The sequence below is a fragment of the Pyrobaculum calidifontis JCM 11548 genome (assembly GCF_000015805.1).
Taxonomy (GTDB): domain Archaea; phylum Thermoproteota; class Thermoprotei; order Thermoproteales; family Thermoproteaceae; genus Pyrobaculum; species Pyrobaculum calidifontis.
In genome coordinates this window covers 279272-332996 of record NC_009073.1, presented here as the reverse complement: position 1 = coordinate 332996, position 53725 = coordinate 279272, and the positions used below count along the sequence as shown (strand labels likewise).

At 57.3% G+C, this 53725-nt stretch carries 68 protein-coding genes, 3 tRNA genes and 3 pseudogenes (1 of these 74 only partly in view); 41 read left to right on the top strand and 33 right to left on the bottom strand.

Translation table 11 applies throughout. The features are described from left to right. Window positions 1-13: 13 nt before the first annotated feature. Window positions 14-1624, top strand: a complete 1611-nt coding sequence (locus tag PCAL_RS01870) for an SLC13 family permease (protein ID WP_011849039.1) — start codon at window positions 14-16, stop codon at window positions 1622-1624. On the opposite strand, the gene PCAL_RS01865 is transcribed toward PCAL_RS01870, so the two are convergent. Genes PCAL_RS01865 through PCAL_RS01855 form a run of 3 tightly spaced genes read right to left on the bottom strand, consistent with a single transcriptional unit; the run spans window position 1608 to window position 4202 of the window. Beyond that, complete coding sequence (locus PCAL_RS01865) at window positions 1608-2549, bottom strand: helix-turn-helix transcriptional regulator (RefSeq protein WP_011849038.1); 942 nt, start codon at window positions 2547-2549, stop codon at window positions 1608-1610. The genes PCAL_RS01870 and PCAL_RS01865 overlap by 17 nt on opposite strands. 25 nt (window positions 2550-2574) lie before the next feature. Then, on the bottom strand, window positions 2575-3069 hold the full coding sequence (locus PCAL_RS01860; protein WP_193322813.1) for a hypothetical protein: 495 nt from the start codon (window positions 3067-3069) through the stop codon (window positions 2575-2577). Next, window positions 3066-4202 carry an AAA family ATPase gene (locus PCAL_RS01855; protein WP_011849036.1) on the bottom strand — a complete coding sequence of 379 codons (1137 nt, stop codon included), beginning with the start codon at window positions 4200-4202 and terminating at the stop codon, window positions 3066-3068. Before PCAL_RS01855 ends, PCAL_RS01860 begins: the two co-directional genes overlap by 4 nt. A gap of 694 nt (window positions 4203-4896) precedes the next feature. On the opposite strand from PCAL_RS01855, the gene PCAL_RS01850 reads away from it, so the two are divergent. Then, window positions 4897-6678 carry a hypothetical protein gene (locus PCAL_RS01850; RefSeq protein WP_011849035.1) on the top strand — a complete coding sequence of 594 codons (1782 nt, stop codon included), beginning with the start codon at window positions 4897-4899 and terminating at the stop codon, window positions 6676-6678. A gap of 56 nt (window positions 6679-6734) precedes the next feature. Here PCAL_RS01850 and PCAL_RS01845 read toward each other — a convergent pair. Beyond that, window positions 6735-6819: transfer RNA gene (locus tag PCAL_RS01845), tRNA-Leu, on the bottom strand. A 510-nt stretch (window positions 6820-7329) separates the two neighbouring features. Further along, window positions 7330-7506, bottom strand: coding sequence for a preprotein translocase subunit Sec61beta (locus tag PCAL_RS01840; protein ID WP_011849034.1), 177 nt, complete (start codon window positions 7504-7506; stop codon window positions 7330-7332). A gap of 105 nt (window positions 7507-7611) precedes the next feature. On the opposite strand from PCAL_RS01840, the gene PCAL_RS01835 reads away from it, so the two are divergent. Next, the gene (locus PCAL_RS01835) at window positions 7612-8346 is read left to right on the top strand and encodes a sulfite exporter TauE/SafE family protein (RefSeq protein ID WP_011849033.1); all 735 of its coding nucleotides are present in this window, start codon (window positions 7612-7614) and stop codon (window positions 8344-8346) included. 85 nt (window positions 8347-8431) lie between these two features. On the opposite strand, the gene PCAL_RS01830 is transcribed toward PCAL_RS01835, so the two are convergent. Further along, window positions 8432-9091, bottom strand: coding sequence for a hypothetical protein (locus PCAL_RS01830; RefSeq protein WP_011849032.1), 660 nt, complete (start codon window positions 9089-9091; stop codon window positions 8432-8434). Between the two features lie 110 nt (window positions 9092-9201). Here PCAL_RS01830 and PCAL_RS01825 point away from each other — a divergent pair, with 110 nt between their 5' ends. The 4 genes from PCAL_RS01825 (at window position 9202) to PCAL_RS01810 (ending at window position 11508) form a co-directional block, all read left to right on the top strand. Then, on the top strand, window positions 9202-10389 hold the full coding sequence (locus tag PCAL_RS01825; protein WP_193322812.1) for an MFS transporter: 1188 nt from the start codon (window positions 9202-9204) through the stop codon (window positions 10387-10389). Window positions 10390-10428: 39 nt separating this feature from the next. Continuing rightward, entirely contained in the window at window positions 10429-10866 is a 438-nt protein-coding gene (locus PCAL_RS01820; RefSeq protein ID WP_011849030.1) for a CBS domain-containing protein, read from the top strand. 28 nt (window positions 10867-10894) lie between these two features. Next, complete coding sequence (locus PCAL_RS01815) at window positions 10895-11308, top strand: universal stress protein (protein WP_011849029.1); 414 nt, start codon at window positions 10895-10897, stop codon at window positions 11306-11308. Between the two features lie 95 nt (window positions 11309-11403). Then, a tRNA-Ala gene (locus tag PCAL_RS01810) sits at window positions 11404-11508 on the top strand. Between the two features lie 3 nt (window positions 11509-11511). On the opposite strand, the gene PCAL_RS01805 is transcribed toward PCAL_RS01810, so the two are convergent. Next, window positions 11512-12114, bottom strand: a complete 603-nt coding sequence (locus PCAL_RS01805; protein ID WP_011849028.1) for a hypothetical protein — start codon at window positions 12112-12114, stop codon at window positions 11512-11514. A 12-nt stretch (window positions 12115-12126) separates the two neighbouring features. Beyond that, window positions 12127-12348 carry a hypothetical protein gene (locus tag PCAL_RS01800; protein WP_011849027.1) on the bottom strand — a complete coding sequence of 74 codons (222 nt, stop codon included), beginning with the start codon at window positions 12346-12348 and terminating at the stop codon, window positions 12127-12129. 74 nt (window positions 12349-12422) lie between these two features. Here PCAL_RS01800 and PCAL_RS01795 point away from each other — a divergent pair. The 18 genes from PCAL_RS01795 (at window position 12423) to PCAL_RS01710 (ending at window position 25298) form a co-directional block, all read left to right on the top strand. Continuing rightward, a tRNA-Gln gene (locus PCAL_RS01795) sits at window positions 12423-12546 on the top strand. 132 nt (window positions 12547-12678) lie between these two features. Continuing rightward, complete coding sequence (locus tag PCAL_RS01790; RefSeq protein WP_226951981.1) at window positions 12679-13353, top strand: hypothetical protein; 675 nt, start codon at window positions 12679-12681, stop codon at window positions 13351-13353. Next, window positions 13350-13940, top strand: coding sequence for a hypothetical protein (locus PCAL_RS01785; protein WP_011849025.1), 591 nt, complete (start codon window positions 13350-13352; stop codon window positions 13938-13940). Before PCAL_RS01790 ends, PCAL_RS01785 begins: the two co-directional genes overlap by 4 nt. Then, on the top strand, window positions 13933-14232 hold the full coding sequence (locus PCAL_RS01780) for a hypothetical protein (protein ID WP_011849024.1): 300 nt from the start codon (window positions 13933-13935) through the stop codon (window positions 14230-14232). The genes PCAL_RS01785 and PCAL_RS01780 overlap by 8 nt, the downstream gene beginning before the upstream one ends. Beyond that, window positions 14229-14933, top strand: a complete 705-nt coding sequence (locus PCAL_RS01775) for a nucleotide-binding protein (protein ID WP_011849023.1) — start codon at window positions 14229-14231, stop codon at window positions 14931-14933. Before PCAL_RS01780 ends, PCAL_RS01775 begins: the two co-directional genes overlap by 4 nt. Continuing rightward, window positions 14930-16459 carry a type II/IV secretion system ATPase subunit gene (locus PCAL_RS01770; RefSeq protein ID WP_011849022.1) on the top strand — a complete coding sequence of 510 codons (1530 nt, stop codon included), beginning with the start codon at window positions 14930-14932 and terminating at the stop codon, window positions 16457-16459. The genes PCAL_RS01775 and PCAL_RS01770 overlap by 4 nt, the downstream gene beginning before the upstream one ends. A 30-nt stretch (window positions 16460-16489) precedes the next feature. Then, complete coding sequence (locus PCAL_RS01765) at window positions 16490-16729, top strand: hypothetical protein (RefSeq protein WP_011849021.1); 240 nt, start codon at window positions 16490-16492, stop codon at window positions 16727-16729. Further along, complete coding sequence (locus tag PCAL_RS01760; protein WP_011849020.1) at window positions 16716-17054, top strand: hypothetical protein; 339 nt, start codon at window positions 16716-16718, stop codon at window positions 17052-17054. Before PCAL_RS01765 ends, PCAL_RS01760 begins: the two co-directional genes overlap by 14 nt. Window positions 17055-17083: 29 nt before the next feature. After that, window positions 17084-18280 (top strand): hypothetical protein, encoded by a 1197-nt coding sequence (locus PCAL_RS01755; RefSeq protein ID WP_011849019.1) that lies wholly within the window; start codon window positions 17084-17086, stop codon window positions 18278-18280. Window positions 18281-18310: 30 nt separating this feature from the next. Further along, window positions 18311-18757: a hypothetical protein gene (locus tag PCAL_RS01750; RefSeq protein WP_011849018.1), complete on the top strand. Its 447-nt coding sequence runs from the start codon at window positions 18311-18313 to the stop codon at window positions 18755-18757. Window positions 18758-18788: 31 nt separating this feature from the next. Further along, entirely contained in the window at window positions 18789-19745 is a 957-nt protein-coding gene (locus PCAL_RS01745) for a hypothetical protein (RefSeq protein WP_011849017.1), read from the top strand. Window positions 19746-19773: 28 nt separating this feature from the next. Further along, window positions 19774-20253, top strand: coding sequence for a hypothetical protein (locus PCAL_RS01740; protein WP_011849016.1), 480 nt, complete (start codon window positions 19774-19776; stop codon window positions 20251-20253). Then, entirely contained in the window at window positions 20250-20600 is a 351-nt protein-coding gene (locus PCAL_RS01735) for a hypothetical protein (protein ID WP_011849015.1), read from the top strand. The genes PCAL_RS01740 and PCAL_RS01735 overlap by 4 nt, the downstream gene beginning before the upstream one ends. 1 nt (window position 20601) lies before the next feature. Beyond that, window positions 20602-21267, top strand: a complete 666-nt coding sequence (locus PCAL_RS01730; protein ID WP_011849014.1) for a hypothetical protein — start codon at window positions 20602-20604, stop codon at window positions 21265-21267. Between the two features lie 243 nt (window positions 21268-21510). Then, complete coding sequence (locus PCAL_RS01725; protein ID WP_193322811.1) at window positions 21511-24237, top strand: hypothetical protein; 2727 nt, start codon at window positions 21511-21513, stop codon at window positions 24235-24237. Then, window positions 24225-24731, top strand: a complete 507-nt coding sequence (locus tag PCAL_RS01720; RefSeq protein WP_011849012.1) for a hypothetical protein — start codon at window positions 24225-24227, stop codon at window positions 24729-24731. The genes PCAL_RS01725 and PCAL_RS01720 overlap by 13 nt, the downstream gene beginning before the upstream one ends. 1 nt (window position 24732) lies before the next feature. After that, a complete protein-coding gene (locus tag PCAL_RS01715) occupies window positions 24733-24999 on the top strand; it encodes a hypothetical protein (protein WP_011849011.1) in 267 nt (88 codons plus the stop codon). Further along, window positions 24996-25298: a hypothetical protein gene (locus tag PCAL_RS01710; RefSeq protein ID WP_011849010.1), complete on the top strand. Its 303-nt coding sequence runs from the start codon at window positions 24996-24998 to the stop codon at window positions 25296-25298. Before PCAL_RS01715 ends, PCAL_RS01710 begins: the two co-directional genes overlap by 4 nt. Here the strand turns inward: PCAL_RS01710 and PCAL_RS01705 are convergent. Further along, window positions 25291-26424 carry an Nre family DNA repair protein gene (locus tag PCAL_RS01705; RefSeq protein WP_011849009.1) on the bottom strand — a complete coding sequence of 378 codons (1134 nt, stop codon included), beginning with the start codon at window positions 26422-26424 and terminating at the stop codon, window positions 25291-25293. The genes PCAL_RS01710 and PCAL_RS01705 overlap by 8 nt on opposite strands. Then, window positions 26421-27575: a cystathionine gamma-synthase family protein gene (locus PCAL_RS01700; protein WP_193322810.1), complete on the bottom strand. Its 1155-nt coding sequence runs from the start codon at window positions 27573-27575 to the stop codon at window positions 26421-26423. The genes PCAL_RS01705 and PCAL_RS01700 overlap by 4 nt, the downstream gene beginning before the upstream one ends. A 158-nt stretch (window positions 27576-27733) precedes the next feature. On the opposite strand from PCAL_RS01700, the gene PCAL_RS01695 reads away from it, so the two are divergent. Then, entirely contained in the window at window positions 27734-28363 is a 630-nt protein-coding gene (locus tag PCAL_RS01695; protein ID WP_011849007.1) for a TrkA C-terminal domain-containing protein, read from the top strand. On the opposite strand, the gene PCAL_RS01690 is transcribed toward PCAL_RS01695, so the two are convergent. The 3 genes from PCAL_RS01690 to PCAL_RS01680 form a co-directional block, all read right to left on the bottom strand. Next, a complete protein-coding gene (locus tag PCAL_RS01690; RefSeq protein WP_011849006.1) occupies window positions 28353-29066 on the bottom strand; it encodes a mechanosensitive ion channel domain-containing protein in 714 nt (237 codons plus the stop codon). The genes PCAL_RS01695 and PCAL_RS01690 overlap by 11 nt on opposite strands. 65 nt (window positions 29067-29131) lie before the next feature. Next, complete coding sequence (ppsA, locus tag PCAL_RS01685; protein ID WP_011849005.1) at window positions 29132-31561, bottom strand: phosphoenolpyruvate synthase; 2430 nt, start codon at window positions 31559-31561, stop codon at window positions 29132-29134. 107 nt (window positions 31562-31668) lie between these two features. Then, window positions 31669-32358 (bottom strand): hypothetical protein, encoded by a 690-nt coding sequence (locus PCAL_RS01680; protein ID WP_011849004.1) that lies wholly within the window; start codon window positions 32356-32358, stop codon window positions 31669-31671. Window positions 32359-32386: 28 nt separating this feature from the next. Here PCAL_RS01680 and PCAL_RS01675 point away from each other — a divergent pair, with 28 nt between their 5' ends. Then, window positions 32387-33610 carry a TIGR04013 family B12-binding domain/radical SAM domain-containing protein gene (locus tag PCAL_RS01675; protein ID WP_193322809.1) on the top strand — a complete coding sequence of 408 codons (1224 nt, stop codon included), beginning with the start codon at window positions 32387-32389 and terminating at the stop codon, window positions 33608-33610. On the opposite strand, the gene PCAL_RS01670 is transcribed toward PCAL_RS01675, so the two are convergent. From PCAL_RS01670 to PCAL_RS01645, 6 genes are all read right to left on the bottom strand, one after another. Beyond that, entirely contained in the window at window positions 33565-33855 is a 291-nt protein-coding gene (locus PCAL_RS01670; RefSeq protein WP_011849002.1) for a hypothetical protein, read from the bottom strand. The two genes, PCAL_RS01675 and PCAL_RS01670, sit on opposite strands and share 46 nt — an antisense overlap. A 4-nt stretch (window positions 33856-33859) precedes the next feature. After that, window positions 33860-34186, bottom strand: a complete 327-nt coding sequence (locus PCAL_RS01665) for a hypothetical protein (protein WP_011849001.1) — start codon at window positions 34184-34186, stop codon at window positions 33860-33862. Window positions 34187-34214: 28 nt separating this feature from the next. Then, window positions 34215-35234 (bottom strand): KEOPS complex N(6)-L-threonylcarbamoyladenine synthase Kae1, encoded by a 1020-nt coding sequence (gene kae1 / locus PCAL_RS01660; RefSeq protein ID WP_011849000.1) that lies wholly within the window; start codon window positions 35232-35234, stop codon window positions 34215-34217. Then, entirely contained in the window at window positions 35207-35404 is a 198-nt protein-coding gene (locus PCAL_RS01655) for a 30S ribosomal protein S27ae (RefSeq protein ID WP_011848999.1), read from the bottom strand. Before PCAL_RS01655 ends, kae1 begins: the two co-directional genes overlap by 28 nt. Before the next feature lie 2 nt (window positions 35405-35406). Beyond that, window positions 35407-35784 carry a 30S ribosomal protein S24e gene (locus tag PCAL_RS01650; RefSeq protein ID WP_193322806.1) on the bottom strand — a complete coding sequence of 126 codons (378 nt, stop codon included), beginning with the start codon at window positions 35782-35784 and terminating at the stop codon, window positions 35407-35409. A gap of 63 nt (window positions 35785-35847) precedes the next feature. Beyond that, a complete protein-coding gene (locus tag PCAL_RS01645) occupies window positions 35848-36285 on the bottom strand; it encodes a phosphate-starvation-inducible PsiE family protein (RefSeq protein WP_011848997.1) in 438 nt (145 codons plus the stop codon). 32 nt (window positions 36286-36317) lie between these two features. Between PCAL_RS01645 and PCAL_RS01640 the strand changes: the two genes are divergently transcribed. Together PCAL_RS01640 and PCAL_RS01635 are read left to right on the top strand one after the other, a co-directional pair. After that, window positions 36318-37769, top strand: a complete 1452-nt coding sequence (locus PCAL_RS01640) for a B12-binding domain-containing radical SAM protein (protein ID WP_011848996.1) — start codon at window positions 36318-36320, stop codon at window positions 37767-37769. Window positions 37770-37955: 186 nt separating this feature from the next. Next, window positions 37956-38332 (top strand): annotated as a pseudogene (locus PCAL_RS01635) (PaREP1 family protein). On the opposite strand, the gene PCAL_RS01630 reads toward PCAL_RS01635, so the two are convergent. Next, window positions 38329-38838, bottom strand: a complete 510-nt coding sequence (locus PCAL_RS01630; RefSeq protein ID WP_011848995.1) for a CPBP family intramembrane glutamic endopeptidase — start codon at window positions 38836-38838, stop codon at window positions 38329-38331. The pseudogene PCAL_RS01635 and the gene PCAL_RS01630 sit on opposite strands and share 4 nt — an antisense overlap. A 13-nt stretch (window positions 38839-38851) precedes the next feature. Between PCAL_RS01630 and PCAL_RS01625 the strand changes: the two genes are divergently transcribed. Genes PCAL_RS01625 through PCAL_RS01610 form a run of 4 tightly spaced genes read left to right on the top strand, consistent with a single transcriptional unit; the run spans window position 38852 to window position 42896 of the window. Then, window positions 38852-39496: a CorA family divalent cation transporter gene (locus PCAL_RS01625; RefSeq protein WP_011848994.1), complete on the top strand. Its 645-nt coding sequence runs from the start codon at window positions 38852-38854 to the stop codon at window positions 39494-39496. 21 nt (window positions 39497-39517) lie between these two features. Further along, a complete protein-coding gene (locus PCAL_RS01620; RefSeq protein ID WP_011848993.1) occupies window positions 39518-40384 on the top strand; it encodes an ornithine cyclodeaminase family protein in 867 nt (288 codons plus the stop codon). Continuing rightward, on the top strand, window positions 40375-41745 hold the full coding sequence (locus PCAL_RS01615; RefSeq protein ID WP_011848992.1) for a DEAD/DEAH box helicase: 1371 nt from the start codon (window positions 40375-40377) through the stop codon (window positions 41743-41745). Before PCAL_RS01620 ends, PCAL_RS01615 begins: the two co-directional genes overlap by 10 nt. Before the next feature lie 2 nt (window positions 41746-41747). Then, window positions 41748-42896, top strand: a complete 1149-nt coding sequence (locus PCAL_RS01610) for a DUF790 family protein (protein WP_193322965.1) — start codon at window positions 41748-41750, stop codon at window positions 42894-42896. On the opposite strand, the gene PCAL_RS01605 is transcribed toward PCAL_RS01610, so the two are convergent. Next, window positions 42893-43984 carry a radical SAM protein gene (locus PCAL_RS01605; RefSeq protein WP_011848990.1) on the bottom strand — a complete coding sequence of 364 codons (1092 nt, stop codon included), beginning with the start codon at window positions 43982-43984 and terminating at the stop codon, window positions 42893-42895. The two genes, PCAL_RS01610 and PCAL_RS01605, sit on opposite strands and share 4 nt — an antisense overlap. 29 nt (window positions 43985-44013) lie before the next feature. Next, complete coding sequence (locus tag PCAL_RS01600; protein WP_011848989.1) at window positions 44014-44340, bottom strand: 4Fe-4S dicluster domain-containing protein; 327 nt, start codon at window positions 44338-44340, stop codon at window positions 44014-44016. A gap of 93 nt (window positions 44341-44433) precedes the next feature. On the opposite strand from PCAL_RS01600, the gene PCAL_RS01595 reads away from it, so the two are divergent. After that, entirely contained in the window at window positions 44434-44937 is a 504-nt protein-coding gene (locus PCAL_RS01595; protein WP_011848988.1) for a helix-turn-helix domain-containing protein, read from the top strand. On the opposite strand, the gene PCAL_RS01590 is transcribed toward PCAL_RS01595, so the two are convergent. After that, entirely contained in the window at window positions 44934-45098 is a 165-nt protein-coding gene (locus PCAL_RS01590) for a 30S ribosomal protein S30e (protein ID WP_011848987.1), read from the bottom strand. The two genes, PCAL_RS01595 and PCAL_RS01590, sit on opposite strands and share 4 nt — an antisense overlap. A gap of 35 nt (window positions 45099-45133) precedes the next feature. Then, a pseudogene (gene tsaA, locus PCAL_RS01585) lies at window positions 45134-45549 on the bottom strand (tRNA (N6-threonylcarbamoyladenosine(37)-N6)-methyltransferase TrmO). Between the two features lie 39 nt (window positions 45550-45588). On the opposite strand from tsaA, the gene PCAL_RS01580 reads away from it, so the two are divergent. Beyond that, window positions 45589-46854, top strand: coding sequence for an anion transporter (locus PCAL_RS01580; protein WP_011848986.1), 1266 nt, complete (start codon window positions 45589-45591; stop codon window positions 46852-46854). Here PCAL_RS01580 and PCAL_RS01575 read toward each other — a convergent pair. Continuing rightward, window positions 46851-47495 carry a DUF4013 domain-containing protein gene (locus PCAL_RS01575; RefSeq protein ID WP_011848985.1) on the bottom strand — a complete coding sequence of 215 codons (645 nt, stop codon included), beginning with the start codon at window positions 47493-47495 and terminating at the stop codon, window positions 46851-46853. The genes PCAL_RS01580 and PCAL_RS01575 overlap by 4 nt on opposite strands. A 238-nt stretch (window positions 47496-47733) precedes the next feature. Between PCAL_RS01575 and PCAL_RS01570 the strand changes: the two genes are divergently transcribed. Continuing rightward, on the top strand, window positions 47734-48201 hold the full coding sequence (locus tag PCAL_RS01570; protein WP_011848984.1) for a PaREP1 family protein: 468 nt from the start codon (window positions 47734-47736) through the stop codon (window positions 48199-48201). 42 nt (window positions 48202-48243) lie between these two features. Then, a pseudogene (locus PCAL_RS01565) lies at window positions 48244-48711 on the top strand (PaREP1 family protein). On the opposite strand, the gene PCAL_RS01560 reads toward PCAL_RS01565, so the two are convergent. Continuing rightward, entirely contained in the window at window positions 48675-48857 is a 183-nt protein-coding gene (locus tag PCAL_RS01560) for a hypothetical protein (RefSeq protein WP_193322805.1), read from the bottom strand. The pseudogene PCAL_RS01565 and the gene PCAL_RS01560 sit on opposite strands and share 37 nt — an antisense overlap. Window positions 48858-48997: 140 nt before the next feature. On the opposite strand from PCAL_RS01560, the gene PCAL_RS01555 reads away from it, so the two are divergent. Next, complete coding sequence (locus tag PCAL_RS01555; protein WP_193322804.1) at window positions 48998-49186, top strand: hypothetical protein; 189 nt, start codon at window positions 48998-49000, stop codon at window positions 49184-49186. A gap of 18 nt (window positions 49187-49204) precedes the next feature. Here PCAL_RS01555 and PCAL_RS11665 read toward each other — a convergent pair whose 3' ends face one another. The 4 genes from PCAL_RS11665 to PCAL_RS01540 are packed head-to-tail and all read right to left on the bottom strand — an operon-like array spanning window position 49205 to window position 50665. Next, window positions 49205-49333, bottom strand: coding sequence for a hypothetical protein (locus PCAL_RS11665; protein ID WP_264317710.1), 129 nt, complete (start codon window positions 49331-49333; stop codon window positions 49205-49207). Between the two features lie 20 nt (window positions 49334-49353). After that, window positions 49354-49581 (bottom strand): hypothetical protein, encoded by a 228-nt coding sequence (locus PCAL_RS01550; protein WP_011848982.1) that lies wholly within the window; start codon window positions 49579-49581, stop codon window positions 49354-49356. 22 nt (window positions 49582-49603) lie between these two features. After that, entirely contained in the window at window positions 49604-49849 is a 246-nt protein-coding gene (locus PCAL_RS01545; RefSeq protein ID WP_011848981.1) for a hypothetical protein, read from the bottom strand. Window positions 49850-49855: 6 nt separating this feature from the next. After that, a complete protein-coding gene (locus tag PCAL_RS01540; RefSeq protein ID WP_011848980.1) occupies window positions 49856-50665 on the bottom strand; it encodes an SPL family radical SAM protein in 810 nt (269 codons plus the stop codon). 40 nt (window positions 50666-50705) lie between these two features. On the opposite strand from PCAL_RS01540, the gene PCAL_RS01535 reads away from it, so the two are divergent. Together PCAL_RS01535 and PCAL_RS01530 are read left to right on the top strand one after the other, a co-directional pair. Next, on the top strand, window positions 50706-51164 hold the full coding sequence (locus tag PCAL_RS01535; protein WP_011848979.1) for a vitamin K epoxide reductase family protein: 459 nt from the start codon (window positions 50706-50708) through the stop codon (window positions 51162-51164). Window positions 51165-51231: 67 nt separating this feature from the next. Then, window positions 51232-51813, top strand: a complete 582-nt coding sequence (locus tag PCAL_RS01530) for a hypothetical protein (RefSeq protein WP_011848978.1) — start codon at window positions 51232-51234, stop codon at window positions 51811-51813. A 13-nt stretch (window positions 51814-51826) separates the two neighbouring features. On the opposite strand, the gene PCAL_RS01525 is transcribed toward PCAL_RS01530, so the two are convergent. The 3 genes from PCAL_RS01525 to PCAL_RS01515 all read right to left on the bottom strand — a co-directional run bounded on the left by PCAL_RS01525 (window position 51827) and on the right by PCAL_RS01515 (window position 53668). Further along, entirely contained in the window at window positions 51827-53005 is a 1179-nt protein-coding gene (locus PCAL_RS01525; protein WP_011848977.1) for an aspartate aminotransferase family protein, read from the bottom strand. Between the two features lie 147 nt (window positions 53006-53152). Then, window positions 53153-53308 (bottom strand): hypothetical protein, encoded by a 156-nt coding sequence (locus PCAL_RS01520; protein WP_193322802.1) that lies wholly within the window; start codon window positions 53306-53308, stop codon window positions 53153-53155. Window positions 53309-53527: 219 nt separating this feature from the next. Next, window positions 53528-53668 carry a hypothetical protein gene (locus tag PCAL_RS01515; RefSeq protein WP_193322801.1) on the bottom strand — a complete coding sequence of 47 codons (141 nt, stop codon included), beginning with the start codon at window positions 53666-53668 and terminating at the stop codon, window positions 53528-53530. Window positions 53669-53695: 27 nt separating this feature from the next. Between PCAL_RS01515 and PCAL_RS01510 the strand changes: the two genes are divergently transcribed. Continuing rightward, window positions 53696-53725 carry the 5' portion of a PaREP1 family protein gene (locus tag PCAL_RS01510; protein ID WP_193322800.1) on the top strand. It continues 423 nt past the right edge of the window, so the window shows 30 of its 453 coding nt (coding positions 1-30); its start codon is at window positions 53696-53698; its stop codon lies beyond the right edge, outside the window.

Sequence of the window (53725 nt, the reverse complement as noted above, 5' to 3'; positions counted from 1 at the left end):
GCGGTGGTCACGCATGGATTTTCACACTGTTGTCATTTTGGCGGCTCTGTTCGCAACCGTGGCCGCTTCTCTGAGGTATAGACCAGACGTAGCGGCCTTCACAGCCCTCATGGCCCTTGTCCTAGTGGGAGTCTACAGCCTCCAGAGTGCCCTTTCTTTTCTAATTGCGCCAGCCGTAGTCGTGTTGTTTGGGTCTATGGTGATAAGCGGCGTAATTGCCGAGTCGGGGCTTTTAGATCTGGCGGCTGGGTCACTCGCCAAGCGGACTAGGCACATGACTATCTTGGCGGCAGCGCTTTACGTCGTGGCCGGCGTCGCCTCGGGCTTTGTATCCGACGTAGCCATAGTTTTAGCCTTGTCCGCCCTCGTGGCTGAGACCGCAAAGAGGCTGAAGACGACTCCGGTGGCATACGTCCTCCCCCTCGCCTTCGTGGTCGCGCTTGGAGGCAGGCTGACAATGATTGGAAACGCGGGCAACGTAATCCTCCTCAGCACATACCCACAGACAACTGGCGAGGAGGTCGGCATATTTCAATTCACAGAGCCTGCGCTGTACTCGCTGCTGTTGGCCGTGCCACTCTTCGTCGCTATTGCGAAATACGCAGAGAAGATAGCCCCATCAGTCCCCACAGCAGCAAAGAGCGTCTTAGTTAGAGCCTTAGTCGGCGAGAGCCTCGACGGCGCATGGAAGAAGGAGGTGGAGACCAGGGAGAGAGTGAAGATTCTTACAAAGAGACGCGTGCTTAGGCGCGGAGATGTCCTCTTAGTCAAAGTGCTGACCTCCGACATTCCGGCCAGGCTTAGGTCTAGAGACCTCCAAATTCTCCCCCTAGGCGAGGTCAAGTCAGACCACATGGAGTTTTTAGTCGTGACACAACGTTCTAGGCTCGTGGGGAAGAGCCTCGCGTTGGAGCCAGTGCACGCGGCCTTTCCCGTGGCCGTGGTGGGAATTGTGGCAGGCGGGCCTGTCTCAAGCCTGGAGACCTATGTCTTTAAGCCAGGCGACGAGCTCCTAGTGGCAGGCGACGAGAAGGCCATAGAACGCCTAGCCGCGTACTACAGACTGGAGAGAGCGAAGTCGCCCGTGAAGACTTTTAGGCCTAGGCTAGCCGCCTCCGGGCTCGCCGGACTGGCCGTCGCGGTGGCGCTTAGCCAATTCACAGACACGGCGCTCGCCTTTATAGCGGGAACCTTTGTCGCATTGGCAGGCGGCGGCAGAGCAGTGGAAAGGCTATACCAAATGGTATCATGGGAAACCCTCATCTACGTAGGCTCCTTCATAGGGATTGGACAAGCCGTGGCACAGACCGGAGTCCTACAGCCCCTCGCCCAGTATCTAAACAGCCCCACGACGGTCTTTGCCACAGCCATACTAGCCACAAACACCATAGGCCTAGTGCCCTCAGCCGTGGTGCTAGGGCCCCTTATAACAAACCAAGCCGCCCTCATGATGTACATACTCGGCACAATGCCCATACTACTCCCCTTTGCACACCCCGCAGTCTACCTAGTCTACAAAGAGACCGGGCTACCTCTACGAGACTACCTAAAACTCTCGGCGCTGGCCACCGCCGCCGCAGTGGCCACGACGCTGGCCGGAATCGAGCTCAGCCAACTCTTCTAACAAAATTCCTGCCGCCTCTCTTCTCCACGATGACGAGACCCGCCTCTTCCAGCCGCCGCACAGCCCTAAACACAGTGGTACGCGGAATGCCCAAGTCTCTGGCAATCTCAGACTCATAGGCGCCGCCCCTCTCCCTCAGATAAGCCAAAATTCTCTCATCTACCTCAGAGAGGCCGCCCACAGTAGCGCCACCCCCACCGCCGCGTCTCCCTTTGACAAAGACGGCGGCCAGAGCCGCCAGGGCGGCGGCCACGCCAATTGCCAGCAAAAGCTGGCCGCTGGGCGAGGGGCTACCCGTTGAGATAGGCCCGGCGGGGGTCGCTATAGGCGGGGCCGCGGCAGTCGGCGATACCACGCTTGAGGGGGACGCCGTGGATGCTTGAGTGTGCGGCACATTTACAACAGGCGTCGTCGTTGTTGTGGCGGGGAGGGCCGGCGTGATGCTCTGCGCAGTAGCTGGGGCGGGGCTGGGGGGCGTAGACGTTGGGGTGCTCTGCGGCGTGGATGCCGGGGGCCGTGTGACATTTGACACCTTGGCGTAGGCTAGGGCGCCGGGGCCCTTGGCCACTATAATCACGTCGTTACCCACCTTGGTGAAATTCAGCACGGTTAGGCGAGGGAGGGCCAAGACGCCAGCCTCGGCCCATATCACGAAGAGGTCGGGCGTAGTTAGGTTGAAGTAGAGAAAGCCGTCCAGCTCCCCGAGCCTGGGCACGTACTTGACTGTCACCACGCCCCCGCCCCCCAGAGGCACCACGACTCTGTCCCCCTCGAAGAGGAAGGGCACAGGCACCCCGTCGAGGGCGACGTAGGGCTTGGCGAGGGGAGACGCCGGGAGAGAGACGTTGGCCACAACCCCGGCTAAGGTGGCGTTGAGCAACAGGAGGACTGTGCCATTTGCATACAGCAAAACAGTCCACAGCATGGCGGAGAGCAACGCCCAAAATATATTAGTTACCCCCCAACCTCTCCACAATCGCCGTGCCGACTTTCCGCAGAAGGGCGGCCACGGCTTCTCCATTAAATAGCTCCACCAGAGCGATGCAGGCCTCGCCGCTTTTTACCCTCCTTACCCAATTTACATCGTTGCACCTTTCTCTCAAATATCTGCAAATAAACGCCTCCTCAATCCTGGGGTCAAACACCACAGCTACCACGCTCTGCGAACGTCTAAAAACGCCCACATAAATCCCTTCTACAACTCTCTCCAGGTCAAAGTTCTCATCTATGTACTTCCTAGCCGGCCCTACCTCATAATCAATTATGACGAGGACATTGTCCTGCGGAAGTTGCTTGAGGATGTTTAGTATCCTATCGCGTCCACTCACTCGACGGTGAATTACTCTGGGGTTTACACCGTGAGCCGCGCGTAGTATGTCCACCAGCTTCTGCGCAAAACATGCGTTAGCATAACACTCCGGAACCACGGTCAACTCCATTCTCACGTAGAATATTTAGCGACAACCTCCCGCGGCGGCATATAGAGCAGATCTTCGGCTGTGGCAAGGTCTCTGGCGAGCTTTCCGACGTCCACTTCCCACGCCCGCGTCAGCCCCTCCCTATCCCTGGCCACGTAGTAAGTCTTCAGCTCCTTCACTCTGTCCCACAGCATTGAGACAAAGAGCGGGTTGTGAGTAGTAACGACTACGTACATGTGCTCCGCCGCCCGGGCCAAGTAGTTGGCCAAGAGGGAGAGGAAGTAGGGGAATACGTGCGCCTCAGGCTCCTCGAGGAGTACGACGTACCTCCCCTCCAGCCCGTAGAGCTTTACATAGTTCATGGAGGTCCTCACCGCCATTAAGTAGTACAGCGTCCTAAACACAGCGTCTGACACAGAGGAGGACTCCACCTCGTAATCCCGGTCAAAGACCACCACGGCCCCAGACTGTAGAAACTTCACCTCGACGCCGACTTCCAGCTCCTCCAACGTTGCATTTAGCTCAACCACCACGTCACGCACAGACTTAGCCAACGCCATGGCGTTCCACCCAAGCTCACTCAACACGTTCTTGGGATAAGGCACAGACTGCTGACCCCTCAGCCTAGCCACAAATCCGCAGGACAGACGGGTTTCGCAGTGAGGAGAGGACAAGCCATACCTATCGTAGCCGTACAGCCTAGCCTCCATAAGCGGCTCATTATTTGCAGCACGCCGCAACGCCGACAAAAAAGACGAAAAGTTGAGAGCCATTAGAATAGGAAGACGAGCCAATATGAGGTCCCAAGGCACAGAGACGCCGTTGAAGACGGCTTTAGGGCTACCGCCGCTGTACTGTAGCTCCAACGCCGCTCCTTTCCCTGGCTCTGGGGCCAGCTCTATAAAGACCCTTTTCGTAATATCGCCGTAGGTAAACAGCTGTTGCGGGGCAGAAAACCTGGCCAAAATAGGCAACGGCTCGTACGCGGAGGTCTGTACATCGTACTCGTCGCGTAGAAATCTGGCGAAATAGCCCACTAACGCCGCCGCGTCTAAGATGTTGGACTTTCCGCCGCCAGGAGGCCCAATGAGAATAGTGAGTGAGGCTAGGCGTAAATCCATGTGCCCAATGCTCTTGAAATTCTCAACCCTTAATAACACGCGAAAATAGGAGGACCAGCATATATACTTCTCTCACATGCAGAGGAGTATGCGGGGGGTGGGATTTGAACCCACGCAACTCCTCCACATCCGCCTTGAACATCTCTACGAGGCGGTCGTCACAACCGAGGTCGGCGAAGGAATGGAAGTCAGCAGCCATCACTGTTTCGGCAAGGCCTAAGCGTCTCTGGCCCACGAACACCAAAGCAATCCTCTACGTTGCGTAAAGCCCCAGCACCCCGGCACAGCCGCACCGACGGTGAGGTCCACGGCCCAACCTATTTAAATTGAACAAAATGCCTACCTAGCTCCGGGTAAGGCCGCCTTGTGGTGCCGTTTTTCAACGGCGAAGTTGTGCCCTACCTACCCGTGACACGGGTGAGTAAAGCGCCTCTCTGCCGAGGGGAGTCGGCTAAAATTCGTCGGCCTACCCAGAACACGGGTAGGCACAAAGCGGCAGGGATAAAGAGCTCGCCGCATGGCGCTTAGGCCTCCGCCACGTCTCGCCACTAAGCCAGAAAAATGTCTATGCGGCCAAGAGCCGCCTAGGAGCTCGGCTATTGAGACAGGGTTACGAACTTTGAAGGAGCTGTGGAGAGAGACCCTCCATGCATGGATTGTACCTTTGTTTGTTCAACATGGGGGGTGTGTTGGACGGGGCATGGCTTGCAAAAGTGAACCAGGAATATGGGAAATGGAGTGTCAACGCCAGCTGGAGGGGTACAGGCGCTATGTCGAGTTGGCAAGGTTTAGGAGTGGAAAGTGCCGCCTCCCCGGCCGCGCGTGCGGCTACGCCGAAGCCGATATACGGCTGATGTGGCAGTACATTGAGGACACGGCGCCGCTTTGTGGCAAGCTCATCAGGACGCTGGCCGTGGTAGAGGAGAAGTTTAGGGGGCTGGGGCTTGCGGGGCTGAGGGGCAGCTATAGAGTGGGAGTGTCGAGGCCGGACAAGTTAAACCCAAACCGCAAGATCGTGACACTGTACCTCGAAAGGCCGGTGTATGCCACAATAGCGCTGTGGGAGAAGAGACTGTATGTATACTACGACAACGTGCCAATTGGCGATGAGTTGAGAGGACATAAGTTGAAGGAGGTAGCATGGGAGGCCAAGCAAGCTGGGATACCAGTTGAGGCCTATGACGTAGACGAGGAGTACAAGCGGCTTTGGCTAGAGGTGCCGTTGCCAAAGCTTGTGTCGAGACTACTCGGTGGGAGAGACAAGGGACCAGTGGTGCTGTTTAGGAACTTGGGCTGGCTGTTGAGTGATGACTGGAGGCGGGAGATTAGGCATGCCGCTGGCAACTTCGGACAAGTCGCGGTGAGGCTATTCGACTGGATTGCCCTGGCCGAGTACGCGGTGGTAAGGGGGATTGCGCCGAAGGCGCCGCTGGCGTTTAAGCTGGCAATTCGCAAAGTGACTAAGAGCGGGGGATGTGAAAACCCCACAGTCGATGCACGGCCTATTGACACAACGGCGGAGGCCATCCAAGCCGCGTACGAATGGTTCGGGATAAAGCTGGGTAAGACTGAGGAAGTGCTCGTCCGTGGCTATGCCGCGTTGAAGGCGCTTAGGGAGGAGACCTTCAAGCGCTATGGCAAGATGTATGTCGTCAACGATGTGGGGGCGTGGATTGCCTTTAGCAATGTGGTCGACATGTTAGTCATCGGCGACGGGTATATTACGCCGGTAGAGCTCAGAGTGGTTGCTAAGTCGGTGCTAAGAGCGACGTTGGAGGGAGAGACAACGCTTGTAAAAGACCTGGCTAACGCAATTGGTGGCACGGCGGTCGGCAAAGAGGTGAAGTTCCAGAGTTGGCACATGCGCCTGCTCTTGCCGACGCCGCCTACGCCAGCGTTTGAGAAGACTGTCAGGCTGTTTGAAACGCTGGCGAACTACCCGGCGGCCGCCGTGGTGGAGCTCAACGACACTACATACATGCTTACGCATAACGGCGGCGGTGAGTTTGCAATCGGGAAAGGTAAAGGAGTAAAGCTGTACGATGCTGTAAACAGACTGGGGCTGAAGGCGAGGTTTAAGAGGAACTTGTTGTTGCTCTCCTACACTCAGCTTGAGGAGTTGGCAAGGCTAGGCTTCGTCGTGCGTTTGTTAAACGACGCAGAGAAAGACGCCATAAAAGAGGTGAAGCCAGTGATGTCCACAGCTGATGTTGAAACTATTAAACGTGTACTTGAGGAGATGGCCAAAATGGCGAGGATCGTCATGGCAAAAGACCGTGGACGTGTATATATCAGAGTGATACCGTACGACAAGTCCAAAGTAGAGGAAATAGTAGCCAAGCTAAGGGCAGTGGGGATAAGAGTCACAGTACTACACAAGAAGAGGGAGGTAAGAATTCACGAGCGAAGGTCGGTGGAAACAATCCGTGAAATAGCCCCCGCTCTTTTCGCACTCTTACACCGCTCGCTTCACTTTGCCGTTGCTCCCCAAGAATGTTGCTCAACGCGAATGTAGGATAATATACGCTAAGTCTGTCTGGGGTCTCTGAGAAGATCAGAGTTAATGTGGCATGCGGGGGGTGGGATTTGAACCCACGCAGGCCTGCGCCACAGGGACCTGAACCCTGCCCCTTTGACCTGGCTCGGGCACCCCCGCCGATAGTGAATACACACGGGGTTTTAAATTTTAACAGGGCGTTGGCCATAGCGCCTTCATTGAAATAGGACGTACTTCTCGTAGCCTCTCCACATGCGGTTCAAGCGTCTCTGCACAACATAGTCGCAATAACTCATTTGAACGTCTGGTACCGCCTTGGGCCCCGAATCCAAGGGCACGCCCCGTCTCCTTTAAAACGCAGAGTCGCTGGTCTCTACCTAACGCTCTCGATTTCATAACGCTTTGGTAGAGAATACGCTCAACAGCGCCGTTTCCCACGACGTGTCTCACAAGAGCAAAACATAGAAGTAGCGAGAGAAGGATCACCTCGTAGCTAGTGCTTAAGTGCGGAAAGCCGATGGGGCACTTGGATTAGCGACTCAAAGAGGGGCGCCGCTAGTGGGCGAAGATCGATGCCAAATCTGTTTTAGGCAGGGCCGTTAACGATTTTTGATTGATGTTGCTGGTTAGGAGGAGTTGCTGGGTCTTCTCGCGGGGGCGCTAGGATGACTATGGTGGCGGTAGTAGTAAGTTTAGTGCGAGGATGGCGGCGATTATTGCCAGGGATATGGCAATGGCGGCTTTTGGGGACAGCTTTATTTTCTCAAGTTCCCCCTCTTCGCTGAATTTTATGAGGCCTGCGGCTACGAAGGGGTTTAGGCCTTCGTATTTCCTCCTCCTGGCCATGTGGCTTACTGGGGGTGGGTTTTTATTTTTTCAGTCCATGCGATTTTCTTCATTTTCTGGCTATCGGGGTTTCATCATTTTTATAGGTATGCTTGTGGGGCTTTTATGTTTGTTCCCTTTCTGGCAGGCCTCTTGGGGGGCCTTCTGGGTCCCCTTATTGGAGTTGGCGGCGGCGTCGTGATTGTGCCTTTGTTGAACTTTTCTGGAGCCTCCTTCCAGTCGGCGGTGGCGGCTAGCCTATTCTCTATTGTAGTGACGTCTTTGACTTCCATTTTTAACTACCGTGGGCTGTTGAATTTCCGCCTGTTGTGGAGGTACATGGCCCTCTCGGCGTCTGCCGCAGTTTTAAGCGCTTTGGCGTCTGTCAAATATTCGGGGGAGTGGGTGAAGCTGGCTTATGGCGTCTACCTAATCGTGGTGGGGGTGGTTCTGCTTGTCGAGGCTAGGCCGAGGAGGAGGGCCCCTGTCCTCGGCTACTTGCTCATTTTCGCTGGTGGGCTTGCCTCTGCCTTGTTCGGGGTCGGGGGAGGGACTGTGTTTGTGCCGGCTTTAGTCTTGGCTATGGGCTTCGACGCCAAGGCGGCCGCGGCGTCTAGCATGGGCATTATTCTGCCTACTGCGGTTGCGTCCACTCTCATGTATGCCTCTCTCGGCGTGTTGGATGTGGTGCTGGGGGTGGCCGTTGCCTTGGGTAGCTTCATCGGCGCCTTCGTCGCCAGTAGGTACATAATGCCGAGGCTGAAGTCGCAACACGTTAGAAAAATGTTTGTTGGCTATGTCTTCGCAGTGGGGGCCTACTACTTGTTCTCCACCGGCGCTCTCCTCTTCAGCAGGACATAAGGTGTAGTTGAAGTCCGCCGTGTAGCTTTGTGGCAACGGATAAGTGCAGAGAACTTGTGATCCGTCCAACGGACCAGGTCGGCGGTTACGGAGTTGTCCTGCCTTGGCCTTGTCTTAGGTTTTCCAGTGCTGTTTTTACCCACTTGTACCAGTCGGAGTATGTGGTATCTCTGCCTGGAGTGAAGGGCTCGTATACCACGTAGGTCGTGTCGTATCTGAATATGGCGACGTAGATGGGCGGCCTTGGCGCCGCGGGTTGCCCCCCGAGCGGCCTATATGTGCCGTAGGCGGTGGCTACTTCGTCTGCCAGTCTGGCGGCTTGGTCGACTCTCGGCGACTGGGCGGTGGCGTTTGTGAGGACTCCCCTGAGGTAGTCCTCTGGCTTTAGCTGGCCTGTGTAGAGGAGGGATAGGTACTGCCGCGTGGCGTTGTCTGTGGCCCAGGGGGCTAGGTAGACTGTGTAGCCTTGCGCGTCTTTTAGTAGTTGGTTTAACACGGATAGTAGCTCTTGCCTATTGGGCGCGCCGATTTGGTCTCGGTAGCCCACTACGACGACTCCCTCGTTGCCGCGGCTCACCTCTATGCCGACCTGCGCCGCGGTTGTCAATATCTGCTGTCTCTTCTGGGGGTCCTCCCAGTAGGGCTTGAAGAGGTGCTCTCTCTGATAGGCGCCTGTGGCTAAGGTGGCGAAGAGGACGCCGGCGGTGATGGCTAGTCCAAGCGCGAAGACTACCCAGTTGTTCATCCGCCGCCTCTTTACAGCTATTTTTAAGGTTTGTGCCTAGAGTCAGATGACGGCAGACGTTTGTGGGACGCTATTCATACTTATAAGGGGGTGGGGTGTGTGACGGCTTCGTGGGCATCTCAGAGTGGTTTAGGGGGAATGTGGGAGTTATGATGATTTCTTGGTTTTTGTTCGCCATCTCTGGGTCTTTGACTATGCCTTACATGTCTAAGTATATGCATATGCTGGGGGCATCCGACGTGGAGATTGGCGTGGTGAGGTCTCTGGGGGCCTTGGCCGTCATGGTTACGATTCTCCCTGGGGGCGTCTTAACCGACGTGATTGGGCGGAAGAGGGCTATTGTGGTGGGGACGTGGGGAATTAGCGTTGTACAATTCTTCTACGCGTTGGTGCAGGACTGGAGGCAGTTTGCCGTTGTGTACGTCGTGGATTGGGCGTTGCACTTCTACCAGCCGGCGCTTACGGCCATTCTCTTGGATTCTCTTCCCCCTGAGAAGAGGGGTGGGGGTATGATGCTCACCGCTGTCCTCCCCCAGATCCCCTGGCTTTTCCTCCCGCCGGTGGGCGGTTTCCTCTTGGACTCCTTCGGCTTGTTGGGCATGAGGCTTTCCTTCCTCTTGTCTGGGGCCATTTCCACGGCCGTGGCTCTGCTTCGGATGAAGGCACTCCAAGAGACTATAACGCCTAGGCGCGCCGTCTCTCTTAGGGAGTTGTTGGACTCTTACGCGTTTTGGCGTGGGTTTGCCTCTCTGCCCCCCTTCATGGCCTATGTCACATTTCTCGGTTTTACTAGTAGCCTAGCTGCGGTCTCTTTGCAGACTTTTGGCGTGCTCTATGCGACAAACGTCATTGGGATTGATAACACCTCTTGGGGGGTTATCAACAGCGCGGCGACTGCTGTGGGCATCCTCTTCGGCTTTGTGCTTATGCCAGTTATCGACAAGGCGCCGCGTGTCCACGCCCTGTTTTCCGGCCTATTGCTCACGGCTGTTGGCTACTTGATGTTGGGGGTTTGGCACAACGTGGTTTCGCTAGTGGCCTCGGCCATTATCACGGGGATTGGCTTTGAGATCGCTATGTCTATTAGGAGGGCCTTGGTGGGCGACTACATAACGCCGGATAATAGGGGGAGGGTGATGGGGCTGACGCTGGCGTTGGAGTATCTAGGCTCTATCGTGGGCGGAGTGGCCACGGGGTACATCTACGCCGCGTGGCCCCATGGGGCATTCCTCTTCTCAAGCGTCATACTTTTTGGGTCTGCGATCCCCTTGTTATTCCAAGTTTTAGCCAAGCGCTGAGTTCAAAAATCTTTATTAATATAAGCAAATCCTTTATCTATGAAGGCGGAAACAATAGCGAGAAGGCCTCCCATTACTGCCACTCCTGATGCAAAGATAAAAGAGGTGGCGCGTATCATGGCCGAGAAGAAGATTGGGCTTGTGGTTATTGTGGACAAGTCTCAGCCGGATGTGGCCGTGGGCGTCGTCAGTGAGAGGGACATAGTAAGAGCTGTGGCAAAGGGGGTTAACTTAGACGGGCCCGTGAGCGCCATAATGTCGACGCCGGTGATCACTGTGGAGGGGGATGAGCCTGTGTGGAAGGTGGCCGAGGTCATGAGGCAGCACAACATACGCCACGTGGTAGTCACAAGGGGCGGGAAGCTATACGGCGTAATTTCGATAAGAGATTTGGTGGCAGAGGAGCCCGTGTTGAGGAGCTTGGTAGAGTTTGGCAGAGGCGAGCGGCACGAGGAGTACGCCCCCGCTGGCGATTAATTTTTTTAAGTAAGAACTACTTTTCTTTATGGAGCGGATAGTTGTAGGCTATGACGGCTCGGTATACTCAAAAAAGGCCTTGGAGAAGGTGAAGGTCTTGGCTGAGAAATTTGGCTCAAAGGTGTACGTAGTCCATGTAATAGACACGGCGGTACTCTCTCTATCAGACGTATTTGCCTCTCCTAGCATACTTGCAAGTCTTAGGGAGAAGGCCGATTACTTGGTTAAGGAGGCGGTTCAACTGCTGGGCGGCAACGCCGAGGGAAAAGTCTTGGAGGGGGACCCCGCCCACGAGATTGTAAAATTTGCGAAAGAGGTAAACGCGTCCCTCATAGTGCTGGGTTCCCGCGGCTTGTCTACCATTAGGCGCGTGCTCATGGGAAGCGTCTCCTCGAGAGTGGTACAAGAGTCGCCAATAGACGTGCTGATAGTAAAGGGGTAGTCCCATTTTTTCACATTTTTCTCCTTTTGGCTAGGTCCTCTTGAGCGTTGGGCACCGCCGTTGAAAACTTTTAAACCGACATATACGAGGCGTTGGGGCCGGTAGTCTAGCGGAAGGATGCCCGCCTTGCAAGAGGCCCAGGAACGCGGGTGATCCCGGGAGGGAGACCCCCGGGAATTCGAATCCCGGCCGGTCCACCATCTTTACGCAGTTTTGCCGTTTGTGGGACATTCGTCAAGGCAGGGAGGAACGGGGGCGTCGAGCTGGGTCTGGGGCACCACTAGGCGATTGCCGATTTTCACGCCGTGGTTGGCCGTGCGCATGGTTTCAAAAAGCGCGTTGGCTAAATGGTTTAGCACTAGGATGGCTTTCCTGCCTTCTTCCACTGCCGTAATTCTCCTCTCTACCCACCTTACCCACGCCCTGGCGCTGTTCACATAGCCGCAACACTCGTCTAGGCAGTAGATCCACCCTAGGGGCGTGTCTGGTAGCAGGGGCTTTAGGCAGTGTATCCCTTTTTGAAGCATGTGGAGGCTTTGGGCGAAGTACCTCTCCTCTCCCGTGGAGAGGTAGAAGCCTAGGTTTTGCAGAGACCAGTACAGCCGGGTTAAGCACTTCCTCTGTCTTTCGCACTTCAGGGCGGCTAGGTTTAGATACGCCAACGCGGTTTCCAATGCGCCGAAGACTTTTATAATTCCAGAGGCCTTAGAGACGCAGAGCGGCTTCCCAAGCCAGAGGACCTCGGTATCCCCCAAGTCGCCTGAACAAGAGCCGAGAAAGATACAGGGTTTTGCAACTCTGGGCACACTGTATTGTGGCTACTTTTTAAAATCTATGCTCGCAAAAACGGCGGCGGGGGTGCTCTTCACCACTCGCCACAAGACTTCCTCAACTCCTTTGACGTACTGCACGCGGATTGTCCTGCCTTCCACAACTGGCGCAACCGCCCCTCCCAAGTTCTTCAACTCGCCAGCCAATCTAGCGTAGATTTGCCTAACTAAATACTCTGACGTCAAAGTTATAGAGATTTCCCCGGCCATAAGGGGTATGCCCAGTGTCTATATAAAAGTTTTCTCCGCGAAAAGTTTAAAAACGCGGCGGTATAAAGGAGGCGAGCCCGGTCGTCTAGCGGCCAACGGGGAACCCGGCTAGGGATGCGGGGCTCTGGATCCAGGGAGGAGAAACCCCGTGGCCCGGGAGGAGCAAGCCCGGGAATTCGAATCCCGGCCGGGCTACCACGTTTTTACAATGCTTCCCTAACTCTTCGCTGGGTTTTCCTCATTAAAGTTGTATATTGAATCCGCCTCCTGTGTCGTGGGTATGTAGGCGCTAGCTTTTATGCGTATGTGGTTTTAAGCTTATTATATCTTGTGAAGGCGAGAGTTGACCCCTGCATATTTCTACACCGGGAGCCCAGGGATTGGGTCGAGTTACTTGGGAGAGACTTCGTAGAAGTTCTTTTGGAGAGGCTTAGCCACGTCGTCAATAGCGTGGACGAATTAGTGGATTATATCTTCTCTAATCCTCGGGTTGCCCACTTGGTAGTGAGGGGGCTTCGAATCGGGGGGAGGTTTAGGGATGAGTGGCTCCTCTTTGCCGAGGGCGGCTATGTCCACCCTGGGGCCAGGGCGGCGTGGCCGTATGTAAAAAACGACGTTGTGCTTGACGTGAGGGTGCAAGTGTCTCCGTGTTATCTTTTGACGTCGCTTACGTCGGGGGATAGGAGGTATGTGTGGCGGAACAGGGCTTCCGCGTTGTTTAAGTGGGTTTCTGATGTGCCAGAGTCGCGGCCTTGGGAGGTGTTTAGAGAGGCTTTCCCTCGCTGGTTGAGGGAGTTGGCTTGGGAGAGGGGCTACGCGTGGGTGGCGTGGACGAGGTGGCGGGATAGGAGGAATGGCCACTTGGCAGAGTGGCTGTACTGGCTTGACACTGGGCGCATGCCGCACATAGACTTCATGATGGGGAGGCGTGCTGTGTGCAACTCGTCGGGTTGTACAACTGTTCAAGCCCCCCGTGGGTTTGTACAATTCGGCGTGTCGGCATGATCGCGAGGGTGGAGGAGGTGGCCAAGGCGCTTGGGGAGGGGTGGGCTCTGCGGTGGGGAGAGGCGCCGGTCGGCGGCGTCTACATGCTTAAGGAGGCCTACATGTGGAGGCCGGAGGACGTGGAGCCGTACTGCAAGAGGCCGGAGAAGCCCATTGTCATATACATCGTCGCCTCTGTGGAGGGCCTTGATGTAGTTTACTCCAGGGTGAGGCCGGGGCCCCTCAGCTGTCCAGTGGCGACATTTGTCAAGAAGTATAGGTGGAGCGACGTTCGTACTGCGGTAAAGAGCTTGGTGGAGTTTATCACCAGGGTGGAGAGAATTCCCTACTTTCAGCTTAACCCAGAGCTTCTGCGTCTAGCGGGGCTGTGTGGCGAATATCCGCTTGTCTGTGACGACCCATTTGAGGTAATTAGGCGAGTGGCGGCGCCGCGTGGCGGAGGCGCCCGGCGTCTGTCACAGTCTCGGCCTGTGCTCGAGGAATTGGTGAAGGTGTTGAGGGAGAGACTGGAGTTTGACGCCTCGTTTGAGGAAGTGGTGAGGCGCGTGGTTGAAGACCCCGAGAGACTTAGGGCGTGTTATGCTTGATGAGGCTACCCTCGCCATGTTGAAAGAGTTGGAGAGGGCTTGTGTCAACTCTGAATTTTACAAGGCCAATAGAGACCTCTGCATAGCGGCGCGCATCGCCTTGCTCAACATCAAGGGAAGGGCAGTGAAGCTCCGCCCCTCTCTCCTAGGCCTAGAAGAGCTATCTGATCGAAAGGCCGCCTCGTACGTAATTGAGGAGATCAAGAGGGAGGTGGGGCCTGTGGCAGACAGCGAGAGCATAAAGGAGGCCGCGGCGGCTGTTGTATATAGGAAGCTGAGGGAGCGCATATGAGGCCTGTAAAAGTAGTAGTCATAACTTCGCTCGACGGCGGCGTGGGCAAGACTACCTTGGCCGCCGTGCTCTCTGTGGCAAAGGGGTACACGCTCTTGGTGGACATGGACTGGGAGAAGGCGGATTTGTCGCAGCTCTTCAGAGCCCCTAGGAAGCCGGGGTGGCTTGCCCCATACATAAACGGGTCAATGCCCTACGTCCACCGCATTAACCCCATGCTCTACCTAATCCCCGGCTTTGAGGCTTTTGAGGCCTACCAGAAATTCGGCGTAGACGTAGTAGAGGACTTTGAACAGGCGCTGTTGGAGTGGGCAAGGGTTATGCCTAAGCTTGTACAAAAGCTACGCCTCCCGGTGGACACGGTGGTGATAGATACCACAGCCGCCCTCCGGACGGAGGTGTTAGCCGCACTGCAGAGCTCCGGCGTCTATACAGTCTTTATGTCGGATAGAAGGCTTATATCCCGTATTTCTGACGTAAAGGCGGAGCAGTACCGCAGGTACATGGCCTATTCGAGCTTGGTGGTGGTAAACATGGTTGAGAAAGAGGAGGTTAGGGTGGCGAAGAAAATTGCCCCAGTGGTGATTAAGCGGGTTAAGATTCAAGAGTTCTCTGGCGAGTCTGTGGCTGACGCCGTGTTAAGCGACAGGGAGAATAGAAAGGCTGTGGACACGATATTGATGAGGCTTAAGGCGGTATGATCTACGCGCATGCCGATAGGGGCTTGACATCTCGATGTGTTCTAAAGAAGGAGGGCGTTATCGTGGACAGAGGAGTGAGGACCGACATATGTATCACCGACGACCTCATGTATGTTGTGGTAGATCCAGAGTTACCCGACGAGTTGCAGACGGCCTTGTTGCTCGTGATGTTCCGCGGCGCCGTGCCGCCGGACGAGAGGGAGTACCCCCGCGTGATGAAGTCAATAGCAGAGGGCCTGGGAGATAGGGCGATCTGGGCGCTTTACAAGGACTACAGAGAGGTCGTTCATTACCTCTTGGACAGGTGGAGCGGTGCAAGAGAGTACGCCGGGTATGGGGCGCTGGAGGCAATGATGCGCGACCCCTTTCTAACTGAGATCGTAATTCCGCAGTCAGTGGCGCCTGCGGCTAAGTTCACATATGTGCCTAAGACTCTGCGCGAACAGCTGGACTACATCAAGTTTCAAATGTTGGAGCTGGGCCGCTACAGGCGCGTAGTGGCTGTGAGAAATGAGCTGAGGTTGCCCACTAACATTGTAATTCCAGAGCCGCTGATGTACGTCGTAGTTAAGCAGCTGGTTCCCTCTCTTACCATGGACAAGCCGTTGCTCACCCGGGAGGACCAAGTGTATAAGGCCAGGATTGCGGCTGACCTCTTGGAGTACAACGTCAATATTAGAAAAATGTCAAGCGTACCGAAGCCCTCCAAGGCGTTGTTAAAGCCATATTTGACGAGGCCCAGGTTCGAGGAGTCCAGCGCCGGGGTCACCTACGGCGTTGAGGGCCTTGAGCTACTCGCCTTGGCCTCCCTTGTGCTTGAGACTAGGGGCGGCGTGATTTTCAGCGGCGGGATGGGCTCTGGCAAGACGACGCAGTTGAACCAGCTCCTCTACCTCGTTCCCCCGTGGGTGCAAGTGGTGGCAGTGGAGCGCGGCGCGAGGGAGATCTGGGCTCCGCTGGAGGGCCAACTCCTACACCTCTCCGTCCCCAATGAGGAGAAGCTGTGGGCCGCGCTAGACCAGGCGCTTAGATACGGCACTGTTCACACGGTGGTGGCGTTGGCCGAGGCGAGGACGCCAGCCGAGCTGAGGACCTTGGCGAGCTACAAGCTCACTGGCCACGGCGCCTTGACCACCATGCACGCAGAGACTGTGAGAGACGCAGTGACTAGGATCGTGGAGGCCGAGGCCCCGCCGGAGGCCCTCGACTCAATTCTCGTCATTCAGTTATCGGCCGTGGCAGGGGCCAGGTATGTAAAAGAGGCGAAGGCCTTGGCGGCCGAGGGCAGAGAGGTGAAGGTTGTGGACGTTTCGCAACTGACGCCGCGCCTTGCCGCATATGTCCGGGAGATGTACGACGTGGAGTTGAAGCAAGAGCTCGCCCTGAGAGTAGAGGCCGTCTTAAAGGCGGCGGAGTTCGAAGACCCGCTTGAGGCTAGGAGGACTATCGTGGAAATGCTCTGGGGAAAGAGGCTGGACTTTAAAGCCGCTGTGGCCGAGGAGGCTAGGAGGTTTGGATACACCTAAACCTTATCTCCTCAGCTCAAAGGGACGAACATGCTGAAGAGGGCTAGTCTGGAGAAGCTACTAGACGGCGGAGGAGACGGGGGGAGGGTGGAGGAGAGAGGGCAGAGCTGGGTGGAGTGCCTCGTGAGAGCTCTCTCAGAGATGCCTCAGGATGTTGCCAAGAGGATACTAGAGGCTGTGCCAAGGGAGGCCGTCTTAAAGACCCTCTCGGAGAGAGACGACCCCTATGTAAAACTTGCCCTGTTGCTGTTGGCCAATGTGCCGCGTTGAGAAGAAGGCGGTTAAGAGCGGCTTTACTGCGAGCACGGCGCGTTGGATTTGTGAGCTCGCTGGAGAGCTCGGCGTTGACGAAAGGCGGTTTTACAAGGCCGTGGCTAAGCTCGCTAAAAGCGGTATATGGCTAGAGGAGGAGGACTGGCGAATAGCCGCCAAGGCGGTTGACTTGAGGAAGTACCTAGAGATGGTCGTTGACTACATTCTCCGCCGCGTGTCCTCAGGAGCCTCTGTGGAGGAGGCGGTGAGGGAGTTGCCCAAGGCGGTGGAGAAGGCGGGTAAGCTGGCCCACATACGCGAGGTGCTTTCAAACTTAGTCTAAGTTTTTTCCTCCCCCTCGCCGCGTTTTCCATGGACAGAGAGGATTTCTACATGGTTGTGGCACCCATATTTGCCACATACCTCAGCGTGTCGTCTGGAAATGAGGCTTTGAAATACACCTCGCTTAACGCCGTGGAGCTTAACGAGGAGGAGGCGCGCCGCCTCTTCGTGGCGTCCCTAATGCCAACCCCCTCTACCCAGTTCCTAGAGGACAAGAGCGAGGTTGTCAGGCTATACGGCTTTGCCCTGGCGCAAGAGGAGGCAGGCGTCGACAGAGGCGTAGTAGTCTCCACGTTTCTAGAGTCTGTGAAGGCCTTGGCCGTGGCTAAGGTGGAGGCGCGGGTTAGGCTTTTCGAGTCAATCACTAGCGCCCTCGGCGCCCTCTTCCTCCTCCCGCTCTTCTTCCTCTTCCTGTGGTCTATTGGCGTATTCTCCGTGGACCCGGCGCTGATACTTGCCACAATTGCGGCCACGGCGCTGGCCGCGGGAGCCGCAGTGGTTTTGACATCTCCACAAGACCTAAACCCCCTACGCGTCTACAGCTGGTCTATCCCCCTCGGCATTTTGGCGGCGGTGCCCCTAGGCCTTTTGGCCTCTCCTCCGCTAGCCCTTGCGACATTTGGCGTCGTTGCCCTTGCTTGGCTTAAGGCCGGGGATAGGCTGTGGTGGTTTCAAATACGTAGAGAGGTTCCGCCGATGCTGAGGGCAACGGCTGCGATGCTGAAGGAGGGCGCTCCGCCGGACGTAATCTTGGCGCGTCTCACGTCTAAGTTTAAAACCGCGGCCAAGGTGGCCTACGGCTACTATATCCCCTCGCGCTACTTCGTGCTGGCAAAGAGCATGTATCGGGCCATCACCGAGGCTGGCGGCGTCTTTGCAATAAAGGCTGTCGAGTATATACAATCCATCGTGGACATAGAAGCCAGCGCGGTGAGGAAGATGGCTAAACAAGCCGCTGCCTTTTTCCTACTGTTCACCGCCGCGGTGCTGGTGCTGGCATTCTCCGTGGCTACGTCCGTCCACGCGCTTCAGGACTCCTCCGCAGTGAACCCCTTCTTCACTCCCCCGCCCTACGACGAAGTTCGAGAAGTACTATCCAAAGGACTGTCCCTCGTCACGGCGTCATATGTCGCAGTTTTTCTAATCCCAATGGGGCTACATCAGGCGGCGCTCATCGGCGGCACAGCTGGCCTCTTAGTGGAGCAACTCCTCCTACAAATTCTCTAAACTTTTTCCGCAATAGAACAACGCGTCCCTATGCCAAAACTAAGAGGGTTAACCACAGTGGAGTCGCTACTAATAGCGGCCGCGTTCATAATAGTGGGAGTAATAGGAGTACTAACATTCCAAGGCATTGGCAAATCTGCCGCAGAGTCTCTAAGGGCTAACGCCATAGTAACTGCAGACAGGGGAGGCTTCGATGTAACAATAGAGGTGCTAAATGGAAAACTAACGGGGATATACCTCAGGTACGGCCCCTCCGGCGGCGCGCTACAACTACTCACCACGGGGAGCTGCATAACGTCGACTACTACCAACGCGCAGCCAAATCAGTTAAACCTAGTGGCCGGCCAATCGGCGACGTGTAGATTTCAAGCGTCGCTTACCGCTGGTCAACAATATACCTATGTGATATACGCTGTAGACACTAGCGGTAAAGCTGTGCAAATAGCCAAGGGAGTTGTCACAATAGGAATTTCCTAAACTTTTTCCCCTTAAACACGGGCCCTTTTTCATGAAATACCTCCTATTCCTGCTACTGGGCGTATTCACAATGGCAGGCTTGGTTAGTTGGTATCCGCCACACGCCTTGCTGATAAACGCCTACCCAGTAAATTCAACACATTTCACAGCTCAAGTGGGCGGCAAAGTGGTATATCTTAGGCAAATTGGCCTATCGTTCTTAGGCTCTCCTCAAGAGGAGAGGGCAGTCCTCTACTACCTCTCTGAAGCTTGTAGATATATAGCAATCGACGTACAGGAGGCGACCAACTCGTCAAACGACTTTGCGGAGGTTTGGAGTGGGGACCTCTACTGTTCGCCAAATGGTACGACATGGCTGTGGCTTAAGTGGCTACCACTTAGGTTTTCTGCTTATGCCTCCAGCATAGAATTTGCAGACGCCAACTTAACCACGTATACGCCAGTGGGAGTTTTTTCAGGTCATGTGCCCGCCGGGTGGTATTTAGACATAGAGAGCAAGACGGTTTTGAGAGTACCCCAGACTAACATCTCCCTCATCCAGAGCTATCAACAGCTCCAAGCCGAGTTGCGGCAGTTGCAGAAAGTGGTAGATGAGCTAACGAGAAACTCGTCTAACGCGGTTGCCCTTGTGGCACAGCTTAGGGAGAAAGTGGCGGAGCTACAACGCCAAAGGAGAGAGCTAGAGGAGGCTCTGCGGCTGAGGGAGTCGCAGATAGCCGCACTCACCTCTCAACTTGCCTCCGCGCGCCAAGAGGCAGAGGAGTTGAAAAAGAGGCTTGAAGAGGCGCAAAAAGAGCTGGAGAAGGCAAGGGCTCTTTTGGCCGAGCTCAATAGGACAAATGCTGCTCTCCACGCAGAGCTCGCCCAACTGTCAGCCGAGGTTAGGACTGAAGAGAGCGCACAGCTCCCCATACCCCTTTTAATAGCAGCGGTTGTGGCCGGCGGAATCGTTGCCTATATACTCTACCGCCGCAGGTCGTCAGAATGAGGGTAGGAAAGGTCGAAGGCGTGGGGCTATGGAGGACGTAGTGGCCGCAACGGCGTTTATAGCGGCCCTGGTCTCACTGTTCCTTTACGCAGTGGCTGTGGCATCCCAATTTATTGAGGTAAAAATAGCGGAGTCGCCGCTTGCGCCGGCAGGCGATGCGCCGACTAGGAGGGTGTATGTGTATGCAACGCCTACGAGCTCGCCGCTTATTTCCTCCAGCCTTCCTGTGTCTGGCTTTGGACTAGTGGCTGTGGAATACGAGGGAGACGTGGAAGAGCTTAGGAGGGCTTTAGGCATAGGAGGTGTGCTCGTCGCAGTATTCGAAATATACCCCGGCGGCTATAGATGCCGGCTTGCGCCCGGGGTGAAAAGCGTGCGCATAGGCGACGATCCCTACACGGGCCTGTGGTGTCCCCCGCCGTTTTCCAACGCCACTGTCGCTGGCTGCTCGCCTGTGGGTATAGCCTCAAGAGGCCGCTGGCTTGTCGTTCAATACAGTTGCCCATGATCGCCGTTAGAGATCTCGTAATATTTGCAGGCCTAATGGCCCTAGTTGCGGCTACGATCGCGTCGCTCTACCCCGCGCGCGAGGGCTTTTCGCCGCCGATCCACTGCGGAGACTGTGCCTACAAGCTCGTGGGCCCTTACACCGTGGTGCAACGCGACTACTACGCCGCTCTTTTGCTAGGAGAGAGGGAAGTAGAAAAGTTCGCCTGGGCCTACCACACAAGCGGCGCGCCCTTCCGCGTAAACGAGACCCTGGCTTGTACTCCGCTTTACGTGTGGGTCATCGGCGGCGTGGCATTTGTCAGTTGCAGCCCCAGCGAGCCGAAGATGGGGAAGAGGCTCTGGTGATATGTGGTCCACCGCCTTTGGCCTAGTGGCTCTTGCCGTGGTCTTATTCGTGGCCACATACGCCGCGCTACATACGCCGACTTTAGCCACAGTAAATCTGGCAGACCAGCTCTACGCGGCCAAAACAGCGTTGAATATGCTCGACGCCTTCAACGCCTATGCAAACTACAGCGCCTTTCAAAACGCCGCTCCAAACGCCGTCTTAGTCAAAGACGTGGTTGTGTGCCCCCCTGGCCTAGGTAAGCCTCTGGCTGTGGCTGTGCCAGTGGGCTACAAGCTGTCCAGCGAGGGCAGAAATGTGCGGTACCAGCTCTACGTCAACCTAGCGTCGTGCCGCAATGTTACAACCCCGTGGGGCGAGCCTGCGGCTCTCTACGAAGTAGAGCTGATACACTCCCTTGACTTTCTACCATGGCTAGACGTCGTCGCCGTCCCTGTCGAGAATTTGACCCAGTACCTCCTTTCCATCAACTACGGCGCCCCCCTCTTGGGACGATTATCTGCATACCCAGCAGCGAAGGCGCAATGGGCTATGGTGTACTATGGGAATGTCACAAAGCTCTACATAGTGGCCCCCCAATCCACTCCGCTGATATACATAGTGGACTATCCGCTCCGCCTCCCGCTGGCCTGTCCCGAGGTAATTCAAAGGCTTTTTTCTTGCTAAACTTAATCCTCCCCTCCTCCGTAGTAGGACATGCTGTGGCTTTTCCTCACCCTGGTAATCACGTTGGGCACTCTAGCGTCGCCACTCTATGCGGCTATAACTATAACATATGTGGGCAATTTTACATACAAGACGACGGACACTGTACACATCAGTTTTAAATTTAACACCATTGCCCCTGCATACGGGGACCTCGTAAGTGTTGAATATCCGTACGGAGCTACAACTACTAGTGTGTGGGATGTGGAATTTCTAGACTTGCGTAACCGCGCTTGGCCAACTGTTAGAGTCTTCTCAACTGCTTGGGAGGGGAGGTGGGATAGAGACCTTGTCTACGTGTTAAACCTCTACTACTTTGCGCCAGGCCAAGATTGGGTTTTAGAGCGTTACAGGGTGGATTGGAGCGGCTTAACCCTATATTTTTGTAAAGTGGTTAAGACGCCGAATAGAGTGAGCGACACAATAAAGTTTGAGACTTCGAGGAGCCAGGTGCAGTTCTTTGATTACAGGTCTATCAAGGTCTCTCTTCCTATTCAATATCGCGTGCCTTGGTACTGCGACTATGTTGTAAAGGACCTTTGGATTTGCGGCGGCTCCCTATGTTTTATATCTTTTGACGAGCAGAACACCTATAGCGTAAGCGCCCCTAGCTCGTGGCACGCCGAGGAGATCAACGGCTTTAAAGCTGGCGACGTAGTTAAATGGGGCGGCGTTGAGGCAAAAATACCGAACCCGTGGACATACCGCAATGCTCCATTTCCATCGTCTGGGAGCTTTTTGTACGACATCTCAATCTCGGTGACAGCTGAGCCGGAGCTGTGGGGCTCTGTCGAACTGGCGCCGCCGCGCGAAATTCCGCTGTATATTTCCCGCGCCGTTTTTGGTAAGCCAACCGACTGCAGTCCGCCCTTCTGTTTTTTAATAAACAGCGTTGGCAATTCCACCTGGGTGGGAACCCACTGGGTTTGGAACAGTACTATGTACTCTGCGGCATTTAAAACAAGCTTTAACCTAAGACCGTACATAGCCTTTGCCCCATCAGCGTTGCGGCCCGCGCTTACGCGCGGCATCTCTATAGAGTTGCCCCTTGGCTCGGCCGTAGGCTTCAGAGTTGCCGTCCTCTGGGAGTTAGACATGGCCGCGCGCCGCGTTTGGATCAACTCTGCGCTTGGAACATTTTTGAGGGCGGCTGGCACAGACGGGGCGCTGATAGACTACGAGGAGGTGAGCAAGAACAAGAAACTTGCATACTCTACGCCACCGCTGAGTACTGGACATGGAGTTAAATGGGCCGAGCTTCAAATCGCAGTAGACGAAAACACGCGTGCAATTAAGACGGCGTGGTATTCGCCCCCAGATCCCTGTGCCCAGTGGCCCCAGCAGATCTTCACATGCGTCTATAGACAGCCCGTCTTCACCAAGGTCAATGGGGTGTGGGTAAGCTACGCCAGAGTGGGGCCGCCAGGCAGGGGGTGGCCCATGAGGTGGCTGGAGCTTGTAGACTGGTTAATTCCCTACTCCTTCCTAAATGGGCGCGGCACAGACCTCTTGTCCATGCTCTATGGAGATTACGCGCTCTTCTACGACCACGTATACCGGCTTAGGACGTGGGCATTTAACCCAGCCACGGGCGACTTCGACGTGCCAAGCGAATTGGTCATACGTGGTGCACGGGTCTCCCTCGTGAGCTTGGCCACCTCCCTCGGAGAGTACAGGAACACCACGAGAGACAACGCAAAGCTGTTCTACTACACCTCAAGCCCCTACTACGGCCAATTCTACAACTACCTCTTCGAGGGCGTGTCCAACTGGGAGCTCCCTGCCGGGTGGACAGACGCACTACCCCTCGGCCTCGCAGGCATGTTGTCAAATGAGACTTCGCCGTGGCTTGTGTCACTAGTGCCAACTACGGCGTGCACCTCGCCGATATGCGTCGACATAAAGCCAACGCTGTGGGGCCCCACTCCAAGCCCCGTGGCAGATGTGGCACTGCCTGGCGCTGGGTATTCCCTGCTGATAACATACATAGGCGAGCCGCGTACAGTTACGGTACGTATATACGTCGAGAGGGGGCAAATCCTCCAGAGAACCGCCTCCGGAATAGCTCACGAGCCCATATGCAACGCCCCACTTGCCACCGTGTCAAAGACGTGGGTCCCCCTCGACGGGGTATATGTGGGGCCTGGCTGGTGGCTTCCGTATAAGCCGCTGGCGCCGTGCGAAAGCGCTCAAATCAACGTGAACTCTATATACACAACGCCAGGCAACTACACAGGGCCCGTGCTAGTAACAATAGAAGAGGCCGAAACGGGGAAGCGGTACCACTTCGCATTCATTGTAACCAACGACGTATCGTTGGAACTGCGCTCGACCAGCCGCGCGCCCCCGGTGTATACTGCAAACGCAGAAGTCCCGCTAAACACCACCGCGTTGCTGTACCTGGGCGGCTCGCCCTACTTCCACGGGCTACCTGGAGCTGGCGAAGGCGGTAGGAGATTCGCCTTTAGATGCGTCACGACGACGGTGTCCGGCCGCTCATACGCCGACGTTGCGCAAGGGGCGGCCCAGCTGTCAGTAGCGGGGGACTTCTGGGGAGAAGTGGAGATCTGGATAAAGGCAAGAGTCAAAGAGGTCCAAGTGTTGCCCATTTTTGAGGCGGCGGATCCAGAACGCGGCTTAGTCAAAGTAAGCGGGGGCACTGGCGTCGTGGGCTTCGCCTTCTACCTCTTCAGAGATGGCACATGGGTACAAAAAGCGGCGGTCGCCGGCTCATGTGCCGTCGTAAATGCCTCAAAGATTGCGCCGTGGGACCCCGTGCTAGTTTTGCCAATAGTCGACTGGAGGGCCTTCGTCTACCCCAACGGCGAAGCGCAAATCCCCAGGCCCCGCGCGGCGTTGCTCTCAAAGACATGGGCTGATCTTCCACAGACGGAGACCTCAACGGTAGAGGCGTGGCCGTGCTCACGCTGAGGTACCTCATACTAGTTGCGGCGTCTACCGCCGCCACCGCGGCCGTGGTCGCCGCGGTGTTGCTGGCGATGCAGTACGCAGACCCCTACACTAGGACAGTGGCAGAGTCTATTGCGGCAGAAAAGGTCGCGTCGTCGCCGCGGCCGCTCACCCTCCAGACGTTTAAGGCATATTACATCTTTGAAGACGGCAAGTGGGTTCTGAGGAGAAACATCTCCGAATCGCCGCATCTCCCAGTATATATACTCGCCGTAGGCCAATGTGAATATCCCACAGCGCTGTTGAATAAGACCTACACGCATAACAACGCCACAGTCCACGTCACTTACTGCTCTTACGTACTTCCCACAGTTGAAGTAAAAGAGGTTGTAGAAGTGCGGCACTTCGCCGCTATATGCCGCGAAGGCACTCGCTTTACCACGGAGGTATATGTACAACAGCTCTTATTAGCCACTATCCCCATGGTTGTCAAACTCGTCTTAGTAAAGTGTTGATATGAGAGCCGACACGATCTTCATTCTAGTCGTATTTGCCCTAGCGGTTGCCACTCTGTCGTGGATAAAACCCGTGAAGTTCTACAAGACGGACCTCTCAGCCATTTTCCTCTACTGGCCCGAGGCCTACGCCTACGCCGAGCGGGGAGATCCTACCGCCGTGTACAGAGTTACTAGCCTTGTGACATGTGCCACAAGCGGCACAATAGCGGCGCCCCCCGGCATCGCCTTCAGTGTGTTAGGCATGAGCTGTAGACTAAAGCCATGATTGATGTATATCTGGGCTTAATTGCCACACTCCTCTTAGCCGTGGCTACCCTCGCTGTACTGTTCACCGTGTTTGATAATTTTTCGACGCCGTCTGTTTGTACCGCAGTCAAAATAGCGCTGGAAAACCCCGGAAGCGAAGTTATCGCATACGGAAAAGTCAAGGTGTGGGACCTCGACGACCGCCTCTACTTTTCGTGCGGCGTAGCCGTGGAGAAGCGGAGAATAATGACAGTGGAAAAGACTGAGGGCTTGCTCACAATAGGCACTACGGCAGAGGGCCTGCTGTACATTAAATGAAGTCTGTAAGCGGCTTGGATGTGCCGAGTAGCTTCAGAGGGTCTGCGCCGACCCTCTCCACGTATGCCTTATACTCTTCGTCTAGCGGCCTCAGCTGAATTCTCCGCACAGTCTCCCTAATCTGCCAGTTTCCCACAGAGACGTAGTACCCCTCGCCGATCCACCTCACAATGCCCACGGACCCCCTCCTCCTCATGGCGTATAGCTTCTCCAAAACCGCCACTCTCGCCGCCTCAAAGCCGCCGTCCATTGTAGACCTCACGCCCCTCGGGTCCTCTTTCACTAACACCTCCGCCGCTCTGTCGCCTTGTTGCCACCTCTCGAGGTATACAAAGCGGAGGGGGCCCGGCACAACTACCACGAGGTACCTATTGTCCAAATATTCGCCGTAGCCGTACAGAGGGCTCGGCACCTCGCCGAAGTGTCTCACGGCTTCGGCGAGCCAGTTGCCCACAGCCACGTCCACCGCAGTTATCCCCCAGCGAGATGGGACTAGGCGTCTCCTGTGCCTAGCCCCCAGTAGGCCGAGGGAAAAGGCCCTCTGAATTATGTACAAGTCAACGCCGCGTGAGTAGAGCTCGACCACCGCCTCGTGGGCAGACACGTCGTCGTTTATCAACGACTCGAGCGGGCGCGGCGGCGACGGATTTTCCACAACCCTCGCGCTCTCCAGCGGGGCTCTGGGGCCCAGCGGCTTCTCCCTAAGGTCAAACTTAAGCGACGGCACAGGCGGCTTCTCCAGCCTCATCTCCACGTCCACAGGCCTCGAAGAGACATAGACAAACGCCAGCTCGCCCAACTCCCAAGGCGTCCTCGCAGTCTTAACCCCAAAGGCCATGTAGCTCCGTAGTGCAGAGATCTCCTCAAGCGAGAGCCCCCACAAGAGGCGGGGGTCGTCGTAGCGCCTTGCCTCTTCTCCAAAGACCTCGGGAGGCTCCCCAAGGTAGACGCGCACGCTGGGCCACCCAAACTCGCCAACGATGACAGAGGGCGGCGTAGAGCCAAAGACCTCGCGCCCAGAAATGCGCCTCAGCGCCAGGTGGAAAGCCCTTGCCCTCGGCTCAATTGGACACTTCGGCAAGCCGCAGAGGAGCTTCCTCCCCCTGCACTTGACGCAGATGTTCACGTGGATCTAAGCGCCTGGTCTAAGTCCTCTATCAAGTCCTCTGGGTCCTCCAGACCCACGGAGAGCCTCACCAAGTCCTCTGTGATGCCCAGCCTCCTCTTGTCCTCGTCAGGTATCGGCGAGGCGGCGCTTGCTATTGGATATGTGGCTATGCTCTCCACGCCCCCCAGGCTGGGGCCTGGAGTTATGAGCCTGAGCGACTTAAAGAACTTCAACACGGCGTCTCTCCCCCCCTTCACGCGGAAGGACACCACTGCGCCGAACTTGTCGCCGAAGAGCCTCCTAGCCACGTGGTAGTAGGGGCTCGTGGGCAGGCCTGGGTAAAGCACCTCAGACACCTTGCTATGGTCTGCCAAGTACTCTGCAATTGCCATGGCGGAGCGGCACTGTCGCTCAAATCTGACTACTAGAGTCTTCACGCCCCTAAAGGCGAGGTAGGCCTCCCACGGCTGCATAATGCCGCCCAGCATGGCCCTCCAAAGCCAAAGCTCCTCCACCTGCTCCCTGGACTTGGCCACAACTACGCCGCCAACTACGTCGTTATGGCCAGCCAAATACTTTGTGACAGAGTGGACAACTAAGTCGGCGCCGTGTTCAAGCGGAGTGATGAGTAGAGGGGTTGCAAAAGTGTTGTCCACCACTACCTCGGCGCCCAAGTCTTTGGCGGCCTTGACCACTTCTGGCAAGTCTAATACCCTGAGAGTTGGATTTGAAATAGTCTCAAAAAACACTAGCCTAGGCCTGGCGGCCTTTATCCCCTCAATAAACGGCTCAGTGTCAGGAAAGCCCCTCACCACCTTAACCCCAAATTTGCCTAGGGAGTCTAAAAGCCTTAGAGTTGCCCCATACGCCTCCATTGGCACATATACCACATCTCCGCCGGCCAGGCGGGCCATGAACACGGCGGAGATGGCGGCCATCCCGCTGTTAAAGGCCAAGGCGTCTACGCCGCTCTCAAGCTTTGCCACTACTTCTTCAAAGGGCCTGAGAGTTGGGTTATCCTCCCTGCTGTACTTTAAATCAAGCCCCCGGTCAGAGCGCTGTGCCTCCCCCTCCATTCGAAAAAGCGCGGCGAGATATATGGGGGGCTGAATGGCGCCGTAGGGGTCAAGATGCTTATACCCCCTCACCACGATAGAGCCCCGCCGCATTAAGACAAGTTCCACTAACATATATAAATCTTTAGTCCTCTCTATTAATAATATAAAAAACATAACAAATAAATACATTATAAACTAAAGTATATTAAATGACTTAATACATATTACAATGGGCTATAACTTATTAAGTCTGTAAATATACCTGTGGCGTGGCGAGAGAGGCGCTTGTGCTAGACAGCAACGACGACTTGGCCCTCCAGCTAGTCCGAGTCTTAGCCGAAAACGGATATGTGGTAAGAGTTTTAGTCCCTCGTGAACGTACAAAGATTTTTGAAAAATTTCCAGTATATATACATACACTATCTGAGAACTATGAAAAAGTTGTAAAAGATATAGATTTTTCAAAAATAGAAGTTGCAGTTTTCCCATCTCCAAACGACATGTTAAACCTATACTTTGCCCGATTCGCCAAGTCACAAGGAGTACCAATTGTAGTTATCACAACTAGAAGTAGCCAAGCGGCTAAGCAGGCGGAGGAGTTGGGAATAGAGGCGGTGGTTGTATACCACTGCGTCTTGTCAAGAATGCTCAGAATACTAAATCTAAGATTTGCGAGAATTGTCCCAATACGGGGCGAGGTCGCCATGCTTGAAATGGTTGTCACCGCCGACTCGAAACTCCTTGGCCGAAAAATAGGAGAAGTGGAAGAAGAGACAGGCGCCAAGGTGTCAATAGTAAGGGGAGACGACTTCGTCACTTCGCCAGAGGAGGAGATACAAGAGGGAGACTACTTGGTTGCAATTGGCCCACAAGGCGACTTACAGCGCCTCACAGAGTAGCGCCGCCCATCATAGAGGCATAGACCTTGTCTAACACGGCGTACTTAAGCTCATCCTCCTGCCGCGGATCTCTCAACACCCCACGCACCACCAGAGTCACGCCCCTAGCCCCAATCTTCTCCACATCAACGCTCAGCCTCTCGACGCCGAACTCCCTGGCCACCTCCTCAATTAAAGACCTTATCCTTTTCACATCCTGCCCCGAGGGCACAAACAGCCTTATCCTCACCTCGTGACCCTCCGGCGACTTGATACGCCTAAAGGGGTTCTGCAGTAGAACGGTATAGGGGATATAGACGTACTCTCTCCGGGGGTCCCGCACCACGAGGTACGCATCTTCGAGCGCCGTGATATAGCCACGCAAGTCGCCCAGCTCTATGTAATCCCCCACGTGCAAGTCGAGGAGCCTAGCCACGAAGAGGCCCGTGAGGTACTGCTCCAATATTCGCCTAGTGCCCAGTATAAACGACCCTAAAGAAAACACCAATATTACTAACAAGAGGTAGAACAAGTGGTGTATCTGGGCAACAGGAGACACAATTGCAAAGATAAGCGAAAGAGAGAACAACGCAGCCAACAACCTCAGAAGCAGAAGCTGTTCACTGTCCAACACCCTTGAAAAAATCCTCTTCACAAAGTAGTCGAGGAGAAGAAAGACAACTACCCCAACTGCTATGCCTATCAATATAAAGCCCAAGTCCATGTAGGAAAAAGCGAGAACAAATTTAAGCCTTAACCGGCGCTGGCCGGTTTGAGAGACAAGCGGACCTAGTATTTGACGCCGCCGAAGACCTTCTTCACTATTTCTGCAAATTCCTCGTCGCTGTCCCTCTTGTACAAGGCACTGTAGATGGCGTCTAGGCGCTCCCTGAGCACTTTAAGTTCCACAGAGGCCACAAGCACTCTCGTCTGAAGCACCGCGTCTGGGTTCACCGAGATACTGTCAATGCCAGCCCTCACTAGGAACTCCACCAGTTGCGGATACACCGAGGGGCCTTGCCCGCAGATGGACACAGTCCTCCCCACCCTGTGGGCCCTCCTAATGAGCTCGTATATGGCCTTAAGCACGGGGGCCTCCCTCTCGTCGAAGTACCTCGGGTTAATCCTCACCAAGAAGTCGTTATCCCTATCCACGCCTAGCACTAGCTGAGTCAAGTCGTTGGATCCCACCGAGAATCCGTCGAAGTACTCGGCAAACTCTTCCACCATAAAGGCGATTGAGGGCACCTCGGCCATGGCCCACACCTTGAAGTCTCTATCTCTGTAGAGGCCCTCCTCCTCCAAGAGGCGGCTAAACCGCTCCGCCTCCCACACAGTTCTCACAAACGGCGCCATGACCCACACGTTGTTAAGCCCCATCTCATCCCTCACCTTCTTTATAGCCCTGAGCTCCAGCCTAAACGCCTTCTCATACTGCGGCGACACGTAGCGAGAGACACCCCTCCAGCCCAACATGGGGTTCCTCTCCTCAGGCTCAAACTTCTCGCCCCCCTCGAGGCCCCTGTACTCGTTCGACTTAAAGTCGCTGAACCTCACCACCACGGGGCGCGGGTATATGGCCGAGGCCACCTTGGCTATGCCCTCAGCCATCTTGTCCACGAACTTCTGCTCTTGCCCAATTGAGAGAAGGTAGAGCGGGTGCTGGCCCACCCAGCTCGAGATCACAAACTCTATGCGCATGAGGCCAATGCCGTCAAACGGCAAGTCCTTATACTCGTCAATCTTCTCAGGCTCGCCGAGGTTCATATACACCTTAGTCCCCGTGGGCACGGCGCGGTATATGTGCAGTATTATCTCCCTGGGAGGCGCCACAGCCGCCGCAGGCGCCTTCGCCTCCTCAGCCTTAGCCGCCACCGCGCCTGCCAAAACTACGCCCCTGCTCCCATCCACGGTGTAGACCTCTCCATCCTTAAGCACGGACGTCGCGTTGCCAGTTCCAACCACGGCGGGTATGCCCAACTCTCTGCTGACAATCGCGGCGTGCGACGTCCTCCCACCCTCGTCGGTCACAATAGCGGCGGCAAGCTTCATGTAGGGAACCCAGTCTGGGTCCGTCATCTTAGTCACGAGGATGTCCCCCTTCTTCAGCTTCTTCTTGGCGTCTTCCAAGGTGAGACAAACCTTGGCAGTTCCCACAGCCACGCCAGGGCTGGCGGGTATGCCCTTCACTACGACGGTCCCTGCCGGCACCACGGAGGCCTTAGGCCGCTCGGCCTTCCTAGACCATACAGTCTCGGGCCTCGCCTGGAGAATGAACAAATTCCTCGGGAACGGCAAGTCGGCGTCTACGGCGAATTCTATGTCGAGGGCGTGACCGTAGTGTTGCTCCAACTTCACAGCCATTTTGGCCAACTCCACCGCCTCCTCGTCGCTGAGGGCAGGGGCATTTGCCTTCTCAGGCGGGAGCTCCACCTCCTTGGTCAGCCCAGCCTCATCTCTCACCACAGCCACCTTCTTGGGGGATATCCTCTTTTCTACGATCTTAAACGTGGCCTTATCTACCACGTACTCGTCGGGAGTAACGAGCCCCCTCGCCACACTCTCTCCGAGGCCCCAGCTGGCCTCAATCACTACCTTGGACGTGTCGCCGTTCGTTGGATCAAGGGTGAAAATGACCCCCGCGGAGCGTGCGTTGACCAGTTTCTGTACCACCACTGCCATTAGGCTCTTCTCGTGAGGTATACCCATTTTGTCGCGGTAGTAGAGGGCCCTGGCAGTGTAGAGAGAGCTCCACACCTTTTTCACATAGTACACCACCTTCTCCGCCCCCCTCACGTTGAGGTAGGTGTCCTGTTGCCCCGCAAAAGAGGCCTCGGGTATGTCCTCAGCAGTGGCTGAGCTCCTCACGGCCACCGCCACGTCTTTAATTCCCACCTCCTCGCCGAGCCTCATATACGCCTCTACAATTGCCCTCTCTAGCTCAGGCGGGAGGGGGGCCTCCTCAACCATCCTCCTAATTTCGGCGCTAGCCTTCTCATACTCCTCAGGCTCACCGGACCTGATGTAGGCGTTGAGAACCTCCCTTATCCTCTCGGCGAGTCCTACCGACTGCTGAAAATACCTAAAGGCCTCAGACGTGACGATGAAGCCAGGGGGCACTGTCGCCAGCTTAGCCACCTCGCCGAGGTTAGCCCCCTTGCCGCCCACCAAAAGGGCGTCGTTTTTTCCCACCTCGGTTATCCACTTGATAAACGGCATTGAACTGAGTATACGCCAGTTATATAAGTTTGACTCATATATAGCACTATATACTGCAATTATAGAAGGAGAAATCTATAATGATAAATAATGTAATATACCGCCGTCTAGACGACTTTAAATCTGTGAATTGCCAACTTTAAATATTTCTTCGCGACGGCGCGAAAAACCGGTCTAGACCTAGGCGGCCGCGTTGAGGTGATGACTTTCACAAGCCTCCTCCCACAGTAGACGCACCGCCTTATCGTCTCCCCATACATGAGGTAGTCCACGCCACACGCCGTACAGCGCCCCACCTCTGGCACATGTCCAACCTCCTCCAGCCCAACCTCCACCCACCCCCCAGTCAACACCACGCCGTCAACAAATGGAGCGAGCTCCACAGCCTTGTCAAATGGTGCGGCAACCAAGACCTCGAACCCCCTGCGGACCTCCTCGCCCAGCCGCCTCGCCTTGTTCAAAAGCTCGGCGACGTCGCCGGCCTCCACGACCACGGCCTGCGTCCCCCCGGCCGCGTCTTTAGAGGCCCCAAGCTCCTCCACCACTCCGTCTGCCCCACCCGCAAAAGCCGCGTCAACGCCATCTGCGCCAAGGGCCTCGCTCACGTACACCCTGGCACCCAGCCGTTTGACGGCTCTGACAGTTGTGGCAATGGATATAAGCCTGGCCACATCCCCCGCGCATTCCCCAATGGGTTCTCCAAGGAGGATGGGCACCCCGTCCACGGGGGATTTTTCACAAAGCCAAGACCCGGCGAATACTGCCACAAGAGGCCCCTTGACATATGCCAACTTCATGCTTTTAAAAACCCGACGGGGATAAAATGTGTTACTCCTCGCCAGGGTGTTCCCCGGCCCGAACAACGGCATGGCATATGCAGTGGCCCCCATAGAGGACAAGTACAAGGTAGTCCCCACCACGGACCCCCTCAGAGACGCCCATGAGTTACAGCGCCGCGGCGAGCGCGTGTTAGTCCTCTACAGCCTATCCACGCCCCTATTCGTCGAAATTTGGCAAGAGGTGCGCGAAGTGGCGTCTAAATACCCAGTGGTGGCTGGCGGCCCCCACGCCGCGGGGGATCCAATCACCCTCCTCAAACTCGGCGTAAAATACGTAGTAATAGGCGACGGAGAGGTGGCCCTCCCCGCAATAGTGGAAAGAGAGGCGGAGGGCTTGGAGGAGGTGCCTCCCAACACCCTCATGCTCGTCGACGGGAGAGTTAGGGCAGGCCGCCGAATTTACGCGGAGCTAATCCACAAGACCTATAGCACGTCCCTCGGGGCGTACCCGCCCATAGAGATAATGAGGTCCTGCGCCTACAGGTGCACCTTTTGTCAAACGTGGTTCCACGGCTCAGTCCGCTACCGCCCAGTGGAAAACGTGGCGCAAATGGTGAAACATTATGTGGCCGCGGGACGTGAAGAAATTCGGTTCATAGCGCCTGTAGGATTTCTCTACGGATCCACGGACGGGAAAACTCCAAACGTAGATGCGTTAGTCGGCCTGCTACGCGCTGTGAGAGAGGCGGGGGGCAGGCCCTACTTAGGCACCTTTCCCTCGGAGACGAGGCCGGAGACTGTGACCAGAGACGTCTTGGGGGCCATAAAGCCGTTTGTTGCAAATAGGCGGCTGTCCTTCGGCCTCCAGTCGGGCTCAGAGCGGCTCCTGGCGTCGACAAAGAGAGACCACGACGTAGCGGTAGTTGAGGAGGCGACGGCCACCGCGGTGAAGATGGGCTTTAAGCCTGTGGTGGACGTAATAGCCGGTCTCCCCGGCGAGGAGGAAGAGGACGTGGTTGCCACAGTGAAAGCCATGGAGAGGCTGGTCTCAATGGGGGCGCACATCCGCCTACACTACTTCATGCCGCTCCCGGGCACCCCCCTCTGGGGCCGAGAGCCCAAGCCCCCGCACCCACTCTACTGGGACTTCTTAAAACGCCACAGGAAGAGGGTAGAGGGATACTTCGAGGAGCAGATAAGGCTCAGTAGGGCCATCTTAGAGACCTACCGCCTCCTCACCCTTACCACTCCAAGCTCCTCAGCCACTTGAAGATACCACAGAGCCACAGCCCTTGCCACGACCAAAACTGCCCCCTCGCCTCTATGCCCCACCACCTCCCCGGCCACCTCGGGGTGGATATTTGGAGCTATGACCTCCACAAGCCTTTCCACCACCTCTTCGGCGGTGGCGCCGGCCGCCTCCTCAATAAGCCTAAAAACAGCCGCCGTGGGAAACGCCCTATCTACCCACTCGCCGAGGCCCCTCTCCTCCAGGGCCTTGAAGTACTTAAACACTAGGTCAGTATTGTTGATACTGGTAATACTGTTCATAGTACTGCCGCCGAGTCTCCTCTTCCCTCTGCCGCCTAAGCTCCCCCAGCCCCACCTCCAGTAGCTTTGCCCCTATGAGGCCTATGGTGAGCAGAATTACGCCCCGCGCCACGGCGGTGCCAACGGCGTATGGGTCTGGGACGCCGCTTATCCTCGCAGTGATCGTCTGCCCCAGCAGGGGAGCCGTAATATTCAGAGACACCTTGGGCGCCCCTGCGAAGTAGAGCAACAAGGCGTTGACGACGGCGAAGGTCACCAATGCCGCTCCGGCGGCCACTAGGCTTAGGGCAACCATCTTCATAGCCTCTGGTTTCTCTGCCTATTTATCTATTGCACAGATCGTAGAACCAGGGAACGTCCACTGTGTCGAGGCGCCACCTCTGGCGGACAAAGCTCTCCCCTGGCTCCACGGCGATGCCCCTCCTATATGCGTAATAGCCGGTGAGGGCGATCATGGCCCCGTTGTCGCCGGCGTATTCGTCTGGGACAAACTTCACCTCGGCCCCATGCTCTCTCCCAACCTCGTACAAGATCTCCCGCAGCCTCCTGCTCCTAGCCACGCCGCCCGCCACCACGAGCTCCCTCTTCTTGGTAAAGGCGAGGGCCCGCTCTGTGACCTCCGCCAACATGTAGTACGCCGTCTCCACAAGCGACCTGCAGACCACCGGCAGGGGGATCCCCCTCTTGACCAACTGTAGGGCGTATGTGGTGAGGCCGGCGTAGGAGAGGTCTTGCCCAACTATGGGCATGGGAAACGCCACCAGCTCCTCAGCCGCCTCGGCGCATTTCTCAACCGCGGGGACGCCGGGGAAGCCGAGCCCCACCTCTCTCGCAAACATATCAATGGCGTTGCCAATGGCCACGTCTAGAGTCTCGCCGAACACTCTATACCGCCCGTCGGAGAAGCCCGCCACGACGGTGTGCCCCCCAGATATGAGGAGGACAAGCGGGTCGCAGGACCCAGTGGCGTATCTGGCAATTTCCACGTGCGCAACTCCGTGGTGTACGGGGACTAGGGGAACCCCCAGCTTTATGGCCAAAGCCCTGGCAAACACCGCCCCCACTCTCAAGGCCGGCCCCAGGCCAGGCCCCGCGGAATATGCAACGGCCTCTACATCCCCCAGCGAGACGTTGAATTCCTCTATGAGCTTGCGGAAGAGCTGTGGAGCGGCCTTGGCGTGGTGCTCGGCGGCCTCCCTGGGGTGTATCCCCCTACCCGCCGGAGGCACATACGTCTTCCCCACCTGTCCCAAAACTCTGCCCCCAGATACAAGGCCGAGGCTAAAGGTGTGCGCAGTGGACTCTACCCCAATTATCACCTCTGGAACTGAGTAAAACCACACTTACCGCAGTGCCAACGCGGCACGGGCTCGCGGTGGAAGGCCATGACAGAGCCACACTTGGGGCAGAGCTTGTTCTTAAACCTAAACACCCCCTTCTCCATGTCAATCTCGTACCAAGTCGCCGCGCGGGGCAGCTTCTTACCCTCTTTGGCAGGCGCCTTCTTAGACATGGCTACTTCCCGCCGCCCTTCTTCTTCCTCCTGCGCTTCTCCCTACGCTCGTTCCTCCTCTTTCTTGCCTCCTCAAGAAGCTTCTTGCCCTCCTCTCCCAAGTTCCTGGCCAAGATATAGAGCGGCTCTATCACCCGGGCCAGCGCCCCGTCTGTATATACGTGGACCTCCGCCTTGGACTTCCCTATCCCGTACTCCGTCTTGATCTTTCTCACAAAAATCTTGTCCACCTCAACCCCCAGCTGTTTTGCAAGCCACTCTCTCACGCTTTGCCTCGTGGGCGTAGAAGACTTTCGATGCAGTATCTCCACTAGCACCTCCTTTCTCCCCAACAGCTTGTTCTCCCTTAGAGACAGTATATTAAACTGTGCCTCAGACACCGGCGACACAACTGGGCATGTTAATAAATTTTACAGCCAGACCCGTAGAGCTGAGGGCCGGCCCTACCGCCTCCTTCTCCCAAGCGTGATCCCCCTCCTCTGGAGGTAGTCCACGAAGCCGATGACGGCCGTGGCCAATATTAGGGCAACGCCTTTGTCAATTTTGAACTCCGCGTTTACAGGCGCTAAGTATATGAAGAGCTCTCTCGCCAAGGCCACCAAGGCCACGTCGATTATTCTGTAGACTATTAGCCGCTTCTTTTCCAAGTATGTGACAAAGGTGTCAATTAACTCGACGAATATAACCACTAGGAAGACGTCGGAGAGCGCGTTGTATATCGCCTGAGACAGCGCCGCCGGACTTGAGGCCGCCGTTGTTGCAAGCTCGTAAAGCCTGTACCCGGCCAGGTATACTGACAAGCCGAGTAGAACAGCGGTGAGGCCTAGCACAATTAGGTAGGCGATGTACTCCCCCCTGCGGAGGGTCCTTATCACGTCCATGCGCTTAAAAAGGGTCAACGGTTTAAATATGTGTGAGACGGGTCCGCTACAGGAAGAGCGGGGTCAAGGTGGCCCTGGCGTACCCCTCCACATACTCCGTTGCCATGTCCAGCGCGGTGTACCACGTGCTCTACTTCAAGCTCCAAGACGAGGGGTTCTACGTGGAGAGGTTCACGGCGGACAGGGGGCCAAGGGGCGTGGAGGAGGGGACCCCGCTCTCCCACTTCGACTACGTGGTTGCCACCGTCCACTACGAGCTCGACTACATAAATTTGACAAAGTTGCTGATCGAGGCCGGCGTAGAGCCCTGGGCCAGGGCGAGGGAGAGGCCGAAGGTCGTCGTAGGCGGGCCCCCCGTCACGGCTAACCCAGAGCCCCTGGCCGACCTAGCCGACTTAATCGTGCTCGGGGAGCTAGAGGCCGTGTGGGATAAGGTCGTCCAGTACTTGGCCACAGGGGACAGAGTGGAGGGCGCCGGCATGTACTACCCAGCCGACGGGCCGTACGAAGTCGCCGTGGCCTACGCCAAAGACGTGGAGGAGGCAGACTACAGAAGGCTGCCGGAGCCCGAGGCCGCGTTTAGCCTCTCGGTGGAGTTGGCCAGGGGTTGCCCCTTCTCCTGCCTATTCTGCATGGAGAGCTACATCGCCAAGCCCTATAGGCCGAGGGGGTGGGAGAAGGCGCTGGAAGAGGCCGAGCTTTTGTACAAGAGGTACGGGGTGAGGCCCTCCCTCGTTGCCCTCACAGCCAACGCCCACCCAGGCTTCAAGGAGCTCCTCTCCGAGGCGGCGAGGAGGTGGGTCCCCCTTTCTCTGCCGTCGCTCCGCGCCGAGCTTCTCGACGACGAGGCGCTGGAGCTTGTGGCAAAGCTGGGCCAGAAGACGTTGACCATAGCCCCCGAGACCAGCGAACGCCTCAGAAAGGCGCTGGGGAAAGAGGTGTCAGACGCCGACGTGTTAAAAGTGGCAAAGAGGGCGGGGGAGCTGGGGATGAAGCTGAAAATGTACCTAATGGTGGGGCTTCCCTGCGAGCGGGAGAAGGATCTGGAGGCGGTGAAAGCCCTCGTAAAAGAGGCGGCTAGGTACGCCAAGCTGTACTTAAGCGTAAACCCGTTTATTCCAAAGCCGCAGACCCCCCTCCAGTATCACCCAATGGAGGAGCCCCAGGCCCTTGAGGAGAAGATCGAGTCCATTAGAGAGGTGCACCGCGGCGAGTTCTCCAGCTACGACCCCCGCCTGGCGGCAATACAGGCGGCCATTGCGCTGGGGGGCCGCGACGTGTCGCGGCACATAGTTGAATCTGCGTCGTCTGACAAGCCCATGGCGTACTGGAGGCGGCTGTTGAAGGCGGGGGCTCTGAGCTACGTCTTTAGGCCCAGAGAGGAGCCGCTACCCTGGAGCCACGTCAAGGGCTTCTACGCCGCTGAGGAGCTGAGACAGCGCTACCGCCGGTACGTAGAGGCGGCCTGCGGCTCTGTGTCGTGATACGCAGTTACTTTCTCTGTATTAAATTTAAGTGCGTGTGTTGACTATTACGTGGAGAAGGCTGTGACAATCGAGCTACCGCCCGAGGTTGCAGAGTTGATTAAAACCGTGGCGGCTAGGTGCGGCAAGTCGGTGGAACAGCTAGTGGTAGACGCTGTGGTGAACTAGCTCGGCCCAGAGGCCAGGGTGGAAGCGTACCTCAAGTTGGCGGAGAAGTACCTCCTTGACGCCGAGGAGCTTTACGCGAAGGGCGACCTCGTGCAGGCTGGGGAGAAGTACTGGGGGGCAGTGACTGCGCTTCTCAGCGCAATTGCGGAGAGGAGGGGATGCCGCATTACACTCATAGAGACTTTTGGGACATCGTAGAGGCGCTAGTAGAGGAGAGTGGGAACCCAGAGTTTTCCACGCTGTTTAGACTGGCCGAGGGCCTCCACGCAAATTTCTACCACGGCTTTATGAGAAGGGAGTCCTTCGAGAAACATAGAGAGGGGGTGTTGAGGCTAATAAACATGCTTATGGAGGCGGCAAAAGGCCGGCGGGCGCCCGGGGCCAGCGGCGTCTAGGCGCATCCGTGGAGGCATTGCGCTAGGTAGAGCCAGAGGGCGTTGTTAAAGGCGTGTAGGGCGGAGGAGGCGAAGTACCCCCCGCCTCTGTACGCGAGGGAGAGGGCAGCTCCGTATAGGGCGGCTAACAGCGGGTTGTCCAGGTGGAGTACGCCGAAGATGACCACTGAGAAGACCCAGGAGAGGGGCGTCGGCAGTAGGGCGAAGGCGAGCGCTCTGAAGACGAGCTCCTCGGCGAGTGGCGCAAAGACCACGGCGGTGAGCCAGGGGGGGCGCTGCGTCGGTATGCCCACTGTGGCATAGTCGACGAGAAACGTAGTTGTGTACAGCAGGAGGGCCGCGGCTAGAGGGCTTGGAGAGAAGGTGGCCCACGTAATTTTCTTGTAATATGGCACTACGGCGGCAAATACGGCTAAGTAGCCGAGGGGGCTTGGGAGAGCCAGCATTACCGCGAGGAGGAGGGCCAGCGCCGCGGCGTCTCTGGCCTCAACCTCTTTAAGGCCCACGTCTCTAAACTACATGGTGTATATATTTGACGAGGGCGGTCTCATACACCTACAAATCCCCCTCGTGGCCCTTGAGGGGGGCGAGGTCAAGGAGGAGGTGGTCGAGCTCGTCGCCGAGAGAGACGGCAGAGTGGTAAGCGGCCCCTACTCAACAGTTCAAGAGGCCCTCTACGGCGCGCTACAGCGCCTCGCCGAGGCCATCTCCGCCGTGGAGTCGTCGTTGGACACCCTCGAGTTTAGGCTGGAGACAGAGGAGAGAGTGTCCCCCGGCGAGGTGTACACAGCGCTCTACAACTCGCACATGTTGTACTTCGCCGCGTCTCAGCTTCGGCAACTGGCCGTGGAGCTTAAGAGGAGGGGGCTAGTTGGGTATAGGCAGTACGCATACGCCCGGTCTCTAGCCCGCAGAGCCCTCCTCCTCCGCAGATTTGCCCGTGACGTCAGGTTGCTGTACAGCACAGTGGTGCAGATGTCGCTGGACGTCTCTGTGAAAAGGCTGACGTGGCTGGGCACAGTGGCTCTGCCGGCGCTCATAATCACGGGGTTCTATGGCATGAACCTCTCCTGGCTCCCTCTCGCGGACAATCCCCCCGCGGTGTTTGTAATTCTAGCCGCGGCGACCGCCGGCTTTGCATACATCTTAGGCAAACTTTTTTAAAGAGGGGCCGGGGCAGTTGACATGTTGCTCTTGCCCAACATCGACCCCCTGGTCGACCCAGGGGAGGCCGTGGAGGCAATTAGGCGCGGCTATCTGACGGAGGCAAAGTTTCTCCCCCGGCAGGCGCTGACTGTGGGAGACGTGTGGTTTGCCCCCATGGTGGCCCACATGGGGGGCAAAATAGCGGTGAAGCTTGTGGGCATATACCCCAGGGCGAGGCCCACTGTGAAGGCCGTGGTGATGGTAATAGACCCAGAGCGGGGCTCCCCGCTTGCCCTAATCAACGGCACTCAGCTCACCGGGTGGAGGACGGCCGCGGCGAGCGCCGTGGCGGCGAGGGCCATGGGCGCCGAGCCGGAGACCATCGGCATCATTGGGGCAGGCCTCCAGGCGGAGTACCACCTCCGGGTCTTCAAGGCGCTTTACCCCAGCGCAAGCTTCAAGGTGTACGACATAGAGCCCACTAGGGCGGCGCAACTGGCGGCAAAATACGGCGCTGTGTCTGTTACACACGCCGAGGCGCTCGGCAGCGACTTGGTAATTGCGGCAACTACGTCCAAGTCGCCGGTGGTCCTCGGGGCGACTCTAAAGGCTGGGGCCGTGGTTATAACCATAGGCGCGCCGCGCCCCGTCAGAGAGCTCGACGACGAAGTCAAGAGGAGGGCCGGCTGCATGCTTGTGGACAACCCCCATGCCGCCGAGGAGAGCGACGACGTGGCGCCCAAGTGGGTCTACATGGGCGACTTCCTCCGAGGCGCGCGTTGCGACTTCGGCGAAATTAAGGTGTACAAGTCTGTGGGGAATCCCCTCTTTGACGCGGCCATGGCCCTTTACGTCGTTGAAAAGGCGCAGAGGACAGGGCTCGGGGTAGAGGTGGCGTGGGATTGACGACGCCGAGAATCGTCCTTACCTGGGACAGGGGCACAGTCCTAGTGGAGGGCTCTCTCCCCCAAGAACTGCGCAAGCTCTCCTTTCTCAAATTCGACGAGAGGGTAGGGAAGTACCGGGCCCTCGCAATCTACTACCCGCGGATTTTGGCGGCGGCTAGGGCCTTGGGGGTTGAGGTGGAGGACCGGGTGTGGTCTCTCCACTGCGCCGAGGTGAGAGCCGCGGCTGAGGCTAAGCTGAGAAGCTACCAGGCCGAGGCGCTGGCGGCTTGGTCAAAGGCTAAGAGGGGCGTGGTGGTCATGCCCACGGGGGCTGGGAAGACTTACGTGGCAATTGCCGCCATAGCGCAGATGAGGGTACCCGCCCTAGTGGTGGTGCCCACTGTCGAGCTCCTCCAGCAGTGGAGGAGTAGGCTCTCCCAGTACTTTCCAGGGAGAGTGGGGGTTTGGTACGGCGAGGAGAAGCGGGAGAGCTGTGTCACAGTCATCACCTACGACTCCGCCTACGCCGCGGTGGAGGTGCTGGGCAATAGGTACATGTTTCTCGTCTTCGACGAAGTCCACCACTTGCCCTCCCCCTCCTACCGGCAGATAGCGGAGCTTAGCCCTGCCCCGTATAGGCTGGGTCTCACGGCCACTCCCGAGAGGGCGGATGAGCTACACGTGGACTTGGACTGGCTCGTGGGGCCTGTGGTGTACAAAATGTCGGCGAGGGACATCAGGGGTGTGTGGGTAGCAGACTACGAGGTGGAGGTGGTCAAGGTGGAGTTGACCGAGGAGGAGAAGATGGTGTACAAAGAGGCGGAGCAGAGGTACCTATCGTATCTGAGGAAGAAGGGGCTGAGGTTCAAGTCGCCCTCTGACTTCCAGAAGTTGGTGGCGCTGGCTGGGAGAAGCCCCGAGGCCAGGAGGGCGCTTGAGGCTTGGCACATCATGAGGAGGCTTATCCACGAGACCTCTGCCAAGGTGGAGGCGGTGGGGGAAATACTCGCGAGGCACCCCGCCTCAAAGGTCCTCATCTTCACTGAATACACCTCGCTTGCCAGAGCCGTCTCCGAGCGCTACCTCATACCCCTGGTCACACACGACATAAGTCCCCAGGAGCGGGAGCAGGTAATGGCCATGTTCCGCAGGGGGGAGGTCAAGGCGATTGTGACTGGGAAAGTCTTAGACGAGGGGGTGGACGTGCCAGACGTGGACGTGGTGGTGATTTTGGGCGGGACGTCCAGCGTTAGGCAGTTCATACAGCGGATGGGCCGCGCGCTTAGGCTCAAGCCGCATAGGGCCAAGATCTACGAGGTGGTGACGGCGAAGACGAGGGAGGTGGACATGGCCAGGAGGAGGAAGAGGGGCGTGTCATGACGTTGATGTCCATAGACTACCTCCGCGTCGTGCGGAAGGGCGGAGAGATTAGGCCGAGGTATCTCTCCGACGCGTCGGCGGCGGCTGAAGTCATTGAGGCGGCGAGAGGTGCCAAGACGCTGGGCGAGTTCAAGAGGAGGGTGGAGGCGCTTGGCTTTGACAAAAAGCTGGCGGGCGGCCTCGCCCACGTCCTCAGCCACTTCCTCAAGGCTGAGTCAGTGGACAGGCGCCTGGTCTCCAGGATCAGGCTTGAGGTCTTTAAAGCCGCGGCGGCATCCTGGCCCGTCTTAACAGCTGAGGCGAGGGAGGCTGTCTTCAACACGGTGGCGTCCAAGCTCAGGCTAGACCCCGGGGAGGTGAGGTGCCTCTTCTTAAAGGCCTACGAGGACAACTTAGAGATCGTCGAGCCCCCCTCCATTACGGCGGAGGAGCTGGCGCGGGAGTACAACCTCGCGCTTATGCAGACGCTCTTGTTCAAGTCGTTATACGTAAAGGCGTGGGTCCCCAACGCCCCCGCGGTGGTGAAGAGGCTGATAAGGGCGGTGAAGGGGTACCGCCTAATGTACATAGCCGAGGAGGGGGACGGGGGGTGGCTCGTGTTCCACTTCGACGGCCCAGTCTCCGCGCTTAGGCAGACCGAGCGGTACGGCACTAGGCTCGCCAAGCTCGTGCCCTACATAGTCTCCGCCGGACAGTGGAAAATAGAGGCACAGATAAAGCTGAGGGACAGAGTGTACACATACCGCGAGGACTGGCGCACGGCCCCCGACCTGCCGCGCCAGCCTCCGCCGGAGGAGGAGTTCGACAGCTCTATAGAGGCGGAGTTCTACAGGCAAGTGTCTAGGGTCTGCCGCGTGGAGCGAGAGCCCGAGGTCCTCGTAGTGGACAAGAGAGTGTACATACCGGACTTCAAGATAGGCGATTTGTACGTCGAGGTGGTGGGCTTCTGGACGCCGGACTACCTCAGGCGGAAGTATGAAAAGCTGGCTAAGGTGAAGAAGCCCCTCCTAGTCCTTGTGAGCGAGGAGCTCGCCATGGCCACGTGGAAGGAACTGCTCCCAAACGTGGTGTTGTTCAAGGACAGGCCTAGGCTCAGCGACGTGTACAAACACATAAAGCCCTACTGCACGCCGCCGGGGAGACAGCCCTAGTAGTAGTCGCCGAGTAGCCACGCGTTGCCGACGTCCACCTCTACGAGGCCGTTTTCCTGTGCGATTTTTACGGCTGTCTCCGCATGGCGAATGGAGGTCGGGGGCAGATCGTCGAGGAGGTAGTCGGGGTGGAATGCCAAAAATCTAGTGGGCACCTCTGGCTCTAGGCGTGCTATAAACTTGGTGAGGAGGTCTACCTCTATCTCGTCGACGTAGCCGGGCACTAGGAGGATCGAGGCCACGACCAGGGGGACCTCCGGCCGCTCTCTAAAACGGCGCACCGCCACTTTGAAGTTTCTAAGCACTATGTCCACCTCGCCGTCGGTCAGCGCCTTGTAGACGCTCGGCGTAAAGGCCTTGAGGTCAAATTTCACAATTCCCCCAGTCTTAAGCGAGATCTCCACCACCTTGTCCAAGAGGTGCGGCGCCAGTTGGCCGCTCGTCTCCCAACACACTCTGACCCCCTTCTCCGCCGCCCTCTTTGCCACAAGTAGGGCGTGTACCACCTGCGGCGCGGGGTCGCCGCCGAAGAAGCAGACGCAAGACACGCGGCGGTCCATGGCCCTATCCAGCTCCTCCACCGAGGCAAACACGGGGCGCCTCGGGTACTTCCTATAGTGCCAGTTCTGGCAGTACAGACAGTCGAGGCTACAGGCGCCGTAGAAGACGGCCAAGTTGTAGTAGCCAACTTCGCCCGCGGGCGACTTGGCGTATTTGGGGTACCCCCTCCCCGTTGACGCTGGGCACACCCAGTCGGCGACGCAGTTGGTGGGTATTGGGTCGTAGTAGTACTCAAGAACCCCCATGTACACGCCGCCTGGCCTAGTCAAGCGCCCACCCACGTTTTTAACAAGGCCGCAGTATCCCACGCCGCCCTCGGGCACCGAGCACCCCCTGCCACATATGCCGCAGGGGACGCCGCCCTGGGGAGGAGAGAGGGGGAGGCCAAACCTCAGGCGGCTAGCCCTATGGAGCTCTTCGGCGATCTTCAACGCCTCCCTCGGCCTCCTCCTAAGGCAGTCTACACAGACCCCCAGCCTGCTAGAAATTGTGATACCAACTCTTCCACAGAGTTTGCAAAAACCCACGGAAAAAGTGGGGGGCTTGGGTAAAAAAGTTATACTGGGTCTGCTGTGACGCCGTATTTCGCCTTCCACTCCTGAAAAGCCTTCTGCTCCTCTGGCGACAGCGCCTTGCCCAGCCTGTACCACCCCTTCTTAGCCTTAAACTCGGCAGGTGCCTCGCTTATCTTGTATATACATTTGACGGGACATACAGCGACGCAGGAGAAGTCGTCTTTACACATCTCCCAGATCATTCTAGCCTTACCGTTTTCGTCCAGCTCAAGCGCTTGGTAGGGGCATGCGGCGACACAGGCGCCGCAACTGATGCAAGTGTCTTGGTCTATTAATACCCTTTGGTATTTCAACAGTTCCGCGGCCATGGCATCCCCAATTTACAGCTCAATATAAGTATTCGTGTAAAATCTTGCACCTATTCACTGTGCAACATTTTTAACGCATATGGACTTAACGGTGTGGCGTTACGGCTCACAATCTCTTTCAAGTATGGAGACGGGTCTGTATGCGGCGAAGTAGTTGGGGTAAACATGGGCCACGTGCTTCTCGCAGATCAGTCTTTGACGAGGGTGAAGTGCGAGCCTTGCGAAGTAGTGGCTGAGTACGGCGCCGCGGTGGTTGGGGGCAGAATATGCGGAGGCAGAGCCGAGCTCATCCTCATCGCAAACGCCTACCAAATCTCCCGGATTTTAAGGGAGTTGCACTACCGGGGGCTACAGCCGAGGGTCATCGGCAGGGCTAAGTACATCAGAGACCCACAGCTCACGGAGGACCAGCTCAAGCTCGTGGAATTGGCCTACCGCCTCGGCTACTTCGACGATGGGAGAAAGATCTCTCTCAAGGAGCTCGCCGCCGTCGCCGGCATATCGCCCTCGGCGGCGGATAGGAAGCTTAGGCGGGCGCTGAGGAAAATTGTGGAATTCTACTTGAGCAGGTTTGGCAGAGGCGACCTCGGCGGCTAGGCCTCAGCCGCGGCGGCCTGCTGAGAAGCGTAAAGCACCCTCCTCTTGTAGTTCCTAATGTTGCGCCTCCTCGGCGTGAGGTTCTTCCTCGGCTTAGCCGGTATCTTCGGCGTCTGATTCCTCACTTTTCCAGCCTTGGTAAGTGAACCGTGAGACGGCATGTGTATACAAAATCCACGGGTTTATAACCTTACCGCTAGTCTGCCCACCACGGCGCCTTAACGTCGGCGGGGCATCTGGCGGGAGTAAAAGGCTTTATGTCTAACACCGGCGTGCCGTCGAAGAGGTCTACCCCCTCTACGTAGAGCAGTCTGCCCTCCCGTCTGACAAGGCGCACGATCGTCACACCAATTGGGTTCGGCCTATCGGGGCTGTCTGTGGCAAACACCCCCACCTCGGGCGCGCCGGGGACTCTCTTCGGCCTCACCACCAGAGGGCGGCCCCTAGACTTGTGGAGGTACGTGACTAGGATCAAGTGGCTGAACTCCTCCACGCCCGGAGCCCCTCCTCAAACTCGGGCAAAACCTCCACCACCGCTTCGACCACGCGCCTGGCCTTAACCTCGTCGTCTCCGTATCTGTGTCTCACAAACCCCACCGGCCTAAACTCCACGGCGGCAAGCAATAAAAAGGTTAAATCTCTCCCGCGCCAATGGGCGACGCCTTAGTGGCCCTGTTGCTCCTCGCCATTGTGGTAGGAGGCATGGCGGCCAGGCCCCTCTACCCCCATCTGCCCACCTGGAGCATAATGTCGCTAGCCGCCTTTGTGGCAATAGTCCTCGGCCCGGTCTCCATCGACGACGTGCCCCACGTGGTAAACTTCGAAGTCCTCTTCTTCCTCGTGGGGATGTTCTCCATAGTGGCCCTCGCCGAGAAGAGCGGCTTGCTGGAGGCGCTGGCCTACGCCTTCATCTCGCCGTTTAAGACCAGGCGGTCCATATACGTCGCGTCGTCCCTCCTCTTTGGCCTAACAGCCGCCTTCGCGGTAAACGACACGGTGGCGCTCATGGGGCCGCCGATAGCCGCCGCCATAGCAAGGGCCTCGGGGATAAGGCCCAGGGACATGTTTCTCCTACTCGCCTTCTCTCTAACCGTGGGCTCCGTCATGACCCCCATTGGAAACCCTCAGAATATGTTGATAGCAGTTGAGTCGGGCATGAAGGCGCCCTTCCTGGCCTTCCTAGGCGCCCTCGCCATCCCCACTCTTATAAACCTAGTCGCCGTCCCCCTCCTCCTCTTTAAGGTCTTGGGCATTGAGGACGGCCCCGTGCGCTACGTGGCAACGCCCTGGGACTACATAAGAGACAAGAGAGACGCCGCGCTGGCCGCCGTGGGGCTGGCGTCCGCAGTAGCAGCAATGGTGGCCAACGACCTCGCCGCACTCTCAGGCGCGCCGCACATACACAACATAGGCCTTATACCCTTCGTCGTCGCCGCCGCGCTGTACTTCCTCGCCAGAGAGCCCAGGGAGGTCTTGGCCAGAGTAGACTGGGGGACCATACTCTTCTTTGCCACAATGTTCATAGCGATGGACGCCATATGGCGCGGCGGCGTGCTCCAGCCGCTGGTCTCCGCACTGCTCCCAGCCTACCACGGCACGCCCACAGACCTCTTATCCATAACCATCCTCTCCATCGCCCTAAGCCAAGTTCTGAGCAATGTCCCATTCACAAGCCTCTTTGCCACCTACCTCCACCACCTCGGCGTAGAGGACCCAAAGGCGTGGCTAACCCTAGCCATGGCCGCCACAGTGGCCGGCAACCTAACCCTCCTGGGGGCCGCCTCCAACATAATCATACTGGAGGTCCTAGAGACGAGGTACGGCGCCACGATAACCTTCGCCCAGTTCTCAAAATACGGCGCTGTGGTCACTGCGTTGAACTTGGCCATCTACCTCCCCTTCCTGCTCTTCCTCTAGCTACCCTCCGCCTGCTGAGGAGGCTTAAGCGCCTCGTCGAGAAGCAGCGCCAGAGACTTATTCGCAAAAAGACCAAAGAAGACGCCGGCAATGGCGCCTCCGACCCACGGAATCACCCACCCCAGCGCCGCCGCCACAAGGCCCAAAGCGGACATTACCAAGTACCACACGAGGTAGCGCCCCACGCCAATCCGCTGTATTATGCCCCACACCTCTTGGAAGGCGAAGATCTTGGTAAAGTCCATATCGCGCTTAATCGTGTAGCCTATGGCCACTGTGCCAATCACCATGGCCCCCAAGAGGAGCAAAACGCCGACGACGAACAACGCCAGGCCGAGCGGGGACAACGTCCTTGAAAAAAGCCAAGTGCCCAGCCCCAGTATTATGAAAATCAACGGAACCGCGGCGTAGATCAGCCAGGCGATGAACACCAGCAGACCGTTGAGGAGGAGTCCCGCATAGTTCTCAAGCCTCGGCAGCTCGTCCGGGTTCTCTCTAACAATCCTAGCCATGTACCCCACCACGATAAAGTTGGCAATTGGGATTATGCTCAGAGCTATGAGGAGGAGCAACCTGCCCCAATTGCTGAAAATTTTCCCAGTAAAAGCGGCAGAAGTCGACAAGTTCGTCTCTAAGTCCATAATTTCAATTTTTACAATGATTAAAAGTTTTGCGCGTATGAAAACTACGCCTTATGTGCCGTAATGAGACAAGGTGTCATCACAAAGGCTCTCATACGGCTCTGATTAACGAGTGTCACCGGGGCCCTCCTTGAGTTGGCACAACGGCGAGGCTTGGGAGTCGGCGACTGCCCCATTACGGCCCCTTTAAGCCAGATAGCTCGGCATTAGCTATTTATAGGGAGGTACCGAGTTGTACGTGATCCCCGCCGCGGTGCTTTCTAGGCTTGAGGAGGAGGCAAGGGCCAGGGGGAAGTCCCTGGCAGAGGTCTTATTGGAGAAACTCGCCATAGACCCAGCCGCCAAAGCCGAGGCCTACCTAGAACTCCACGAAAAGTACCTCGCCGAGGCCGAAGAGTTGTACAAGAAGGGCGACCTCTTGCAGGCGGGGGAGAAGTACTGGGGGGCCGTGGCGGCTCTTTTAAACGCCATAGGCGAACTGCTGGGGGTAGAGCACTACAGCCACAGAGACTACCAACTGATCATAACCCGCATCTACCGCGAGACGGGGGACATAGACGTAGTTAGGCTTTTCCGAATGGCCGAGGCCCTCCACGCCAACTTCTATCACAACTTCCTCGACCGTGACCTCTTCGAGCGACATAGAGAGGACGCGTTGGCCCTCGTGGAGAGGCTCAAACGGTATATATCGCTTAAGAGGAGGTAGGCCGTGGCGGTGCTCTCCCCAGCGCTGGTAGAGGCGTTGAAAATGGCGGCCGGTGGCAAAGACATAGAGCTTTTCCTCGCCGAGTTGTTAGTTTAACGCTTGGATCCTCGGGAGAGGGTTGAGATGTACTTAAAGCTCTCGGAGGACTACTTGAGGGAGACTGAAGACCTTTACGCAAAGGGCAATCTCCCACAGGCTGGGGAGAAGCACCGGGGCGCAGTGGCCGCGTTGTTTAACGCAGTGGGAGAGGCACTGGGCCTAGACCACTACAGCCACAGAGACTACCAGCTGATAATCCAGCGAATCTACAGAGACACGCGCGACGTGGAGGTCCTCCGCCTCTTCGGCATGGCCGAGAGACTCCACGCCAACTTCTATCACAATTTCTTAGACAAGGAGACGTTTTACCGCCACCAAGAAGACGCCTCGGCTCTGATCGAGAAGCTAAGGCGGTACCTCGACGTTATAACGTGTCAGCCGCACGTGGGGGCATCCCACTCGAGGACGTAGTCGAGCCTGTCCGCTATACGTCTCGCCACAGACATTGCCAACTCGCGGTGGCGGCGCACGGCGACTAGTCTCCACCCACCGCCGACGATTTTGCGTGTAGTCAGGTAAACTCTCCGCTTTCTCATATTCACGTATATGTAATACACAGGTAAAGAATAACCCAGGGATTTAAATCCATCAGGTAAAACCTGCCGACGCTTGCAAGTTATTCGCTTAGGCGCCAGTGTGGTCTCACATGATCTACGTAATATTGTAATATTTATATATAAACAGTATTACCATGCACGTGAGAGTTGTCGATGCTTTTGAAGAGTTTAAGCGACGCCTAGCAAAGCACGGAGTGGTGCCCGAGACCACAGTCTCCGAGGCACTGGATCGGCTGAGAGCCTCTGACCCAGAGTTAGCAGATGTACTAAGGGCCATCGTCTTGTTTACAGTGCACAGAGGCCGAGGCCTGGCGGCTGACTCTCACTAGATGCTAACCGGCCTCGTCTTAACGCAGGCGACGCGGGAGCCGTGGACACGCGGCGTCTACTGCCTCTGGGAGGTAGGGGAGGGCCCAGGGGTGGCCGTAGTGGTATACAAGGGCGTGCCAGCCAGTCAGCGCGCAGATGCGCGGCACAGCGCAGTGTTGCAACAGCCTCATATCTTGACCCCAGCCCTAGCCGCCGCCTTTCTCAGCTCTTTTAAAAGCCCAGCCTCCTCGGCCCTTCTGCGCAGGTAGTCGAAGTCTGAGACAAGGCGCAGTAGCTTCACGGCGTCTTTCAAGTCCTTTTCTCTACCCATGATCTTCATCATCACGAGGTCCTCTACCGAGGGCACTTTAAACGTGCCGTAGCTATTCGCCCTTCTCCTAAGTTCGTCGTCCACCGGCAACGCCGCTTAGTTTATTCTATGCGAATCCGTGGGCCCCCTCGACGGAGAAGCCCCACCAGCTCCACCGCACGTCGAGGCCCAATTCGCGGAGACGCCTAGTTAAGCGGTCCCTCAACTGAGGCGTGTAGGGGGCGTCGATCATGAGGTCCCAGCCCCTCGTCTCGCGAACCACGCCGTAGAACGCCATGGCCCTCGCGCCTATTAAGTATACCTCAAGACCCTCAGCATTCAACACCTCCACCACGGCCGCCAACACGTCCACGAAGCGCTATGTGCTGGCTTTAAAAGCGGCTCTGCGCTCCTCTTCTGCGTCTATGCAACGGGCCCCGTACCGCGCGCATATGGCCTCCACCGTCTTCTTCACCTCGGCCCACCAGCTGGGGGTCGCGGCGACTGGCCTATACTTGGCGGCTAAGTAGGCGTCTGCGCGCGGCTTGGGGCGGTAGCGGTCGTAGTAGAGCTCAGAGCCGGTCTCGTGGGCCAGCTTCACCACGGGCTCTATGTCCTCTGCGCCGTCGTTGAAGCCGGGGATTATGGGGCCGAGAAATATCCACGTCTTTACCCCCGCGGCGGCCAGCTTCCGCACCGCCTGCGCCCTGGCGTAGGGGTGGGCAGCCATGGGCTCCAAAATCCTCGCCTTGTCGGCCAGCGTCGTGATGGTGACCCCCACGTCCACAGCCTCTCTGTGGGCAACCAAGACGTCTACGTCGCGGACCACCATGCCCGACTTCGTCTGAATCGACACGCGGAACCCCGCCCCGGCGAGGATTGAAACTGCGCCGCGGGTCAGCTTGTACTTCGCCTCGGGGGGCTGGTAGGGGTCTGTCACCGTGGACAAGCCCACCACCCCCGGCCTAACCCTCCCCACCTCGCGCCTCAGCACCTCGAGCAGATTCACCTTTACATACACCACGCTCCCCCACGCCGCGGCCGGGGGCCCCCTGGTGTAATCCATGGCGTAGCAGTAGAGACAGCCGTGGAGACAGCCCACGTAGGGGTTGAGAGCGTAGTCGTACTCCGGGAGGCCAGAGGGGGCAAGAGCCCTCTTAACCCTCACCTCGTAAACTCTCACACACATAGACGCGTTAACACTTTTTAAACTGGCCCCAGCAACCCACATGGGCAAGGGATGGCTAATCCTCCTCCTCGCCTTCTCCGCAGGCGGCCTCGCCTCGTCCCTCCTCGTGATATACCTATTCTACCTCCTCAAGACGTTGCCGCCGGGGTGCTTCGCAGAGACGGAGCTCCTCCCGGGGGTCACCCTAGACTGCGTCAAAGTCCTCACCTCCTCCTACGCCTACATAGGGCCAATCCCCCTCGACGTAGCCGCCGCGGCGTGGTTCATGGTAAACATAGCCGCCGCCCTCTGGCTATACCGCACCCTAAGCAGGCGGGCCGCCGCCTTCATCTTCTGGTGGCGCCTCCTCGGCCTCGCAATACTACCCTACCTACTATACCTAGAATTCGCAGTCCTAAAGGCAGTATGCCTATACTGCACAATCATGCACATAATGATAATAGCAGACTTCGCAGTGATAACCCTCTTCCTACGCCGCGTCTCACCACTACTCCGCTGAGCAGACGGCGACGTTAAAACAACCCACGCCTCGGCACACATATAAAAAGTGGGGCAATGGACCATATGTGAGGGAGGTACCCGTTGTCGCGGTTGCTACGGCGGTAGCAGTAGTGCTGATCGTCGTCGCAGTCAACAACGCGGTTAACAGCGCAGTCAAAGAGTCGGCCGGGTGGATTATTGAGCTCAGGCTGTACTCGCCCTACAAAACATTTGAGGAGAGATACTACTATCTAAATGGAGAATTGTACAAGTACGACGATGGGGCCTACTGGAGGATGGGCAAAGTCGTGCGCATAAGAGTTGAAAACATAACGGCGGGAGGCTTCGAGCTAGTCTTTCTGCGATACCGCGGCGCCCCGCCGCCGACAAACGACACCCTGGTAAAGGCGTCTTTCCAAGTCATCCGCGACAGCCACATCTACAACGTCACCATTGAGACACGGTACTCACAGCTACTAGCCGCGCTAAACGCCATGTGCAAAGGGCCAGACAACAAAGTCGTGACGCTACCCTTCGCCGACGTCGTAGTAGACTATCGGGTGGTATCAAAGACGGAGACAAAGGCAATAGACTTGGGCAGAGTGGCGGTAAACGCCGCAGGAGACATGTGCGCAGTCTACATCGACAAAGTCGAGATACACAAATAGGCGCGCCACGCCGTCACGTGGCGGTCGCAAGCGGGCTTCCCCCCGCCGCCTCTGCCGCCCTCAGCACCTGCTCCACCGCGGCGGCCACCACCTCCACATCCTCTCTGGTGATCATGTAGGGGGGCAAGAAGCGGAGGGTGTTCACCCCGGCGGTCAGGGCCAGGACCCCCCTCTCCAAGAGCGGGCGGATGAACTGGTCCGCCTTCACTCTGAGCTCTAGGCCCAACATGAGGCCCGCCCCCTTGACTCTCACCGCCAGGCGGCTGTTTATGGACTGGAGAGCCTTGGCCAACTCGGCCCCCATGGCCTCGGCCTTGGCTGGGACGTCCTCCTCGCGGAGTAGCCTAGAGGCGGCGGCCGCCGCGGCCATCACCACCGCGTTGCCGGCGAAGGTGGAGCCGTGCTCCCCCGGCTCAAACACGTCGCCGAACTCCTCCCTCGCCACCGCCAGCCCTATGGGCAGGCCCCCCGCCACGGGCTTCCCCGCAGTGAATATGTCAGGCTCTACGCCGTAGCGCTGGAAAGCCCACACAGCGCCCGTCCTCCCAAACCCCGTCTGAACCTCGTCAATGATCAAGAGGGCCCCCTTGCGGGTAGCCTCCTCCCGGAGGGCCTTGAGGAACTCCGGGGTGGCCGGGTTCACCCCGCCCTCGCCCTGTATGGGCTCCACCACCACGCAGCAGGTGTCCTCCCCTACCACCTTGTCCACCTCGTGGGGCACGTTGAATTTGCCAAACCGCACGTGGGGGTACAGGGGCTCGAAGGCCTTGCGGTACTTCTCGTTCCACGTGATGGAGAGAGAGCCCATGGTCCTCCCGTGGAAGCTGTTGGTAAAGGCAACGATGGTGGGCCTCCTAGTGACCTTCTTGGCGATTTTTACAGCCACCTCCACCGCCTCTGTGCCAGTGTTCTGCAGAAACACTACGCCGAAGCCGGCAGGGAGAAGGCGGGAAAACTCCTCGATAAACCTCTCCCTCGCCGGCGTGTAGAAGTTCAACGGCGCAACCCACAGCTCCTCCACCTGCCTCTTCACAGCCTCGACGATCTTGGGATTGGCGTGGCCGAGGAAGGCCACCCCGTGATTCGTGTTACAGTCCACGTAGCGCCTCCCCGAGTCGTCCCACACATACTGCAGGTACCCCCTCACAAGCCTAATCCCATACTCCCTGTAGTACCTAGCAATGCGGGCCATTGCCCCAGAAATCCACTAGCTTAAAAACTTCAACACCCCCCGAAGCCACTTCCTCACCTCCTCCACCACCAGCGCCCTCCCCACGTCCACCTTCCACGCCCCTCCCCCTGAGAAACCACCTCCCCCACCGCGTCGAGACCAGAGTCGCTAAACACGGCGTAGGCCTCCCTCAGCCATCTCCCTAACCAGCTCAATGTACTGCGCAAGGACAGCCGCGTTCCTCGGCGCCCTCCAAAGCCTAAGTAGCCCCTCGTCAAACAGCCGCTCAACGCCCGGCGCCTGTCGCGAGTAGGCCTCGCCCAATACACCACCCCGCCCCCCTTAACCAAGGCCAAGAGAAAGACAGCCACAAGCGCTCCTCCAAGACGGCGCCAAGCCACGTCTTACTCACACCCCCACTAGTCGGCCCCTTCCTACCACGCCGCCGTCCAAGTCGGCGACGATGAGGGGATACCTCGGGTCAACCTCAGGCGGCCCCCACCTCTCTCACAGCGGTCACACGTACACCTCCAAGCGGCAAGCTTAGCCAAAAGGCCCAGCACAGTGGGGCCCCCTCCTCCACAGCCACCGCCCCCCAGCCGCCGCGGCGCGGACAAGCTCCACCTGCCACTCCTCGTCCAACGTCACATCGCCCACTCCGCCCCTAATCAACGCCACCTCCACGTCTACGAGAAACAGGCTTATAAATACGTGAAGGCACGGCGCCATGGGGTAGCCCCC

What these genes read in the sequence shown, in the direction of transcription:
- PCAL_RS01870 (WP_011849039.1), top strand. Translation starts at nt 14, where the DNA reads ATGGATTTTCACACTGTTGTCATTTTGGCGGCTCTGTTCGCAACCGTG.
- PCAL_RS01865 (WP_011849038.1), bottom strand. Translation starts at nt 2,549, where the DNA reads ATGCTGTGGACTGTTTTGCTGTATGCAAATGGCACAGTCCTCCTGTTG.
- PCAL_RS01850 (WP_011849035.1), top strand. Translation starts at nt 4,897, where the DNA reads ATGGAGTGTCAACGCCAGCTGGAGGGGTACAGGCGCTATGTCGAGTTG.
- PCAL_RS01840 (WP_011849034.1), bottom strand. Translation starts at nt 7,506, where the DNA reads ATGGCCAGGAGGAGGAAATACGAAGGCCTAAACCCCTTCGTAGCCGCA.
- PCAL_RS01835 (WP_011849033.1), top strand. Translation starts at nt 7,612, where the DNA reads ATGTTTGTTCCCTTTCTGGCAGGCCTCTTGGGGGGCCTTCTGGGTCCC.
- PCAL_RS01830 (WP_011849032.1), bottom strand. Translation starts at nt 9,091, where the DNA reads ATGAACAACTGGGTAGTCTTCGCGCTTGGACTAGCCATCACCGCCGGC.
- PCAL_RS01820 (WP_011849030.1), top strand. Translation starts at nt 10,429, where the DNA reads ATGAAGGCGGAAACAATAGCGAGAAGGCCTCCCATTACTGCCACTCCT.
- PCAL_RS01815 (WP_011849029.1), top strand. Translation starts at nt 10,895, where the DNA reads ATGGAGCGGATAGTTGTAGGCTATGACGGCTCGGTATACTCAAAAAAG.
- PCAL_RS01800 (WP_011849027.1), bottom strand. Translation starts at nt 12,348, where the DNA reads ATGGCCGGGGAAATCTCTATAACTTTGACGTCAGAGTATTTAGTTAGG.
- PCAL_RS01785 (WP_011849025.1), top strand. Translation starts at nt 13,350, where the DNA reads ATGATCGCGAGGGTGGAGGAGGTGGCCAAGGCGCTTGGGGAGGGGTGG.
- PCAL_RS01780 (WP_011849024.1), top strand. Translation starts at nt 13,933, where the DNA reads ATGCTTGATGAGGCTACCCTCGCCATGTTGAAAGAGTTGGAGAGGGCT.
- PCAL_RS01775 (WP_011849023.1), top strand. Translation starts at nt 14,229, where the DNA reads ATGAGGCCTGTAAAAGTAGTAGTCATAACTTCGCTCGACGGCGGCGTG.
- PCAL_RS01770 (WP_011849022.1), top strand. Translation starts at nt 14,930, where the DNA reads ATGATCTACGCGCATGCCGATAGGGGCTTGACATCTCGATGTGTTCTA.
- PCAL_RS01765 (WP_011849021.1), top strand. Translation starts at nt 16,490, where the DNA reads ATGCTGAAGAGGGCTAGTCTGGAGAAGCTACTAGACGGCGGAGGAGAC.
- PCAL_RS01760 (WP_011849020.1), top strand. Translation starts at nt 16,716, where the DNA reads ATGTGCCGCGTTGAGAAGAAGGCGGTTAAGAGCGGCTTTACTGCGAGC.
- PCAL_RS01755 (WP_011849019.1), top strand. Translation starts at nt 17,084, where the DNA reads ATGGACAGAGAGGATTTCTACATGGTTGTGGCACCCATATTTGCCACA.
- PCAL_RS01750 (WP_011849018.1), top strand. Translation starts at nt 18,311, where the DNA reads ATGCCAAAACTAAGAGGGTTAACCACAGTGGAGTCGCTACTAATAGCG.
- PCAL_RS01745 (WP_011849017.1), top strand. Translation starts at nt 18,789, where the DNA reads ATGAAATACCTCCTATTCCTGCTACTGGGCGTATTCACAATGGCAGGC.
- PCAL_RS01740 (WP_011849016.1), top strand. Translation starts at nt 19,774, where the DNA reads ATGGAGGACGTAGTGGCCGCAACGGCGTTTATAGCGGCCCTGGTCTCA.
- PCAL_RS01735 (WP_011849015.1), top strand. Translation starts at nt 20,250, where the DNA reads ATGATCGCCGTTAGAGATCTCGTAATATTTGCAGGCCTAATGGCCCTA.
- PCAL_RS01730 (WP_011849014.1), top strand. Translation starts at nt 20,602, where the DNA reads ATGTGGTCCACCGCCTTTGGCCTAGTGGCTCTTGCCGTGGTCTTATTC.
- PCAL_RS01715 (WP_011849011.1), top strand. Translation starts at nt 24,733, where the DNA reads ATGAGAGCCGACACGATCTTCATTCTAGTCGTATTTGCCCTAGCGGTT.
- PCAL_RS01710 (WP_011849010.1), top strand. Translation starts at nt 24,996, where the DNA reads ATGATTGATGTATATCTGGGCTTAATTGCCACACTCCTCTTAGCCGTG.
- PCAL_RS01700 (WP_193322810.1), bottom strand. Translation starts at nt 27,575, where the DNA reads ATGCGGCGGGGCTCTATCGTGGTGAGGGGGTATAAGCATCTTGACCCC.
- PCAL_RS01690 (WP_011849006.1), bottom strand. Translation starts at nt 29,066, where the DNA reads ATGGACTTGGGCTTTATATTGATAGGCATAGCAGTTGGGGTAGTTGTC.
- ppsA (WP_011849005.1), bottom strand. Translation starts at nt 31,561, where the DNA reads ATGCCGTTTATCAAGTGGATAACCGAGGTGGGAAAAAACGACGCCCTT.
- PCAL_RS01680 (WP_011849004.1), bottom strand. Translation starts at nt 32,358, where the DNA reads ATGAAGTTGGCATATGTCAAGGGGCCTCTTGTGGCAGTATTCGCCGGG.
- PCAL_RS01665 (WP_011849001.1), bottom strand. Translation starts at nt 34,186, where the DNA reads ATGGTTGCCCTAAGCCTAGTGGCCGCCGGAGCGGCATTGGTGACCTTC.
- PCAL_RS01655 (WP_011848999.1), bottom strand. Translation starts at nt 35,404, where the DNA reads ATGTCTAAGAAGGCGCCTGCCAAAGAGGGTAAGAAGCTGCCCCGCGCG.
- PCAL_RS01645 (WP_011848997.1), bottom strand. Translation starts at nt 36,285, where the DNA reads ATGGACGTGATAAGGACCCTCCGCAGGGGGGAGTACATCGCCTACCTA.
- PCAL_RS01625 (WP_011848994.1), top strand. Translation starts at nt 38,852, where the DNA reads ATGGTGTATATATTTGACGAGGGCGGTCTCATACACCTACAAATCCCC.
- PCAL_RS01620 (WP_011848993.1), top strand. Translation starts at nt 39,518, where the DNA reads ATGTTGCTCTTGCCCAACATCGACCCCCTGGTCGACCCAGGGGAGGCC.
- PCAL_RS01600 (WP_011848989.1), bottom strand. Translation starts at nt 44,340, where the DNA reads ATGGCCGCGGAACTGTTGAAATACCAAAGGGTATTAATAGACCAAGAC.
- PCAL_RS01590 (WP_011848987.1), bottom strand. Translation starts at nt 45,098, where the DNA reads ATGCCGTCTCACGGTTCACTTACCAAGGCTGGAAAAGTGAGGAATCAG.
- PCAL_RS01580 (WP_011848986.1), top strand. Translation starts at nt 45,589, where the DNA reads ATGGGCGACGCCTTAGTGGCCCTGTTGCTCCTCGCCATTGTGGTAGGA.
- PCAL_RS01575 (WP_011848985.1), bottom strand. Translation starts at nt 47,495, where the DNA reads ATGGACTTAGAGACGAACTTGTCGACTTCTGCCGCTTTTACTGGGAAA.
- PCAL_RS01540 (WP_011848980.1), bottom strand. Translation starts at nt 50,665, where the DNA reads ATGTGTGTGAGAGTTTACGAGGTGAGGGTTAAGAGGGCTCTTGCCCCC.
- PCAL_RS01535 (WP_011848979.1), top strand. Translation starts at nt 50,706, where the DNA reads ATGGGCAAGGGATGGCTAATCCTCCTCCTCGCCTTCTCCGCAGGCGGC.
- PCAL_RS01525 (WP_011848977.1), bottom strand. Translation starts at nt 53,005, where the DNA reads ATGGCCCGCATTGCTAGGTACTACAGGGAGTATGGGATTAGGCTTGTG.